37 protein-coding genes and 2 tRNA genes (1 of these 39 running past the window's edge) are annotated in these 40,760 nt (G+C 70.2%); 15 read left to right on the plus strand and 24 right to left on the minus strand.

From position 1 onward, the window contains the following. From aceE to AC0HS0_RS17555, 6 genes are all read left to right on the plus strand, one after another. Positions 1-1,340, plus strand: the 3' portion of a protein-coding gene (aceE, locus tag AC0HS0_RS17530) for a pyruvate dehydrogenase (acetyl-transferring), homodimeric type (RefSeq protein WP_472965428.1). 1,387 nt of this gene lie to the left of the window's left edge; only the last 1,340 of its 2,727 coding nucleotides appear in the window; the start codon falls outside the window, past its left edge; its stop codon occupies positions 1,338-1,340. A 10-nt stretch (positions 1,341-1,350) separates the two neighbouring features. Next, a complete protein-coding gene (locus tag AC0HS0_RS17535) occupies positions 1,351-2,559 on the plus strand; it encodes a PucR family transcriptional regulator (protein ID WP_472965429.1) in 1,209 nt (402 codons plus the stop codon). 94 nt (positions 2,560-2,653) lie between these two features. After that, positions 2,654-3,574 carry an ACP S-malonyltransferase gene (locus AC0HS0_RS17540; protein ID WP_472965430.1) on the plus strand — a complete coding sequence of 307 codons (921 nt, stop codon included), beginning with the start codon at positions 2,654-2,656 and terminating at the stop codon, positions 3,572-3,574. Positions 3,575-3,583: 9 nt separating this feature from the next. Beyond that, positions 3,584-4,588, plus strand: coding sequence for a beta-ketoacyl-ACP synthase III (locus tag AC0HS0_RS17545; RefSeq protein ID WP_472965431.1), 1,005 nt, complete (start codon positions 3,584-3,586; stop codon positions 4,586-4,588). Between the two features lie 56 nt (positions 4,589-4,644). After that, on the plus strand, positions 4,645-4,896 hold the full coding sequence (locus AC0HS0_RS17550; protein ID WP_021765217.1) for an acyl carrier protein: 252 nt from the start codon (positions 4,645-4,647) through the stop codon (positions 4,894-4,896). Positions 4,897-5,007: 111 nt separating this feature from the next. Beyond that, positions 5,008-6,243, plus strand: a complete 1,236-nt coding sequence (locus AC0HS0_RS17555; RefSeq protein ID WP_472965432.1) for a beta-ketoacyl-[acyl-carrier-protein] synthase family protein — start codon at positions 5,008-5,010, stop codon at positions 6,241-6,243. Between the two features lie 102 nt (positions 6,244-6,345). On the opposite strand, the gene AC0HS0_RS17560 is transcribed toward AC0HS0_RS17555, so the two are convergent. Continuing rightward, positions 6,346-6,849, minus strand: coding sequence for a DUF3145 domain-containing protein (locus AC0HS0_RS17560; protein WP_472965433.1), 504 nt, complete (start codon positions 6,847-6,849; stop codon positions 6,346-6,348). A gap of 167 nt (positions 6,850-7,016) precedes the next feature. On the opposite strand from AC0HS0_RS17560, the gene AC0HS0_RS17565 reads away from it, so the two are divergent. Next, positions 7,017-7,583 carry a PadR family transcriptional regulator gene (locus AC0HS0_RS17565; protein WP_472965434.1) on the plus strand — a complete coding sequence of 189 codons (567 nt, stop codon included), beginning with the start codon at positions 7,017-7,019 and terminating at the stop codon, positions 7,581-7,583. 16 nt (positions 7,584-7,599) lie between these two features. Here the strand turns inward: AC0HS0_RS17565 and AC0HS0_RS17570 are convergent, their stop codons facing one another. Both AC0HS0_RS17570 and AC0HS0_RS17575 read right to left on the minus strand, forming a co-directional pair. Next, positions 7,600-8,442, minus strand: coding sequence for a DUF1684 domain-containing protein (locus AC0HS0_RS17570; RefSeq protein ID WP_472965435.1), 843 nt, complete (start codon positions 8,440-8,442; stop codon positions 7,600-7,602). Between the two features lie 76 nt (positions 8,443-8,518). Continuing rightward, on the minus strand, positions 8,519-10,210 hold the full coding sequence (locus tag AC0HS0_RS17575; protein ID WP_472965436.1) for a bifunctional 3'-5' exonuclease/DNA polymerase: 1,692 nt from the start codon (positions 10,208-10,210) through the stop codon (positions 8,519-8,521). Between the two features lie 99 nt (positions 10,211-10,309). Here AC0HS0_RS17575 and AC0HS0_RS17580 point away from each other — a divergent pair, with 99 nt between their 5' ends. Beyond that, positions 10,310-10,645 (plus strand): hypothetical protein, encoded by a 336-nt coding sequence (locus AC0HS0_RS17580; protein ID WP_472965437.1) that lies wholly within the window; start codon positions 10,310-10,312, stop codon positions 10,643-10,645. Between the two features lie 22 nt (positions 10,646-10,667). On the opposite strand, the gene AC0HS0_RS17585 is transcribed toward AC0HS0_RS17580, so the two are convergent. Next, a complete protein-coding gene (locus tag AC0HS0_RS17585; RefSeq protein ID WP_472965438.1) occupies positions 10,668-11,126 on the minus strand; it encodes an NUDIX domain-containing protein in 459 nt (152 codons plus the stop codon). Between the two features lie 61 nt (positions 11,127-11,187). On the opposite strand from AC0HS0_RS17585, the gene AC0HS0_RS17590 reads away from it, so the two are divergent. From AC0HS0_RS17590 to AC0HS0_RS17610, 5 genes are all read left to right on the plus strand, one after another. Beyond that, positions 11,188-11,898, plus strand: a complete 711-nt coding sequence (locus AC0HS0_RS17590) for a potassium channel family protein (RefSeq protein ID WP_472965439.1) — start codon at positions 11,188-11,190, stop codon at positions 11,896-11,898. Beyond that, on the plus strand, positions 11,898-12,374 hold the full coding sequence (locus AC0HS0_RS17595; protein WP_472965440.1) for an NUDIX hydrolase: 477 nt from the start codon (positions 11,898-11,900) through the stop codon (positions 12,372-12,374). Before AC0HS0_RS17590 ends, AC0HS0_RS17595 begins: the two co-directional genes overlap by 1 nt. Before the next feature lie 61 nt (positions 12,375-12,435). After that, positions 12,436-12,825 carry a hypothetical protein gene (locus tag AC0HS0_RS17600; protein ID WP_472965441.1) on the plus strand — a complete coding sequence of 130 codons (390 nt, stop codon included), beginning with the start codon at positions 12,436-12,438 and terminating at the stop codon, positions 12,823-12,825. 51 nt (positions 12,826-12,876) lie between these two features. Further along, positions 12,877-16,866 (plus strand): Pls/PosA family non-ribosomal peptide synthetase, encoded by a 3,990-nt coding sequence (locus AC0HS0_RS17605; RefSeq protein WP_472965442.1) that lies wholly within the window; start codon positions 12,877-12,879, stop codon positions 16,864-16,866. Further along, positions 16,863-18,194, plus strand: a complete 1,332-nt coding sequence (locus AC0HS0_RS17610) for a M1 family metallopeptidase (protein ID WP_472965443.1) — start codon at positions 16,863-16,865, stop codon at positions 18,192-18,194. Before AC0HS0_RS17605 ends, AC0HS0_RS17610 begins: the two co-directional genes overlap by 4 nt. A gap of 12 nt (positions 18,195-18,206) precedes the next feature. Here AC0HS0_RS17610 and AC0HS0_RS17615 read toward each other — a convergent pair whose 3' ends face one another. The 4 genes from AC0HS0_RS17615 to AC0HS0_RS17630 form a co-directional block, all read right to left on the minus strand. After that, positions 18,207-18,722, minus strand: a complete 516-nt coding sequence (locus AC0HS0_RS17615; protein ID WP_472965444.1) for a hypothetical protein — start codon at positions 18,720-18,722, stop codon at positions 18,207-18,209. A 150-nt stretch (positions 18,723-18,872) separates the two neighbouring features. Next, positions 18,873-18,946 (minus strand) — tRNA-Ile (locus tag AC0HS0_RS17620). A gap of 16 nt (positions 18,947-18,962) precedes the next feature. Continuing rightward, positions 18,963-20,159: a glycosyltransferase gene (locus AC0HS0_RS17625; protein WP_472965445.1), complete on the minus strand. Its 1,197-nt coding sequence runs from the start codon at positions 20,157-20,159 to the stop codon at positions 18,963-18,965. A 146-nt stretch (positions 20,160-20,305) separates the two neighbouring features. After that, on the minus strand, positions 20,306-21,271 hold the full coding sequence (locus AC0HS0_RS17630; RefSeq protein WP_472965446.1) for a DMT family transporter: 966 nt from the start codon (positions 21,269-21,271) through the stop codon (positions 20,306-20,308). 40 nt (positions 21,272-21,311) lie between these two features. On the opposite strand from AC0HS0_RS17630, the gene def reads away from it, so the two are divergent. Beyond that, the gene (gene def, locus AC0HS0_RS17635; RefSeq protein WP_472965447.1) at positions 21,312-21,878 is read left to right on the plus strand and encodes a peptide deformylase; all 567 of its coding nucleotides are present in this window, start codon (positions 21,312-21,314) and stop codon (positions 21,876-21,878) included. A 21-nt stretch (positions 21,879-21,899) separates the two neighbouring features. Here the strand turns inward: def and AC0HS0_RS17640 are convergent, their stop codons facing one another. The 5 genes from AC0HS0_RS17640 to AC0HS0_RS17660 form a co-directional block, all read right to left on the minus strand. Next, on the minus strand, positions 21,900-22,775 hold the full coding sequence (locus AC0HS0_RS17640) for a sensor histidine kinase (protein ID WP_472965448.1): 876 nt from the start codon (positions 22,773-22,775) through the stop codon (positions 21,900-21,902). Positions 22,776-22,848: 73 nt separating this feature from the next. Next, the gene (locus AC0HS0_RS17645; protein ID WP_472965449.1) at positions 22,849-23,154 is read right to left on the minus strand and encodes an SHOCT domain-containing protein; all 306 of its coding nucleotides are present in this window, start codon (positions 23,152-23,154) and stop codon (positions 22,849-22,851) included. A gap of 137 nt (positions 23,155-23,291) precedes the next feature. Continuing rightward, positions 23,292-23,954, minus strand: a complete 663-nt coding sequence (locus tag AC0HS0_RS17650) for a response regulator (RefSeq protein ID WP_472965450.1) — start codon at positions 23,952-23,954, stop codon at positions 23,292-23,294. Next, positions 23,951-25,174: a sensor histidine kinase gene (locus AC0HS0_RS17655; protein ID WP_472965451.1), complete on the minus strand. Its 1,224-nt coding sequence runs from the start codon at positions 25,172-25,174 to the stop codon at positions 23,951-23,953. The genes AC0HS0_RS17650 and AC0HS0_RS17655 overlap by 4 nt, the downstream gene beginning before the upstream one ends. Before the next feature lie 555 nt (positions 25,175-25,729). Next, complete coding sequence (locus AC0HS0_RS17660; RefSeq protein WP_472965452.1) at positions 25,730-25,933, minus strand: hypothetical protein; 204 nt, start codon at positions 25,931-25,933, stop codon at positions 25,730-25,732. A 137-nt stretch (positions 25,934-26,070) separates the two neighbouring features. On the opposite strand from AC0HS0_RS17660, the gene AC0HS0_RS17665 reads away from it, so the two are divergent. Then, the gene (locus AC0HS0_RS17665) at positions 26,071-27,429 is read left to right on the plus strand and encodes an acyltransferase family protein (protein ID WP_472965554.1); all 1,359 of its coding nucleotides are present in this window, start codon (positions 26,071-26,073) and stop codon (positions 27,427-27,429) included. Here AC0HS0_RS17665 and AC0HS0_RS17670 read toward each other — a convergent pair. The 11 genes from AC0HS0_RS17670 to dusB all read right to left on the minus strand — a co-directional run bounded on the left by AC0HS0_RS17670 (position 27,391) and on the right by dusB (position 40,744). Then, a tRNA-Asn gene (locus AC0HS0_RS17670) sits at positions 27,391-27,463 on the minus strand. The genes AC0HS0_RS17665 and AC0HS0_RS17670 overlap by 39 nt on opposite strands. Positions 27,464-27,541: 78 nt before the next feature. Continuing rightward, entirely contained in the window at positions 27,542-28,543 is a 1,002-nt protein-coding gene (locus AC0HS0_RS17675; protein WP_472965453.1) for a D-isomer specific 2-hydroxyacid dehydrogenase family protein, read from the minus strand. A gap of 31 nt (positions 28,544-28,574) precedes the next feature. Continuing rightward, positions 28,575-29,420 carry an ATP-binding cassette domain-containing protein gene (locus AC0HS0_RS17680; protein WP_472965454.1) on the minus strand — a complete coding sequence of 282 codons (846 nt, stop codon included), beginning with the start codon at positions 29,418-29,420 and terminating at the stop codon, positions 28,575-28,577. A 10-nt stretch (positions 29,421-29,430) separates the two neighbouring features. Beyond that, positions 29,431-31,119 carry a dipeptide ABC transporter ATP-binding protein gene (locus AC0HS0_RS17685; protein ID WP_472965455.1) on the minus strand — a complete coding sequence of 563 codons (1,689 nt, stop codon included), beginning with the start codon at positions 31,117-31,119 and terminating at the stop codon, positions 29,431-29,433. Continuing rightward, positions 31,116-32,189 carry an ABC transporter permease gene (locus AC0HS0_RS17690; protein ID WP_472965456.1) on the minus strand — a complete coding sequence of 358 codons (1,074 nt, stop codon included), beginning with the start codon at positions 32,187-32,189 and terminating at the stop codon, positions 31,116-31,118. The genes AC0HS0_RS17685 and AC0HS0_RS17690 overlap by 4 nt, the downstream gene beginning before the upstream one ends. A gap of 1 nt (position 32,190) precedes the next feature. Further along, a complete protein-coding gene (locus AC0HS0_RS17695; protein WP_472965457.1) occupies positions 32,191-33,288 on the minus strand; it encodes an ABC transporter permease in 1,098 nt (365 codons plus the stop codon). 79 nt (positions 33,289-33,367) lie between these two features. Beyond that, a complete protein-coding gene (locus AC0HS0_RS17700) occupies positions 33,368-35,002 on the minus strand; it encodes an ABC transporter substrate-binding protein (RefSeq protein ID WP_472965458.1) in 1,635 nt (544 codons plus the stop codon). A 245-nt stretch (positions 35,003-35,247) separates the two neighbouring features. Next, on the minus strand, positions 35,248-37,140 hold the full coding sequence (dnaG, locus tag AC0HS0_RS17705; RefSeq protein WP_472965459.1) for a DNA primase: 1,893 nt from the start codon (positions 37,138-37,140) through the stop codon (positions 35,248-35,250). A gap of 29 nt (positions 37,141-37,169) precedes the next feature. After that, the gene (locus AC0HS0_RS17710; RefSeq protein WP_472965460.1) at positions 37,170-38,162 is read right to left on the minus strand and encodes a DUF4282 domain-containing protein; all 993 of its coding nucleotides are present in this window, start codon (positions 38,160-38,162) and stop codon (positions 37,170-37,172) included. Positions 38,163-38,238: 76 nt separating this feature from the next. Further along, positions 38,239-39,552 (minus strand): deoxyguanosinetriphosphate triphosphohydrolase, encoded by a 1,314-nt coding sequence (locus AC0HS0_RS17715; protein ID WP_472965461.1) that lies wholly within the window; start codon positions 39,550-39,552, stop codon positions 38,239-38,241. Beyond that, positions 39,542-40,744, minus strand: coding sequence for a tRNA dihydrouridine synthase DusB (dusB, locus tag AC0HS0_RS17720; RefSeq protein WP_472965462.1), 1,203 nt, complete (start codon positions 40,742-40,744; stop codon positions 39,542-39,544). The genes AC0HS0_RS17715 and dusB overlap by 11 nt, the downstream gene beginning before the upstream one ends. Positions 40,745-40,760: the final 16 nt, after the last annotated feature.

Below are 40,760 nucleotides of genomic sequence, written 5' to 3' on the forward strand. Positions count from 1 at the left end.
ACCTGCACGAGCGCCGTCGCGCGCTCGGCGGCTACGTGCCGGAGCGCCGCGTCAAGTACACGCAGCTGACCCTCCCGGACGACTCGGCGTACGCCATCGCCAAGAAGGGCTCCGGCACACAGGAGATCGCCACCACCATGGCGTTCGTCCGCCTGCTGAAAGACCTCCTGCGCGCGAAGGACTTCGGACACCGCATCGTCCCGATCATCCCGGACGAGGCCCGCACCTTCGGTATGGACGCGTTCTTCCCGAACGCGAAGATCTACAACCCGAACGGCCAGCACTACACGTCGGTCGACCGCGAGCTCCTCCTGGCCTACAAGGAGAGCCCGCAGGGCCAGATCATCCACGTCGGCATCAACGAGGCGGGCGCACTCGCTGCGTTCACCAACGTGGGAACGTCGTATTCGACCCAGGGCGAGCCGCTCATCCCGGTCTACGTCTTCTACTCGATGTTCGGCTTCCAGCGCACCGGCGACGCCATGTGGGCTGCCGGCGACCAGATGGCGCGCGGTTTCATGATCGGCGCGACCGCCGGCCGCACCACGCTCACCGGCGAGGGCCTGCAGCACGCCGACGGCCACTCGCTCGTGCTGTCGAACACCAACCCGGCCGTCGTCTCGTACGACCCGGCCTACGGTTACGAGATCGGGCACATCGTGCGCTCCGGCCTCGAGAGGATGTACGGCGACAGCCATCCCGAGCCGAACGTCATGTACTACCTGACGGTCTACAACGAGCCGATCGTCCAGCCCGCCGAGCCGGAGGGCGTGGACGTGGACGGCATCGTCCGCGGCATCTACAAGCTCCGCGACGGCGAGGGCGAGGGCCCCAAGGCACAGCTGCTCGCGTCGGGCGTCTCGGTGCCGTGGGCGCTCGAGGCGCAGCACCTGCTCGCGCAGGACTGGGGCGTGTCGGCCGATGTCTGGAGCGTCACCTCGTGGGGCGAGTTGCGCCGCGACGGCCTCAAGGCGGAGGAGCACAACTTTCTCTACCCGCAGCAGGAGAAGCAGGTGCCGTACGTCACCCGCAAGCTGCAGGGCGCCGAGGGCCCGTTCGTCGCCGTGACCGACTACATGCACGCCGTTCCCGACCAGATCCGTCAGTTCGTCCCGGGCGAGTACGCCACGCTCGGCGCCGACGACTTCGGCTTCTCGGACACGCGCGCCGCTGCGCGCCGGTTCTTCAAGATCGACGGCCCGTCGATGGTCGTCCGCACCCTGGAGCTGCTCGCGGCCCAGGGCAAGGTCGACCCGAACGCCCCGGCCTGGGCGATCGAGAAGTACCTGCTGCACGACGTGAACGCCGGCACCACCGGCACCGCGGGCGGCGAGTCCTAGACCGCGGGCCGTGCCGACGACACCGGAGAGGACGAAGTCCGAGACGCTTGCGTGGTTGCGCAAGATCTCGGGCGAACTCGCCACGACCACACTGAAGCGGCTGGAGGACACGCTCCCCTGGTATCGGGACATGCCGCCCGGTCGTCGCAGCGCGGTCGGCCTGGTCGCCCAGGCGGGCATATCGTCGTTCATCTCGTGGTTCGACGACCCGCGGTCGACACCCTGGATCGCGGCGGACGTCTTCGGGGCGGCTCCACGTGAGCTGCTCCGGAGCGTCAGCCTGCAGCAGACGCTCCAGCTCATCAAGATCACCGTGGAGGTGGTCGAGGAGCGCGTGAAGAGCGGAGGCAACGAGGCGCTCAAGGAGGCCATCCTCCTGTATTCGCGCGAGATCGCGTTCGCTGCGGCCGACGTGTACGCGCGCGCCGCAGAGGCGCGCGGCCTGTGGGACGCGCGACTGGAGGCGCTGGTCGTCGACAGCATCCTCACCGGCGAATACGACGACGAGCTCCCGAGCCGGATCGCCGCTCTCGGCTGGCACGGCCACGGCGAGGTCAGCGTGCTGGTGGGAACCGCGCCCAAGATGCTCGACGTCGACCAGCTGCGCCGCACCGCACGGCACATGTCGGCCGACGTGCTGATCGGCGTGCAGGGCAGCCGGCTCGTGCTGGTGATCGGGCGCGCCATCCCGAGCGACAGCGCTCCGGAGGACGCCATCGGCACGGCGCCGATCATCAGCTTCCTCGAGATCGCCCAGCAGCTCGAGCCGGGTTTCGGCCCCGGCCACCTGGTTCTCGGCCACGAGGTCGCGAGCCTCGTGGACGCCTCCAAGAGCGCCAAGGCGGCTCTGGCCGGGTTCGCAGTGGCGAAGGCGTGGCGCAACTGCCCGCGACCCGTGCACGCCGACGACCTGCTGCCCGAGCGGGCGCTCGCGGGCGACGGCCTCGCGCGGGCCACACTCATCAGCCGCATCTACCGTCCGCTGCAGGGCTATTCGACCGAGCTGCTCACCACGCTGTGGTGCTACCTCGACAACGGCCGGTCGCTGGAGGCTACGGCGCGGGAGCTGTTCGTGCACCCCAACACCGTGCGCTACCGGCTCAAGCGGGTGTCCGAGGTGATCGGCTGGGACGCGACCGGCGCCCGGGAGGCGCTCATCCTCCAGGCGGCCTTGATCGTCGGTTCGATCAACGAGCCGGACGCGCCGCGTCGGCACTGAATCACGCCGCACTGTAGACATTCACAAAGCATCCGAGAATAGTTCGTACCTATCCGACACATCCGCTCAGCGGAAGATTGGCAGACTTGAACCCGTGATCGTCATCGTGTGCCCGGGACAGGGCTCCCAGACCCCCGGCTTCCTCGACCCGTGGCTCACCGAACCGTCGTTCCGCGACCAGCTGACCGGAATCTCCGACGCCGTGGGCATCGACCTCGTCGCCCACGGCACCGTGAGCGACGCCGACACGATCCGTGACACCGCGGTGGCCCAGCCGCTCATCGTCTCCGCCGGCCTGCTGACGCTGTCCGCCCTCCTCGCCGACGGCCGTCGCGAGAAGATCGGCGGCATCGCCGGGCACTCGGTCGGCGAGCTGACCGCCGCGGCCGGCGCGGGTGTTCTCTCGGAGACCGACGCCGTCGCCTTCGTGCGCGAGCGCGGGGCCGCGATGGCCCGTGCCGCGGCCGAGGCGCGCACCGGTATGAGCGCCGTGATCGGCGCCGACGAGACCGAGTTGCTCGCGACCCTCGACTCGCTGGGCCTCTCCCCCGCCAACTACAACGGCGGAGGCCAGATCGTCGTCGCCGGCGACCTCGACGCCCTCGCCGCCCTTGCGGAGCAGCCTCCCGCGCGTTCGCGGGTCATCCCGCTCCAGGTGGCCGGAGCCTTCCACACGCGCTACATGGCGCCGGCGGTCCCCGCTCTCGAGGCGTTCGCCGCCACACTCACCACGAACGACCCGACGCTCCGGCTCTGGACCAACAAAGACGGCTCGGAGGTCACCGACGGGGCCGAATTCCTCCGCCTCCTCGTCGGCCAGGTCTCCTCGCCGGTCCGCTGGGACCTCGACATGCAGGCCTTCCAAGACGCAGGCGTGACCGGCATCATCGAGGTCGCCCCGGCCGGGGCGCTCGTGGGCCTCGCCAAGCGCGGCCTGAAGGGCGTGCCCGCCGTCGCGGTCAAGACGCCCGACGACCTGCCCGCCGCATTCGACCTCATCGACCAGGCTGCCTAGGAGAATCCGATGACCCACCCCACTCTGCAGCAGTCCCACGGTCCGCAGTACACCCGCATCCTCTCGATCGGCGCCGCGCGCGGCGACCTGGTCGTGCCCAACGACGACCTCGTCGGCCCGATCGACTCGTCAGACGAGTGGATCCGTCAGCGCACCGGGATCATCACCCGCACGCGCGCCAGCCACGACGTCGGCGCCGTCGACCTCGCGACCGAGGCGTCGAAGGAGGCCATCGAGAAGTCGGGCGTCGACCCGAAGCTGATCGACGCGGTCATCGTCGCGACGATCTCGAATCCGCAGCAGACCCCGTCGCTCGCCGCGGTGCTCGCCGACAACGTCGGCGCGAACCCGGCCGCGGCCTACGACATGAACGCGGCCTGCGCAGGGTACGCCTACGCAGTGGCCCAGGCGGATGCACTGATCCGTACCGGGCAGGCGCACTACGCCCTCGTCGTCGGCGCCGAGAAGCTCTCGGACGTCGTCGACCCGACCGACCGCACCATCTCGTTCCTGCTCGGCGACGGCGCGGGCGCGGTGGTGATCGGCCCGAGCGAGTACCCCGGCATCGCCAAGACCGTCTGGGGCTCCGACGGCTCCAAGGCCGGCGCGGTCGGGATGGGCAGCACGCTCACCGAGTTCCGCGACGGCGAGGCCCCCTGGCCCACGCTGCGGCAGGACGGCCAGACGGTCTTCCGCTGGGCGGTCTGGGAGATGGCGAAGGTCGCCAAGCAGGCGCTCGACGCCGCCGGCGTCACGCCCGACCAGCTCGCGGCCTTCATCCCGCACCAGGCGAACATGCGCATCGTCGACGAGTTCGCCAAGCAGCTCAAACTGCCGGAGACCGTCGCGATCGCCCGCGACATCGAGACGACGGGCAACACGTCCGCGGCCTCCATCCCGCTGGCGACCCACCGGCTCCTGCAGGAGCATCCCGAACTGTCCGGCGGCCTCGCCCTCCAGATCGGCTTCGGCGCCGGTCTGGTGTTCGGCGCGCAGGTCGTCGTGCTCCCCTAGGGCCTGCCCTAGACTGATCAACGGTCAAAACGACACCCCCTCAAGGAGATAACACCATGGCATTGTCCACCGAAGAAGTTCTTGCCGGCCTGGCCGAGCTCATCAACGACGAGACCGGCATCGCGACCGACACGGTTGAGCTGGACAAGTCGTTCACCGACGACCTCGACATCGACTCGATCTCGATGATGACCATCGTGGTCAACGCCGAGGACAAGTTCGACGTCAAGATCCCGGACGAAGAGGTCAAGAACCTCAAGACCGTCGGCGACGCCGTCGAGTTCATCGTCAAGGCGCAGGACGCCTAAGCACCGCACGAACAAACTTCCTGCGCGCGGGCGGTTCCCCCGGGTTCCGCCCGCGCGAGCGGCAGCGCCGTGCGTGCTGAGCCGTCGTTCCTACTACCCGGAGTTGCCGTTATGACCAAGAAGATCGTCGTCACCGGCGTGGGCGCATCCTCCCCGCTCGGTGGCACCGCCCCCGAGAGCTGGGCCGGCCTGCTGGCCGGGAACTCGGGCGCCCGCAGCCTCACCCACGACTGGGTGGCCGAGCTCGAGCTGCCCGTCACATTCGCCGCGGAGGCGCTCGTGCGCCCCGACACCATCCTCGACCGGCCGACCGCCAAGCGCCTCGACCCGTCCAGCCAGTTCGCGCTGGTCTCCGCGATGGAGGCCTGGGCCGACGCCGGCGCTCCGGAGGTCGCCCCCGAACGTCTGGGTGTCGACTTCGCCACCGGCATCGGCGGCGTCTGGACCCTGCTCGACGCCTGGGACACGCTTCGTGAGCGCGGACCGCGCCGCGTGCTGCCGATGACGGTTCCGATGCTGATGCCCAACGCGGCCTCCGCCGCCGTCTCGATGCACTTCGAGGCCCGCGCGTTCGCGCGCACGGTGGCCTCCGCGTGCGCGTCGAGCACCGAGTCGCTCGTCAACGCCTACGAGCACCTCCAGGCGGGCCTCGCCGACGTCGTGATCGCCGGAGGCACCGAGTCGGCGATCCACCCGATCACCATCGCGTCGTTCGCATCCATGCAGGCGCTGTCGCGCCGCAACGACGACCCGGCCACGGCCTCCCGCCCCTACAGCATCGACCGCGACGGTTTCGTGATGGGCGAAGGCGCTGCCAGCCTCGTCCTCGAGACCGAGGAGCACGCGCTCGCCCGCGGCGCCCGCATCTACGCCGAGATCGTCGGCGGCGGCGTGACGGCCGACTCGTACCACATCACCGCCAACGACCCGGAGGGCCGCGGCGCCAGCCGTGCCGTGCGCCTCGCGCTCGAGCAGGCCGGCGCATCACCCGACGAAGTGACGCACATCAACGCGCACGCGACGAGCACGCCCGTCGGCGACCCGTCGGAGTACGTCGCCCTGCGCGAGGTCTTCGGCGACCGCGTCCACGACCTCCCCGTCTCGGCGACCAAGGCATCGACCGGACACCTGCTCGGTGGCACCGGCGCTCTGGAGGCCGTGTTCACGATCTTCGCGCTGCGCGACCGCATCGCACCGCCGACGATCAACATCACCGAGATGGACCCGGCGATCCCGCTCAAGGTGTCGGGCGAGCCGCAGCCGCTCGGCGACGGGCCGCAGCTCGCGATCAGCAACTCCTTCGGGTTCGGCGGCCACAACGCCGTCGTCGCGATCCGCTCCGTCTGAGCCGCACGCCCGCAGTGAGAAGGAGGCCCCGGTCGCTGGACCGGGGCCTCCTTCGTTCACCGCGTGCGGGCGGCAGCGCCGGGCCCGCCGCGGGAGTCGTCGTCAGCCGACCTTGTGAAGCCAGATGACGGAGGTGTCGTCGTGGGCGCGCCGGAACGGCTCCAGCTCGTCGTCCCACGCCTGTCCGAGCGCGAGCCGCAGTTCGCGATGCAGTTCGAGCGCGTTCGCGCCTGCGACCTCCATCGCGTAGCGGATGCGGTCTTCGGCCACGACGGTGTTGCCGGCCGTGTCGGTCTGCACGAAGAAGATGCCCAGGTCGGGCGTATGCATCCAGCGGCCGCCGTCTGTCCCGAGACCGGCGTCTTCGGTGACCTCGTAGCGCAGATGCTCCCACCCGCGGAGGGCGGTCGCGAGACGTGCGCCGGTTCCCTGGGGGCCGTCCCAGAAGAACTCGGTGCGCTGGGCGCCCTTGAGCACCGGCTGCGTCTCCCAAGTGAAGTTGACGGCGCGACCGAGAGCGCGCCCGGCAGCCCACTCGATGTGAGGGCAGAGCGCGCTGGGGGAGGAGTGCACATAGAGCACTCCTCGGGCTGCGTGAGCCGTCATGGTTTCCTCCGTTCATCGGTACGTCTTCCCCTACGACCGCGAACGTGATCCATGACATCTATGAAGTTGGCTACCGCGATTATGCCCGACAACGCGCCCGAGTTACAAGATTGTGATTCGGCGATTCCTCCGTGCCTCCGGGCGGCGAGCGGAATAGCATACCGAGTATGTCGGTCCAGTATGGTTTCCTCGCGGTGCTGACCCAGGGCCCCGCCTACGGCTCCCAGCTCCAGAACGAGTTCCTCCTTCGCGCGGCGAACCGCCGCCAGCTCAACGCCGGGCAGGTGTACTCGACCCTCGACCGGATGACTGAGCAGGGCCTGATCGAGTCGGCCGGGGAGACCGACGACGGCCTGCCGTTGTACCGTCTCACCGAGTCCGGCGCGCGGGAGGCGAGGACCTGGCTCACGGCCGGCCCTGCCGATGCCCGTCCCGACTGGGACGAGATGCAGGACCAGGTGCTCATCGCGGCGTCGATCGACGGAGCCGACGCAGCGGCGGTGGTGGCCGACTATCGCGCCGCGTTCGCCGAACGGATCCGCGAACTCACCCATGACGCCGACTCGCGTGCCGTCCTCGCGGCGAACCGCGCCGCCGAGCTCGGAGCACGGGCCGCCATCGAATGGCTCGACGAGGTCGCCGCCGCATTGTCAGCGCATCCCGGGGCGCTCGCACAACCGCGCTGCCCCGACCGCCCGCGCCGCGGACGCAAGCCCACCGCTGCGGTGGACTGAATCGACCGCAGCAGGGTCAGTGGAGGAGCGTGCCGTCCTTGGCCAGCACGTTCTTCTCCCCCGCCTCGATCGGCACGGTGAAGCGGTTCTGCGCCGGGGGCAGCGGGCAGTTGAAGTTGTAGCTGAACGCGCAGGGCGGCAGCACGGCGAGGTTGAAGTCGAGCGTGACCGTGCCGTCCTCGTTCGGGACCACGAAGAGGAAGCGGCCGACGGAGTAGGTGCTCTCGCCATTCGTGGAGTCGGCGAAGACCAACTGGAGCGCGCGCCCGGCCTTGAAGGCGGCGAGGTTGTAGTCGACACCGTCTTTCGTGAATGTGATCTCGCCCGGGATGACCATGTCGCGGGTGGCGCCGTCGTCTTTGAGGTGCTCGAAGCCGACCGTCTTGCCCCCCTCGATCGCCGAGAACTTCGCGGTGATGATCCACTCGGGATTGAACGGGAACGCGTCGATCGAGCCGAAGCGCTGGATGTCGTCCGACTGCGCGTCCCACACGCGGAGGGCGTAGTCGCCCTGCTCGCTGGCGATGACGAAACCGGTGACGGTGTCGCTGAAGCGCACCGCCGACGGATTCGGGTCGTCCTTGCCCCGGACGATCGCGGAGCCGTCGACCAGCACCTCGTCGACGAAGATGTTGTCGGTGGCGGCGGCCGTCACCCGGAGGCCCGACTGTCCCTCCGGCAGCGGAGACCAGAGACCGGGGATGCCCCAGACGGGCTGTTCGGAGGTCGGGTCGCCCGTGATCCACTGCGTGTTGACCAGCGCCAGATTGCCCTGCGGGGCGGTGACGGCCTGCTCGCGGCGAGCGTGGTAGCGGGCGAGGACCGCGTCGGGATCGGCGGGGGCTGCGGTGTCGGTCATGGTCTCCATCCTCTGTCAGATCGGTAGCGACAACCACGTGCGACACTCCCCCATTCCCGGCCGCCCTCCCTTGTGCTCATTTCGCCTCGCCGTAGCTGTCGACGATCGCGGCGGTCACCGGGAAATCGACCGGGAAGCCCCCGAAGAGCAGCCGGCCGGCCTGCGCCGCCGACTCGGTGACGGCCGCCGCCACGGCGTCGGCCCGCTCGGCGGGTGAGTGCACGATGACCTCGTCGTGCAGGAAGTAGACGAGATGCGGCCCCGTGGTCAGTGGTTCGCCCGCAGGGGTCAGCGCGGCGAGCCGGTTCCTGAGCTCGGCCATCCAGCACAACGCCCACTCCGCCGCGCTCGCCTGCACCACGAAATTGCGCGTGAACCGCCCCCAGTCGCGCGCCTGGGACCGCGCGCGACGCTCGTCTGCCGGGGTCGACTCCGCTCCGGAGGCCACCGACTGCGACATCCTCCAGCCGGCGCCGGGGGGCGGCGAGCTGCGGCCGAGCCGGGAGGTCACGATCCCGCCGTTTTCGCCGGTCCGCGCGGCGTCCTCCACCAGCCGCACAGCGCGGGGGAACGCCCGGGCGAGCCGCGGCATCAGCCGCCCGCTGTCGCCGGTCGTCGCCCCGTACATCGCGCCCAGCATCGCGACCTTGGCCTGAGAGCGCTCGGCGACGGCGCCGGTGGCGACGATTCCCGCGTAGAGATCGCGGCCCCGTCCGGCCGCGGCCATGGCGGTGTCGCCGGCCAGCCCGGTCAGTATGCGCGGTTCGAGCTGAGCGGCGTCGGCAACCACGAGCTTCCATCCGGGGTCGGCTACCACGGCGCCGCGCACCTCTTTGGGCAGCTGCAGGGCGCCGCCGCCACGCGTGGCCCAGCGTCCGGTGACGACCCCTCCCGGGAGGTAGTCGGGCCGGAACCGACCGCCGGCCACCCAGGTGTCGAGCCACGCCCAGCCGTTCGCCGAGTAGAGGCGGGACAGCTTCTTGTAGCGCAGCAGCGGGGGGATGGCGGGGTGTTCGAGCTCGCGAAGCTCCCATGACCGCGTGGAGGTCACCATCAGTCCGGCGCGTCGGAGTGCCTTGAGCACCTCGGGTGGACTGTCCGGATTCAGTGCGGGCGTGTCGAGCAGGCTCCGGAGCTCGGCTGTCAGCTCCTCCATGATCGCCGGCCGGCCGTAGCGTGGTCGCGGGCCGAGCAGCGTCGTCAGCAGCGCGTCGTGCCGCTCGATGCTGTACGGGAGGCCGGCGTGCCGCATCTCGGCGGCGATCAGCGCACCGGCCGACTCGGCAGCCAGCAGCAGGCGGAGTCGCCCCGGCGCGGTGCTGCCGGCCACCGCCTCCTGCTGGGCGGCGAACTCCGCGGCCGCGGAGGGCGGCGCCACGGGCGCGGAAGCATCCAGGTCGAACAGCGCCGCCGAACCGGCCGCGACAGGGTCGTCGACAAGGTCGTCGACAAGGTCGTCGACATCCCATGGGCCGAGCGGTGCGGACGCGATCGCGGACCCCGCACTCAGCGTCGACGACCTCAGGATCGCGTGGCAGAGCCGCAGGTCGACGCAGCGCTCGACGCGGACGCCGGGCCGCAGCAGTGACGGGTACCAGCTCCGGGTGTCGTTCCACACCCATCGCGGATGCCGTGCGGCCTCCTCTGCGCGCACGAAGTCAGCCAGTTCGGCGTCCGTGACGCGCGCACGGTGATCTTCACCGTGCGCCCCATCGCCGCTGGTCACCGTGACCTGGCCCGGGGCGGCGCGTTCGAGGAGGATGTGCACCCGTCAATTCTCCTCAGGACGGATGACATCGCCGATCTCGCCTCGGTATAGTGAGCAACACTCATTTCGTGACGATGCCGACCCGAAAGGCGATTCGCGATGACCGAATATCTGCACGACTCCCAGGGCGTCTGGATCGCTTTCCGGACCGGCCCGCAGGCGCGCTTCCTGTTCAACCCGGACGGCGATTGGATCGGCTGGTTCCCCTGGGGCGACGATGACGCCGTGACACCCGGCGGCGCCTACCTCGGCACCGTGCACGGCGACCGTCTGTTCACCGACGCCGGTCACCCATACCGCGGCGACCCGGGATACCCGGGAGCTCCAGGCTACCCGGGTGCCGCACCGTATCCGGGCGCCGGCACGTACTCCGGACTGCCCTCGGAATGCGACGACGTTCCGAGCAACCTCCTCTGGCCGCGCATCGCCTCCTGAGACTGCTCGCGGGGTCACCCTGTCAGCCGGCCAGCGCCGTCAATCGCGAGCGCAACTCCGGCCACGACGCACTGAAGCCCGGGTGCAACGGGAGTCCGGTGACATCGGGCACAGGCACCCAGCGCAGTTCGATGCTCTCGACGTCGGCCATGTGCGGCTCGAACGCGTGCACCGCCTGGGCGACCACGGTCGTGTACGACCAGAACCCGAGGTCGAGCACGCTCGTGAACAGAACCTCCACGGCGTCGGCCGGTACCGCCGCCTCCTCGGCGGCTTCGCGCAGAGCGCCCTCCACGGCCGTCTCGCCCTCGTGGCGCGCACCGCCCGGGAGGCCCCAGGTGCCGCCGAAATGACTCCAGTCGGCACGGTGCTGCAGCAGCACACCGCGCCGCAGATCGTGCACGAGCAGCCCCGCGGCGCCGAAGCGGCCCCAGAACCGTTCGCCGTTCGGACCTTCCACCCACGCGTCGCCGGAGTTCACGTCTCCACGTTAGCCGCCCGTCCGGGATGCTGACGCCGTGTGTCCGTCCTAGTGTGTTGCAATGACACTCGAACGTTGGCGCCACCTCACCGAGTGGCCGCTCACCGCCGCTGCCGCGGTGTTCCTCGTCGCCTACGCCTGGGAGGTCATCGCCAACCTCCACGGGCCGGAGCTCGTCGTCGCAGAGACCGTCATCTGGGTGACCTGGTGCGTGTTCCTTCTCGACTACGCCGTCTGCCTCGCCCTGGCCCCGCACCGATGGCGATGGTTCTACACGCATCTGTTCGACCTCGCCATCGTCGTGCTGCCCATGCTGCGGCCTCTGCGCCTGCTGCGGCTGGTCACGATCCTGGCGATCCTGCAGCGCAGCGCAGGCATGGCGTTCCGCGGGCGGGTCCTCGTCTATGTCGCCGGGGCGGGCTCCCTGCTCGTCTTCACTGCCGCCCTTGCGGCGCTCGATGCCGAGCGCGGCGTGCCGCACTCGCACATCGAGACCTTCCCGCAGGCGGTGTGGTGGGCGTTCGAGACGATCTCGACGGTCGGTTACGGCGACTACACGCCGGTCACCGACGTCGGCCGGCTGGTGGCCGTCGGCCTCATGATCGGTGGGATCGCGACGCTCGGCATCGTGACGGCGACGCTGGCCTCCTGGATCGTCGACCGGGTGGCCCAGACCGAGATCGACACCCGGTCGGCGACGCGCGGTCAGATCCGCGAGCTGTCGGCGCAGGTCGCCGAGCTCAAGGCGCTGCTCGAGAAGAAGTCTGCCTGATGCCGCAACGCAGCGCAGCGGTGCTCCTGCATCGAGACACCGGAAGCGGCCCCGAGGTCTGGATCGCGCACATGGGCGGCCCCTTCTGGGCGCGCAAGGACGAGGGCGCGTGGACGCTGCCCAAAGGGCTCGTGGAGGCTGACGACACGGACGAGCTCACCGCCGCCCGGCGTGAGTTCGCCGAGGAGATGGGCACGCCCTCCCCCGCCGCCGACTACATCCCCTTGGGCGAATTCCGCGCGTCGTCGAAGACCTTCGTCGTGTTCGCCGCCGAGACGGACTTCGGGCCGATCGAACTCGCCAGCAACACGTTCGAGTTGGAATGGCCGCCACGCTCGGGTGTGATGAAGGAGTTCCCCGAGGTGGACGCCGCCGGCTGGTTTCCGATCGCGGCCGCGCGCGCGAAACTCGCGAAAGGACAGCGGCCCATTCTGGACGCACTGCTGCGCCGCCTCCACGCGATCGAAGATCGGTAGCGCGCAGCGGCCCCTCCCGGACGTATCGTTGGCTGCACGTGCCGGGACGAAGGAGGAGCAGGTGGCGACGAAGAAGAAGGCCGAGAAGGACGCCGAGAAGGCCCTGATCGCCGCGCGGGCCGCGGTCGACGAGGCCCAGCGCCTGGTCAAGAAGCTCGACAAGAAGACCCGCAAAGAGGCGGACGAGCTGGCCGCAGCGCTCGAACAGGCAGCGAAGGACGCGAAGAAGGCGGCTCAACGCGCGCGCAAGACGGCCGAGCAGGCGGCGAAGGACGCCAAGGAGAAGGCGCAGACGGCCCGGGAGAAGGCGCGCACTGCCGCTTCCGTCCCCGCCGCCAGCACCGGTATCCCGACGTTCCGCGATCTGCGCGACCGGGCGAAGGCGCAGGGCATCCAGGGCTACTCGCGGATGAACAAGGCGCAGCTCCTGCACGCGCTCGGCGAGGGGTAGGACGGCGATCTGTTCACCGGCCGGTAACCAGCCGCTCCTACGGTTGCGGCCGTGACAGACACCTCCGCGCGGCCGGCGATCCTCTCCGCCCTGGCCGCGGCGCCCGCGCCGCGAACCCTGATCGACATCCTCCGTGAGCAGGCCGCACGGAACCCGCAGGGCTCGGCGATCGAGGACGCCAGGGGGGCGCTCAGCTACCGCGAGCTCCTGGCCCGCGTCGTCGCCACCGCGGCACGGCTGCACGAGGCCGGAGTGCGGCGGGGCGACCGGATCGGCGTGCGGATGACGTCCGGGAGCCGCGAGCTGTATCTCGCGATCCTCGGGGTGCTCGCCGCGGGAGCGGCCTATGTGCCCGTCGACGCCGACGACCCGCAGGAGCGCGCCGACCTGGTCTTCGGCGAGGCCGATGTGCGAGGCGTGATCACAGACGACGGCTACGTTCCGACAGCCTCCGCCGATGACACAGGGGTCGACGCGGTGCCCGTCGACGCCGTAGTGGCCGATTCGGCGCCGGTAGCCCCGCACGCCGTGCAGGCCGGCGAGCCGCACCCGAGCACCTCCAGTCTCCCGCTGATCGAGCCGCCGACGCCGGAGGACGACGCCTGGATCATCTTCACCTCCGGTTCGACGGGAACGCCGAAGGGCGTCGCGGTGCGCCACCGGTCGGCGGCCGCGTTCGTGGACGCAGAGGCGCGGCTGTTCCTGCAGGACGAGCCCATCGGCCCCGGCGATCGGGTGCTGGCCGGTCTGTCGGTCGCGTTCGACGCCTCCTGCGAGGAGATGTGGCTCGCCTGGGGCCACGGCGCGTGCCTCGTGCCCGCTCCGCGTTCGCTCGTGCGCACCGGCATGGACCTCGGCCCGTGGCTCGCGGCGCGCCGGATCACCGTCGTGTCGACCGTCCCGACCCTCGCCGCGCTCTGGCCGACGGATGCGCTCGACACCGTCCGGCTGCTCATCTTCGGTGGGGAGGCATGTCCGCCCGAGCTGGTGAACCGGCTCGCCGTGGAGGGCAGGGAGGTCTGGAACACCTATGGCCCCACCGAAGCGACCGTCGTCGCCTGCGCGAGCCTCCTCACCGCGGGCGAGCCGGTGCGCATCGGCCTGCCGCTCGACGGCTGGGACCTGGCCGTGGTCGGCCCTGACGGCTCCCCCGTGGGCGACGGCGAGAGCGGCGAGCTGATCATCGGCGGCGTCGGTCTCGCGCGCTACCTCGACCCGGCGAAGGACGCCGAGAAGTACGCGCCGCTCCCCTCGCTCGGCTGGGAGCGCGCGTACCGCAGCGGCGACCTGGTGCGTTTCGACCCGGCCGGCCTGTTCTACCTGGGCCGCGCCGACGACCAGGTGAAGGTCGGCGGCCGCCGCATCGAGCTCGGCGAGGTGGAGGCCGCCCTCCAGCAGCTCCCCGGCGTGTCCGGCGCTGCGGCGGCGGTGCGACGCAGCGCCGCGGGCAACGACGTGCTGGTCGGCTACCTCGCGGTGCCGGATCGGTCGCTCTTCGACCGCCGCACCGCGCTGGAGGAGCTGCGCGCAGAGCTGCCCGCCGCGCTGGTGCCGTTATTGGCCGTGGTCGACGACCTCCCCGTGCGGACCTCGGGCAAGGTCGACCGGGCCGCCCTGCCGTGGCCGCTCGCGGACGACGACGACGACACCCCCGACCTCGACCCGGTCTCCGAGGCGCTCGCCGTCGACTGGCGGAGCGTGCTGGGCCTGCCGGTGAGCGGCCTCGACGACAACTTCTTCGACCTCGGCGGAGGGTCCCTGGCGGCCGCCCAGCTGGTCTCGCTGCTGCGGAGGCGCCACCCCGACATCACGGTCGCCGACATCTACGCCCATCCCCGTTTCGGCTCGCTCGCCGCGGCGCTCGCGGAGAGCTCGCCGTCGGCGTCGGCCGCCTCGACGCACGTCGTGCCGCCGACCCCGCGTCGCATGCAGGTGCTGCAGACTCTGCTGGGCGTGCCGCTGTTCATCCTCAACGGCATCCGCTGGCTGCTCTACCTGCTGACCGCGGCGGCCGTGCTCCGGCCGTTCGGCGGCTTCGGGTTCCTGCCGGAGGTGAACCTGGTCTGGCTCATCGTCGGACTGCTCGTGTTCGTCACCCCGTGGGGCCGGATGGCGATCGCGGTGGTCGCCGCGCGCCTCCTGCTGCTCGGCGTCAAGGCGGGCGATTACCCGCGCGGCGGCGGTGTGCACCTGCGGCTGTGGCTCGCCGAACAGGTTGCCCACCAGATCGGCGCGGCCAGCCTCGCCGGGGCGCCGTGGATCAGCTACTACGCCCGCGCGCTCGGTGCGACCGTCGACCGCGGGGTGGACCTCCACGCCCTGCCTCCGGTGACGGGCATGCTGCGGATCGGGACGGGGGCCTCTGTCGAGCCGGAGGTCGACCTCGCCGGATACTGGATCGACGGCGACCTGGTGCGCATCGGCGAGATCCGGATCGGGGCGGGTAGCTCGGTCGGCGCGCGCAGCTCGCTGATGCCCGGCGCCAAGATCGGCCGCGATGCCACGGTCGCTCCGGGCTCCGCGGTCTTCGGCCGGGTTCCGGCCGGGCAGAACTGGGCAGGCTCCCCCGCCGTGCGCGTGGGCAAGGCGCGCGAGTGGTGGCCGGCCGAGCGGCCGCAGCGCCGCACCCGGTGGGTCGCGGCCTACGCTCTCGCCTCACTCGTGGTCTCCCTCGTCCCTGTGGTCTCTCTCGCGGTGGGCGGGCTCGTCGTGGCGGCGTTCACCCGCGGTGCCGACAGCCTGGCCGACGCGATACCCGGCGCGCTCGCGGCGGTCGTACCGGCCACGCTCGCCTCCGGCGTCGTCCTCGCCGGCCTCGTCGTGATCCTGGTGAGACTGCTCGGGCTCGGAATCCACGAAGGCGTCTACCCGGTGCGCAGTCGCACCGGCTGGCAGGTCTGGTCGACCGAGCGCCTGCTCGACATGGCGCGCACCCTGCTCTTCCCGCTGTACTCGAGCCTGTTCACCCCCGTCTGGTTGCGGATGCTGGGTGCGCGCGTCGGCCGCGACGTCGAGGCCTCCACCGTGTTGCTGCTGCCGGCCATGACCAGGATCCGCGACGGCGCCTTCCTCGCCGACGACACGCTCGTAGCCTCCTACGAACTCGGCGGAGGCTACGTGCGGGTCGCGGAGGCCGAGATCGGCACCCGCGCCTTCCTCGGCAACTCGGGCATGGCCGGCGGAGGCAACCGGGTGCCGCGGGACGGCCTGGTCGCCGTGCTCTCGGTCGCCCCGCGCAAGGCGAAGGCCGGGTCGTCGTGGCTCGGCTCGCCGCCGGTCAAGCTGCGCCGGCGCGCCCAGGACGCCGACCTGTCGCGCACGTTCGAGCCGCCGGCCGGCCTCCGGGTGGCGCGCACGGCGTGGGAGCTGCTGCGCATCGTCCCGGTGTTCGTCACGTGCGCGATCGGCCTTGCGGTCCTGTTCGCGCTGGGCGCGCTCGCGGAGAGCCTCGGTATCGTCTGGGCGATCGTCCTCAGCGGCCCCGTGCTCCTGATCGCCGGCGCGGTCGCCGCTGCCGTGAGCACCGCAGCCAAGTGGGCGCTGCTCGGGAGGTTGAAGCCCGGCGAGCATCCGCTCTGGTCGTCGTTCATCTGGCGCAGCGAGGTCTCCGACACGTTCACCGAGATGGTGGCGGCGCCGTGGTTCGCCTGGTCGGCGGCCGGGACGCCCGCGCTGGTCTGGTGGCTGCGGAGCCTCGGCGCCCGCATCGGCAGCGGCGTGTGGATCGACAGCTACTGGCTCCCGGAGGCCGATCTGGTCGAGTTGGGCGATGCCTCCACCGTCAACCGGGGCTGCGTCGTGCAGACCCACCTGTTCCATGATCGAATCATGAGTATGGACGAGGTGATCATCGAGCGCGGCGGCACGCTGGGGCCGCACAGCGTCATCCTCCCGGCCGCGGCGATCGGCTCCGACGCGACCGTCGGCCCGGCCTCCCTGGTGATGCGCGGCGAGACCGTGCCCGAGCGCAGCCGGTGGAGCGGCAACCCGATCGGCCCGTGGCGAGACGTGACCGTGCGAGAGTACCGTGCTCTGCGATGACCACGGCTCCCCTCAGCGCTGACGCCGCTCCTCTCGCGTCCCACGCCTACCTCCCGCGCTCCGGCACCGGCGATTTCTCCGTGCTCTCGTACGACCTCGATCTGAGCTACAAGGTCGCCACCAACCGGCTCGACGCGACCGCGGTGATCCGTGGACGTGCCAACGTCCCGCTCGCCGCGGTCTCCCTCGACCTCGTGCATCTGCGCGCCAAGCGTGTGCGGCTCGACGGCGACAAGCGCACCCGGTTCACGCAGACCCCCACGCACCTCCGGGTTAAGGCGGCCAAGCCGATCCCCGCCGGGAGTGAATTCACGGTCGAGATCGCCTACGACGGCTCGCCTGTTCCCCGTCGCACGCGCTGGGGTGCCCTGGGCTGGGAGGAGCTGAGCGACGGGGTCATCGTCGCATCGCAGCCGTCGGGCGCGCCGACCTGGTTCCCCTGCAACGACCGGCCGTCCGACAAGGCCGCGTACCGCATCACGATCACGACGGAGCAGCCGTACACGGTGCTGGCCACGGGCGAGCTCGTGGAGCACACCGTGAGCGGAGGCCGCGGCACCTGGACGTTCGAGCGCGCCGAGCCGACGGCCAGCTACCTCGCCGCCGTGCAGATCGGCCGCTATGTGCTCGAGCCCCGCCGTACCGACGGCGTCGAGTGGGTGATCGCCTATCCGCCGGCACTGGCTCGCCGCGTGCTGGCGGACTTCGCGCCGGTCGGCCGCATGATCGAGTGCTTCCAGGAGCGCTTCGGCCCGTACCCGTTCTCGTCGTACACCGTGGTCGTCACGGAGGACCCGCTGGAGATCCCCCTGGAGTCGCAGGGCATGGCGACGTTCGGGTCGTCGCACGTCGACGGCCGTGGAGGCTCCGAGCGGCTGATCGCGCACGAACTCGCCCACCAGTGGTTCGGCAACAGCGTCGGCGTCGCCTCCTGGAGCGACATCTGGCTCAACGAAGGCTTCGCCTGCTACGCCGAGTGGATCTGGTCGGAGTTCTCGGGCGGCCCGTCGGCGAACACGCTCGCGCGCACCCATCACGCAGGGCTGCGCCTCAAGCCCAAAGACCTCGTGCTCGCCGACCCGGGTGTCGACAGCATATTCGACGACCGCGTCTACAAGCGTGGCGCGTGCCTCCTGCACGCCCTGCGCCGTCGACTGGGCGACGAGACGTTCTTCGACCTGCTGCGCGGCTGGTCGGCCGCCCGTCGCTACGGGACGGCGTCATCGCGCGACTTCGAGGCGTTCGCGGCCGGCTTCTCCGACGAGCCCCTCGACGCGTTCTTCGACGCGTGGCTGCGCGAGACGCGGCTCCCGTCGCTGAATGCGTGAACGGCTGGGCGGCTAGACCTGACGGTCCTCCGGCCGGCGCTCCTCGCCCGTGATGCCGTCGATGCGCGGCGCGTCGTGCGATGGCGGCGCATCGGCCCGTCGAGGCGGGAGGTCGTTCTCGCGCGCAGGGGCGTCGGTGCGCGTACCCTCCGCGGCGGCACCGCCGGCCTCCACACGATTGCCGTGCCGATCTGTCTGCACGTCCGGGTCGACGCTGTCGGCGTGCTGCAGCTTGTGCTCCTGCTCGGCGCGCGCCTCGGCCGCGGCCCGTTCGCGCTCGTCGGCCTCACGACGCAGTCGCTCGGCATCGACTTCGGCCTGCTTGGCGTCCGCTGCGGCTCGCGCCGAGTTGGCCTCACGCTCGCGTGCGGCGAGCTCGTCGCGCGCTGCGGCCTCGCGGAGCTCGGTGGCACGACGCCGGTCGGCCTCCTGCTTGCGGCGGCGCCCCACGGTGGAGACGATGATGATGATCGCGACGACGATCACCACGACGACGACGATCAGAACGATCCATCCGGTTGTGTTCATGCCGGGGCATGGTACGCCGTCCTCAGGGTCAGGACAGCCCTTGCGCTCGACACAGGACGGTGCTGCGGGGATGACGTGCGCAGACTTGCGGCAAATGATGCGATGGCGCGCTGATAGACGACATTCGGCGCAAATCTCGCCACTGTCTTGTAGGGCGGACGGGACTTGAACCCGTGACCGGCGGATTATGAGTCCGATGCTCTAACCAGCTGAGCTACCGCCCCGTGCGCTCTCCCCTGATCACTCCGGGGTCGGCACGCTCGGGGCCGCCGCCGTCACCGGGTCGGCCACCGGCTCTCCACGATACAGGCTCTCGAAGGTGCTGATCGTGGTCTGGATGTCGTGCGTCGCGACGATCCGCAGCGACGCGTTCTTGAGGACGTCGAGCTCGTCCTGCGGGAGCGTGAGAACACTCTCGAGCTTGCCGGCCAGATCCTGCGCGTCCCCCGGGCGGAACAGGTGCCCGTTCTCGCCGTCGTGCACCAGGTGCGGCAGGGCCATCGCGTCAGCGGCCACGACCGGGAGGGCGGAGGCCATGGCCTCCATCGTCGCGATCGACTGCAGCTCGGCGATCGACGGCATCGCGAAGACGGTCGCCCTGGTGTATGCCTGGCGCAATTCCTCGTCGGTCACATACCCCAGGAAGTTCACCCGGTCGGCGATGCCGAGGGTCTCCGCCAGGTTCTGGAGGTTCTTGAACTGGTCGCCGCCGCCGACGATGTCGAGCTGTGCGTCCAGCTTCTCCGGCAGCAGCTTGACAGCGTTCAGGAGAACGTCGATCTGCTTCTCTCCGGTGATCCGGCCGACGAACAGGATGCGGTTTCCCGTGCGCGGGGAGAAGTCGGGGGTGTAGTTGTGCGCGTCGATGCCGCAGGAGATCGCGTGCACGTTGCGCAGGCCGGTGGCCGACTCGAGGAACTCGGCCGCGCGCAGGGTCGGAGTCGTGATCGCCTCGGCACGGTCGAAGCTCTTGCGGGCGTCCCGCCATGCGATCGAGACGAACGTGTGATGCAGGAACTTCGGCAGGCGCGTGAACTCGATGATGTTCTCGGGCATGACGTGGTTGGTCGCGACGATGCGGATGCCGCGCTTCTGCGCCTCGTACGCGAGACCGCGGCCCACGACGATGTGCGACTGGAAGTGAACGACGTCGGGTTTCACCTCGTCGAGCACGCGGCGCGCGTTCGCCTTGCTCATCCACGGGAGGGCGAACCGCAGCCAGTCGTGCGGGTACCAGCGCCAGCTGCGGAGCCGGTGCGCGGTCATCTTCTGGCCTTCGTGCTCCTCGATCCAGGTGCCGTGCCGGCGACTGGCGGAGGGCGCGACGATGTGCATGTCGTGCCCGCGCTCGACGAGGCCGGCAGCGAGGCGCTCGGCGAACCGGGCCGCTCCGTTCACGTCGGGCGGGAAGGTGTCGCAGCCCATGAGGATGGTCATCGGCCTGTGCTCGGCCGGGGCGGGCGGGGTGTTGTGCGTTCCGCTCGTATCAGGCACGTGGTGAGTCCCTCACGGTCGTTGGCCGGGATGTTCGCCCCGGCGACGGTCTGAGTGCGCCGGACGGGTCGGACCGGCGATTCATCGGCTTAGTCTAGGCCGGATTCCCGGACGGAGCTCGCAAGCCTCTCGGCGACCGGCGCGTCGGCGTGCGACTGCGGGTGGTGTTTGGCGAGCTGGAAAACGCCCAGGATGGCCACGGCGCCCGTGACGGCGAAGCCCACCATCGCCCACCACGGGGCGCCCGCCGCCTCGTTGAGCACGACGATCCCGATGGTCACCGCGACGAGCGGGTCGATGACGGTCAAACCGGCGATGACGAGGTCGGGGGGCCCCGACGAGTAGGCGTTCTGGACGAAGTAGGCGCCGAGTCCGGCCGCGGCGAGGAGTGCCACGATGCACAGCACGAGCAACCAGTCCCACTCCTGATTGGAGATCCGGTCGATGACGACCTTCGCGAGCGTCGCGACGAAGCCGTAGAGTACGCCGGCGCCGACGATGTAGATGATCGCCTTGAACTTGTGCCGGAGGAACCAGAACGCCAGCCCGAAGATGACGAGCACCACGGCGAGGATGATCAGGATGACCACGAGCGCCCGTGTCGTCACCGGTTCGTCGCGCGCGAAGATCGCCGCGATCACCACGAACGCGGCGACGCCCCCGACGCACAGGCAGACGGCGATCACCGACTGCCGGTTGAGCTTCACGCCGCTCACCCGGGCGTTGAGCACGCTGGTGATCACGAGCCCGACGACGCCGAGCGGCTGCACGAGGATGATCGGAGAAAGCTTCAGGCTCACGAGCTGGAACACGACCGCGAGGCCGAGCAGCAGCGTGCCGATGACCCAGGAGGGCCGCGCAAGCAGCAGTCCGAGCTGGCGGAGGTTCAGTCCGGCCTTCGCGTCCTGGGTCTGCGATTCGACCTTCGCGACGCCGTGGTGCTGCAGTTGCGCGCCGATCGACAGGAACACCGCGCCGACGAGTGCGACCGGGATGCCCAGGAGCTGACTGGGCTGATAGGCCAGCTCGAGCGCATCCATCAGTTCCGTACCCACGCCACGACCCTACCGAACATGATCCCGATAGTCTTGCCGAATGGCCGTCCTTCCGATCCGGATCACCGGAGAACCCGTCCTGCACGCCCGCGCCGCGGAGGTGACGGAGTTCGACGATGAGCTGCGCACGCTCGTCGACGACATGTTCGAGACGATGGATGAAGCCCCCGGTGTCGGACTCGCCGGTCCGCAGGTCGGCGTGCCGCTCCGGCTCTTCGTCTACGGCTGGACGGACGATGACGACGTCGAGCACCGCGGAGTGGCGATCAATCCGGTCCTCTGGCTCAGCCCGCTGGAGGTCGGCGATCCCGACGAGGACTCCGAGTCGGAGGGCTGTCTGTCATTCCCGGGCGAGCGCTTCCCGCTCCGCCGCGCCGCGCGGGTGATCCTGGAGGCGGTCGACCTGGAGGGAACGCCGTTCACGGTGCGCGCCGACGGCTGGCTGGCCCGCATCTTCCAGCACGAGTACGACCACCTCGACGGCGTGCTCTACGTCGACAGGCTCGGTCACCCGTACGGCAAGCAGGCGCTCAAGGCGCAGCGCAAGAACTCCTGGGGAGTTCCAGGGCTCAGCTGGCTTCCCGGCCGCGACCACCTCGAAGACTGACGCGCGCCTGACGTGAGAGCGTCAGCGCAGCGGCACCCCGTGCACGCCGTTGTGATGGCGGAGCGCGGGGAACACCACGGAGAGTGAGAAGCCGACGCCGGGAACGCTCCGGGCGTCCAGCACGCCGCCGTACAATGCCACGCGGTCGCGCAGCTCGTTGAGATCGGGTCCTTCGACGAACTCGGTGACAGCGCGCAGGTCGTCCTCTGCGCTGTAGGCGGTCGCCTTGTCCACACCCTCGCGATCGAGCCCGGCGCGGCGCGCGGCGGCGCGGATCCCGTCGTCCTCGACGGTGACCTGGAGGCCGTCGGGCGTCCACGCGAACGCGACGGCCGTGCGGGTGCCCGGCCCGCCATGGTCCAGCGCGTTGCCGAGACTCGTCTGCAGGATCCGGAACACGACGAGTTCGGCGCCCTGGCGCAGGTCGTACCGCTCCCCCGTCTCGGTGAACGTCACCTCCAGTCCCGCCTCCCGCATCACCCGGAACAGGTCGCCGGCCGAATGGAGGCTGGGCACCGGAGCGGAATCGCGCACTCCCTCCGCCGCGGCGTTCTGCAACCGGCGCAGGTCGGCCAGTGCGTCGCGCGCCGACGTCTCGAGGGCTGCGGCCGACCGGGTCGCCGCGTCAGGGTCGGAGGCCGCCGCGTAGCGCATCCCCTCCGCCTGCGAGACGAGGCGTGACACCGACGCGACCGCGACATCGCCCAGCTCGCCGATGATGCGGAAGCGGCCGGCCTGCTCGGCGACTTCGAGCTCGCGGTCGATACGGTCCCACTCGCGCTCTTCACGGGCCTCCTGGACGCGCCGGCGACGGGCGCGCTCCACCAGCCAGAGCGCCGCGAACACGACGGCCGCCGCGATGAACACGGCGGCGAGGGTGATCGTGAACGGAGTCATCCTGGTCCTTCCGAGGCCGATGAGCGCGGCCCGGACGATCATATCCGGGCCGCGCGGCGGCGTGAGCGGCCGGTCAGGCGCGGTCGCCGCGGTTGGCGCGGAGCACCTCCAGCCGGGCGCGGTACTCCTTCTCGTCGATGTCCCCGTTGGCATAGCGCTCCGCGAGCGTCTGCTCGGCGGCGCGCGTGCCCGACATCTGCCCCCAGCCGTAGCCTCCGCGCGCGGCGGCTGCGCGGCGCCAGCGGCGTCCCGCGAGACCGAAGATCAGGAAGAAGATCCCGATCCAGAACAGCGGGATCAGGAACCACCAGCCGAACCAGGGGCCGCCTCCCCAGGCGACGACGGCGCAGGGTGCGGCGGCGGCGAGCGTACTGAACATGGTGCATCCAATCGGTGAGCTGTCCGCGGCTTTCGCGGAACCACTCTCAGCCTCGCCCGATCCCCTCTTCGCCGAATCCGCCGGCGGGAGGCATCTGCGCTACTCCCCCGGGAGCACCACGTCTTGCGGCAGCACCGTCACTGCCGGCCGGGTTGCACCAGCCCGGTCTCGTACGCCACCACCACGAGGTGCACGCGGTCACGGGCCGACAGCTTGGTCATGATCCGGGAGACGTGCGTCTTGGCGGTCAGCGGGCTGAGGAAGAGCCGCTCGCCGATCTCCGCGTTGGTGAGGCCGTGGCCGACGAGCGCGAGCACTTCGCGCTCGCGATCGGTCAGGTCGCGCAGCGTCTCCGGGTCGGGCGCCGGGCGCAGACCGGTGGCCACCCGCTCGATGAGTCGGCGAGTGGCGCCCGGCGACAGCAGCGCATCCCCCGCGGCGACCACGCGTACTGCGCGCAGCAGCTCGACCGGCTCGGTGTCTTTGACCAGGAAGCCGCTCGCGCCGGAGACGATCGCCTGGGCGACGTACTCGTCGAGCTCGAACGTCGTCACCATGACGATGCGCGTCCCCGACAGGTCCGGGTCGGTGGCGAGCTCTCCGGTCGCCCACAATCCGTCGCCGTCGGGCATCCGGATGTCCATCAGCACGACGTCGGGCCGGGTATGCCTGGCCAGTTCCACGGCTTCGCGGCCGGTCGCGGCCTCGCCGACGACCTCCAGATCGTCCTCGGCCTCCAGCAGGGCGCGGAACCCTGCCCGGACCAGATGCTGGTCGTCGGCCAGCAGCACCCGGATCATGCGCGCTCCGCCGGCGGGTGCGGGATCCGCGCCTCGACTGTGAGGCCGCCGCCCTCGGTCTCGTGGGTGGCGAACCGGCCGCCGAGGAGTTCGGCGCGCTCGCGCATGCCGACCATCCCCTTGCCGCCGTCGGCCGGCGTGCGCGCGCTGTCGGCGCCCGGGATGCCTCGGCCGTCATCGGCGATCGTGAGCACGTAGTCGTCGTCGACCTCCCGCAGTGTGATCGACACCGCCGCGGCCTGAGCGTGCCGGCCGATGTTGGTCAGCGACTCCTGCACGATCCGATAGAGCGCGAGTTGCGTCGCGGCCGACGGCACCGAGGTGAGTCGATCGTCGTACCGCACGTCGAGACCTGCGCGCCGGTAGGTGTCGACCAGTACGGGTACGCGGGCGAGATCGGGCTCCGGAGCGCGCGCGGCCGGGTAGCCCTCGGTGCGCAGGAAGCCGAGGACGCCGCGCACCTCCTCCAACGCCTGGCTGCTCACCGACTTGATCGCCTCCAGGCTCTCGCGCGCCTTCTCGGGGCGGCTGTCGAACAAGTGCAGGCCGACGCCTGCCTGCACGCTGATCTGCGACAGCGAGTGCGCGAGCACATCGTGAAGCTCGCGGGCGATCCGGAGGCGCTCGGCCTCCGCGGCCGCCTCCCGCCGCGCGGCGACCTGGCGGGAGACCTCGCGGTAGCGCTCGCGCCGGCCGCGGATGGCCTCGCCGACGCCGACGAGCAGCGTCAGCACGAGAGCGATGATGAGCGGCCGGATGACCGCCTCCGGCCTGCCGACCAGGAGGTAGGCGCCGAGAGGGCCGACGACGGCGATGCCCGCCACGGTCCACCATGCCCAGGCACGCGCAGAGCGCACCACCGCGCCGACGACGGCGAACGCGAGAGGAACAGCCGCGAGCGGGGGGCCGGTCGTCAGCGCTATCGCCGGGATGCAGAGAGCGGCGACGGCCACGACCACGGCCCCGGGATGGCGGCGTGCGACGAGCAGCAGGAACGATGACGCGAGTGCCACCAGCACAGCCGCCAGCGTCCACGGGTCGGTCGCGGCGAGGTGTGCCGCGATGAAGACGCCCGGCAGCTGCACGAGCACCGACAGCACCACCGGGAACCAGATCGCCCCGGGCGGCCGGCGACGACCGGCCCAGGCCGACCCCGACCCTGGGCTGTTCCCGTCGGCCGGCCCGTGCGGGTGAGCGTCGGCGGGAGTGTTCCAGGGCATTCCCTCATGCTAATCAGCGCACGGCGCCCCTGCAGTGCCCCCGCGGGAGTCTGTCGGCTACTCCCCCGGGAGTACGCAGCCGGCCATCGGCCCACTCACGGTCTACAGGCCTCCGCGCCGGTCGAGCACGACCGCGCGACCATGCCGGCGCGCCCACGTACCGCACTCACAGCGGTGGCGACCCGGGAAGTGGGATGAATCGGTAGCGCTCGGGAGGCCAGCGGCGGTCGCACCGCATGCAGTGGATCGTCGCCGCGACGTTCCGCAGATAGTGCGATCGCGCCCGGCAGAGCAGGCCACGGTCACCGCAGCAGGGGCTGACGATCAGGAACTCGGCCGGTGCCGACGGATCGTGGAAGGAGATGCCACGAGGATGGTTCGCATCGCAGCACGGGAACTCATCGAGCTCGACCAGCTCGACGAGCAGGTCGAGGTCGGACTCCAGTTCGACAGACGGCATCGCGACCTCCGGTAGTCGACCGCTCGGTCGTTCGCAGAGCGGGTTACCGGAGGAGACACCGCCGCCCCGGGATCGCTAACGCGTCGCCGCGGAACTCACGGGTTGTGCTGCGCGTCGAAGACCTCGCCGTCGTCGCCGTCGGGCCGACCGAACAGCGGCCCGAACGCGGGGCCGCCGAAGCTGGACAGTCCCGCCTCGCGTTCCAGCGACTCGCGCTGTTCGTCGTCGTCGTTCTCGTAGTCCTCGACCGGTTCGTCCGCTTCTTCGGGCTCGCGCTCGTCCCGCTCCCTGTCGCTCATGGCCGAATGATACTCAGTTTCAGGTGAACGGAGGATGTATTCCGTGAGGAGTATGCGCCGGCTCGTCGATGCCGCAGCGCCCGTCCCCCGTTCGGGGCCTGCGGATCGGGAGGCAATCGGGGCTACGCTACACAAACATGAGCCCCGCTCAGCTATCCGTGGAACCCGCCCCGATCCGAGCTGCCGCCGAGTCCCGCTACGCCGCGCTCGACGGGCTGCGCGGCGTCGCCTCGCTCATCGTCGTCGGATACCACGCGCTGCTGGTCGTCCCGGCGATCTCGGCCGTCTACGTCGACAAGGTCCAACCCGAGACCTTCACACCGGAGTGGTGGCTCTACGCCACACCGCTACGGCTGCTCTTCGCCGGACACGAGGCCGTTCTGGTGTTCTTCGTGCTGTCGGGATTCGTACTCACCCTCCCCTTCCTGGTGCGGCCTCCCACGGGACGGTCGACGCTCGCCTACTACGGACGCCGGGTGGTGCGGCTCTACCTCCCGGTCTGGGGCGCGCTCGCGTTCGCGCTGGTGCTCGCGATCGCTGTGCCCCGCGACCCGGCCATCGGAGGCTGGCTCGGCTCCCACCACGCACCGACCGTGCACGACGTCTGGCACGACGCCCTGCTGCTGTTCGGCACCTCCAACCTCAACAGCCCGCTCTGGTCGCTGACCTGGGAAGTCTGGTTCTCGCTGCTCATGCCGCTGATGTTCGTGCTCATCCGAGTCACCCGGGCGACCCGGTGGTGGTGGGCGGCGATCCCCATCCTGATGGCGCTGTCGGCGCTGGCGCGCTTCGATGTGGTCCGCGCTGCCCTCCCCGTCTCCTGGCTCACCGCCGATATGTTGCAGTACCTGCCGGTCTTCGCGATCGGGATGCTGCTCGCCTTCCAGAAGGACGCCATCCGGAGTGCGGCGGCGCGGATCCGCACCTGGTGGCCGATCGTCGCCGGTGCGCTGCTCTTCGCGGTCTCTCCGTCGATCATCGCGCCCGCCGGCTGGGGACCGCTCCAGGCGTTCGCCTATCTGCTCAGCCTCGTCGGCGTCACCACGATCGTCGCTCTCGCGTTCGCGAGTCCGGCGAGACGTCCGTTGGAGGCGCGGCCCGTGCAGTGGGTCGGCAAGCGTTCCTTCAGCATCTACCTGGTGCACGAGCCGATCATCGTCGCCGCCGCCCTGCTGGTCGGTGTCTCGGGCTGGTGGCCGTGGCTGGCGATCGCCGCCGGGCTCGTGCCGGTCGTGCTGCTGGTGGCCGTCCTCTTCTACCGTCTGGTCGAGCAGCCGTCCATCGGTCTGTCGCGCCGTGTCGGCCGACTGCTCTCGGGCGCGGGTGCGGCCACGGCTCCGAGCGGCCCGGCCGGCGCACACCCGGTCGGCGAACACACCGCCAGCGCACACCCCGCCAGCGCACACCCGTCCGGGCAACAGAAAGGCCCGGACGCTTTCACGCCCGGGCCTTCGCGGCTCCCCGACTTGGACTCGAACCAAGAACCTGCCGGTTAACAGCCGGCTGCTCTGCCAATTGAGCTATCGAGGAATGCTTGATCAGCGAAGCTACTCTAGCAAGACTTCGACCACCGAGAGAAATCGGCCAGGCATCCCGCGCGAGTCGCGCTCAGTAGCCCGCATCCGGGTCCACGCGGCCGACGAATTCGCCCTCGCCGAGGAATGCACGGACGTTCGCGCCGATGCGGTCGGCCAGCAGCGGGGCGACCATTTCGGACGTGTCCGCCTGGTGCGGCGTGATGAGGCACGCGTCCTCGTCCCAGAGCGGATGCCCGTCCGGCAGCGGCTCCGGATCGGTGACGTCGATGCCGGCTCCGGCGATCTCCCCGTCGCGCAGCGCGCGAAGCAGGGCGTCGGTGTCGACGAGGCCGCCACGGGCGATGTTCACCAGGTAGGCCGTCGACTTCATCGCGGCGAACTCGGCGTCAGAGAACAGCCGGCGGGTGCCTCCTGTGAGGGCGGCCGCGGTCACGACGACATCGGCGCTCGGGAGGACGTCGAGCAGGTGGTCGGTCGTGACCGTGCGCTCCGCGCCCTCGACCGGGTCGGACGACCGTCGGACGATGGTCACGTGCACGCCGAACGGCGCCAGCAGCACCATGAGCTCGAGGGCGATCCCGCCCGCACCGACGATCACGACCTCCCGCCCGTACAGCGAGCGGCCCTCCTCGACCGTCGACCAGGACTTCGCGCGGACGCGCGTGGGGATGACCCTCATCAGCGCGAGCGTCAGAACGAGCGCGTGCTCGGCGACGGGCTGCGCGTACGCGCCTTTCGCGCTCGTCCACACCAGCCCGGGGCGGGCCTCCGACGCGATGATGCCGGCGAAGGCGTCGACGCCGGCGAACGGCAGCTGCACCCAGCCGATCCCCGGATGCGCCTCCAGGATCGGAGGGAAGGCGGCCGCGTCCTTGTTGGACAGCCACACCACGCCGCGCGTGCGGTCGGAGAGCGGCTCGACTGTGCCTCCCGCGGCCTCCACCGCCGCCACGAAGGACGGCTCGGCCGTCGGGAGCACGGCGATGGGTCCGGGCTCCGGCCTGTCCTCGGGCGCGAGCGGCGCGCCGCCCGGGGCGAGCACGGCTCGGTGCTGGGGGATGCGGTCGGCCATGGCGTTCCTCCTGAAGATGATCGGTGTGCGGTCAGCGTGCGCGCTGGGGGCGACGCTCGGTGCGGCGCTGCGGCGGCTTGAGCGCGTCTGCCAGCCCGCGGACGAACGGGTGCGACGGATCGGCGAGCACCTCTTCGATCGGCCCGTAGGCGACCGGACGCCCGGCCTGCAGCACGATCGAGAGGTCCGTCGCACGACGAAGCACCGCGAGATCGTGGCTCACGATCACCGCGGTGAAGCCCTCGTGCTCGCGCAACTGGGCCAGGAGGTCGATGACGGCGTCGCGGACTGTGGCGTCGATCCCCGCTGTCGGCTCGTCGACCACCAGCACCTGCGGTCCGAGAACCAACGCTTTGGCCAGCGCGACGCGCTGCCGCTGCCCGGCGCTGAGCTCATAGGGATACTTGCTCAGGACGCTCAGCGGAAGGTGGACCGTGTCCAGCATGAACGCCGCCCGCTCCCCCGCAGCCCGACGGCTGTAATGGTGGTCGCGCTCGAAGATCGGCAGCGAGACGTTGTCCTGCACCGACAGCGTCGGCTCGAGCGTGGTCGCGGCCTCCTGCGGCAGATAGCCCACATGGAAGGTCACCTCGGCCAGATCGCGCTTGCGGGCGTGCCGCAGCGAATGGCCGAGCACGGTCGCATCGCCTCCGCTGATCCGCGGCCCGGGCTCGCCGGAGCGGAGGGGAAGCCCCCGCCCGGCGAGCACCGACGCCAGCGTGCTCTTGCCCGAACCCGTCTCGCCCAGCACGCCGATCGACTGACCCGCCTCCAGCCGGAAGCTCACCCCGCGGAGGGCGACACAGGACGGGCTCGCCCCGCGGGCGGGGTATTCGACGGAGAGGTCGCTGACGACGACGGCGGGTTCGGAACTCACATATTCGACCCTATGCGCTCTGTTCGCGCAATGCGCGCAGTGCCTCCCGCCGGTCGGCCTGTTCGACCGGGTCCGGAACCGGGAGGGACGCGAGCAGCCGCTGCGTATACGTCTCCTTCGGGCTGCCGAGCACCTCGGCACCCGTGCCCTCCTCGACGAGCTTGCCACGGTGAAGCACCGCGATCCGGTCGGCGAGCAGGTCGACGACGGCGAGGTCGTGACTGATGAACAGCGCGGCGAAGCCGAACTCCCGCTGCAGGTCCGAGAACAGCTCCAGCACGCGGGCCTGAACCGAGACGTCGAGCGCGGAGGTCGGCTCGTCGGCGATCAGCAGCGTGGGCTCCAGGGCGAGGGCACGGGCGAGGCTCGCGCGCTGGCGCTGACCGCCCGACAGCTCGTGCGGGAACCGGTCGCCGTAATTGCGCGGCAGCTGCACGGCCTCCAAGAGCTCATCGACCCGGGTGCGCGCAGCCGACGGCGAAGACGCCCTGCCGTGCACGACGAGCGGCTCGGCGACGCAGTCGGCGATCGTCAGCAGCGGGTTGAAGCTCGACGCCGGGTCCTGGAACACGAACCCGATGTCGCTGCGCACCTTGCGGAACTGCCGCTCGCGCACGCCGTTCATCTCGATCCCGAGCACCTTCAGCGAGCCGTCGGTGACCTTGCCCAGACCGGCGATGGCACGGCCGATCGTGGTCTTGCCCGAACCGGACTCGCCCACCAGTCCGAGCACTTCGCCCGGCCGGATGTCGAAGCTCACGCCGTCCACGGCCACGAAGCCAGGCCGGCCGAGGCGGCCCGGGTACTGGATCCGCAGGTCGCGCGCGGCGACCACCGGTGCCTCCTCGGGGCGCTCGGCCCGTGCGATCGCGCGGTCCTGCGTCGCGATGGCGCCCTGCCCGATCCGCGGCACCGACGCCAGGAGCTTGCGCGTGTACTCGGCCTTCGGCGCGGCGAACAGCGTCCGTGCGTCGGCCTCCTCCACGACCTTGCCCTGGTACATGACCGCGACCCGGTCGGCCAGGTCGGCGACCACGCCCATGTTGTGCGTGATCAGCACGATGGCCGCGCCGAACTCGTCGCGGCATCGCCGCAGCAGGTCGAGGATCTCGGCCTGCACCGTGACGTCGAGCGCGGTCGTCGGCTCGTCCGCGACGATCAGGCCCGGGTTCAGCACCAGGGCCATGGCGATGACGATGCGCTGCTTCTGACCTCCCGAGAACTGGTGCGGGTAGTACTTGACCCGCTTCTCCGGCTCGGGGATGCCGACGCGCCGGAGGATGTCGACCGCCTTCTGCTGCGCCTGCTTCTTCGAGAGCTTCTCGTGGGCCCGCAGGCCCTCTGCGATCTGCCAGCCGACCTGGTACACCGGGTTCAGCGCGGTGGACGGCTCCTGGAAGACCATCGCCACGTCGGTGCCGCGAACCTCGCGCAGCTCGCTCTTGCCCAGGGTCACGATGTCGGACTCGCTGCTGCCGTCCTTGCTGCGGAGCACGACCGCGCCGGAGGCCGTCGCGGTCTCCGGCAGCAGGCCGAGGATCGTCTTGGCGGTGACCGTCTTGCCCGAACCGGACTCCCCGACGATCGCGAGCACTTCGCCCGGGGCGACCCGGAGGCTCACATCGTCGACCGCCTTCACAGCGCCGGCGTCGGTGGCGAACGTCACCGACAGGTTGTCGATGGTGACGACGTCGCTCATGGCTTGACCTCGATTCCGTGCTCGTCGAACGACTCTCCGCCTTCGAGACCGTCTAGGCCGCCGGGGCCCGCTGACAGCGGGCCGCCGGGGACGACCGAGGTCTCTGCGACCTCGCCGGACGCCTCGGCGGCGCGGCGACGGCCGCGCAGACGCGGGTCGGCCAGGTCGTTGAGGCTCTCGCCGACCAGGGTGATGCCGAGCACCACCAGCACGATCGCGAGGCCCGGGTAGATGGCCGTCCACCAGATGCCGCTCGTCACGTCGGAGAGCGCCTTCTGCAGGTCATAGCCCCACTCGGCCGCGGCCGTCGGCTCGATGCCGAAGCCGAGGAAGCCGAGCGCGGCCAGCGTGAGGATGGCCTCCGACGAGTTCAGCGTGAAGATCAGCGGCAGCGTGCGGGTGGAGTTGCGCAGCACGTGACGGAACATGATGCGGCCGTTGCTCGCGCCGACGACCTTGGCCGACTCGACGTAGGCCTCCGCCTTGATCCGCACGACCTCCGACCGGATCACCCGGAAGTACTGCGGGATGTAGACGACGGTGATCGAGATCGCCGCCGCCAGGATGCCGCCCCAGAGGCTCGACTGGCCTCCCGAGATGACGATCGCCATGACGATCGCGAGCAGGAGGGACGGGAACGCGTAGATCGCGTCGGCGATCACGACGAGCACCCGGTCGACCCAGCCACCGAAGTAGCCCGAGATGAGACCGAGGATCACGCCGGCGAAGATCGAGAGGATGACGGCGACGATGATCACGAGGATCGCGGTCTGCGCTCCCCAGATCACGCGCGAGAAGACGTCGTAGCCGCCGACCGTCGTTCCCCAGATGTGTGCGGGGCTCGGCGGCTGCTGCGAGCCGAACTGGCCCTGAGCGTCCTTCAGCTGCGCGAAGCCGTACGGGGCGATGAGCGGTGCGAAGATCGCCGTCAGGATGAAGATGCCGGTGAGCACGAGGCCCACGACGAGCATCCCGCGCTGCAGTCCCACGGACTGCCGCAGCTGATGCACGACGGGGAGCCTGCTCCAGATGCTGCGCTTGGGGGCGGTGCTGTTCGTGTGCGAGGTCATGTCAGTACCTCACTCTCGGGTCGATGAGCGCCGCGATGATGTCGACGATGAAGTTGGTGACGGCGACGATGACGGCGAGCAGCACGACCATGCCCTGCACCGCCACGAAGTCGCGCGACTGCAGGTAGTGCTCCAGCTGGAAGCCGAGGCCCTTCCACTCGAAGGTCGTCTCGGTCAGGATGGCGCCGCCGAGCAGCAGAGCGATCTGGAGGCCGATGACCGTGATGATCGGGATGAGCGCGGGGCGGTACGCGTGCTTGCGGACCAGCCGGCTCTCGCTCACGCCGCGCGAGCGGGCCGCGTCCACGTAGTCGGTGGACAGCGTCCCGATGACGTTGGTGCGCACGAGGCGGAGGAAGATCCCCGCCGTGAGCAGGCCGAGCGTCACGGCCGGCAGGATCGCGTGCACCAGCACGTCGCCGACGACGGCCGGATCTCCGGTCTGGAAGGCGTCGATCAGGTAGATCCCCGTCTTGTTGGGCAGGGTCTGCATCTCGATCTCCGAGCTCGTGGAGGCGCGCCCTGCGACCGGGAGCCAGTCCAGCCAGATCGAGAAGATGAGCTTGAGGACCATACCGGCGAAGAACACCGGCGTGGCATAGCAGAGGATCGCGAAGATGCGCAGGGCGGCGTCGCCGTAGCGGTCGCGGAAGTACGCCGCGACCAGGCCGAGCGGGATGCCGACGATGAACGCGACGATGAGCGCGTAGAACGCGAGCTCGAGCGTCGCGGCGCCGTAGTGGATCAGCACCTGGGTCACCGGCTGATTGTCGGTGAAGGTGGTGCCGAAGTCGCCCCGCAGCAGCTGTCCGAGGTAGTCGAAGTACTGCACGAGCAGGGGCCGGTCGTAGCCGGCCTCGTGGATGCGCTGGGCGAGCTGCGCGGGAGGCAGCTTGCCGCCGAGCGCCGCCGTGATGGGGTCACCTGTGGACCGCATCAGGAAGAAGACGACCGTGACGAGGATGAAGATCGTCGGGATGATGAGAAGGGCGCGGATCAGGATGTAGCGGCCGAGGCCGCCTCCCGATCGCCGACGCGCCTTGGTTCGTTCGGGGCCTGGAGCGGTGGGGGCTGCCGGGCCGCTGACAGTCGCTGTCATGGGAGCCAATCGTGGGTGGTTCGTGGGTGGGGGGGGCTCGCACTCGGCGAGCCGCCCCCGGTTCGGTCGCTGGAGCGACCTAGCCCTTCGAGAGAGCTGCGTAGCGGAACTTGAACGACGGGTCGAGCGTCTTGTCGGCGCCCGAGACGCTCTTGCCCACCACGGCGACCTGCGCGCCCTGCAGCAGCGGCAGGGTGGACAGGTCGGCGGCGACCTTCGCCTGGATCTCCTCGATCAGCTTGGTGCGCACGGCCTTGTCGGTCGTGCCCAGCTGCTGGGTGATCAACTGCTGGACCTCGGGGTTGTCGTAGTGGTTCGCCAGGAAGTTGTCCTTGGTGAAGAACGGCGACAGGTAGTTGTCCGCGTCGGAGTAGTCCGGGAACCAGCCCAGCTGGTACGCCGGGTAGAGGTCCTTCACGCGGTCCTTGGAGTACTGGACCCACTCGGTCGACTGCAGGTTGACCTTGAACAGGCCGCCGTTCTCGAGCTGCTCCTTCACGAGCGCGTACTCGTCACCGGAAGACGGGCCGTAGTGGTCCGGGTTGTACTGCAGGTTGAGAGCGACCGGGGTGGTCACGCCTGCGGCCTGGAGGGCGGCCTTCGCCTTGTCGAGGCTCGGGCCTCCGTTGCCGTCGCCGTAGAGGTCCTTCAGCACGGTGGTGGCGCCGGTCAGGCCCTGCGGCACGTAGGAGTACGCCGGGCTGTAGGTGTCCTTGTAGACCTGCTTCGCGATGGTCGCGCGGTCGACGAGGTCGGCAGCAGCCTGGCGCACGGCGAGGGCCTTCTTGGCGTCGGCCTCCGGAGTGGTGGCGCCGTACGGCTGGGTGTTGAAGTTCCAGACGATGTAGCGGAGCTCACCACCCGGGCCCTTGACGACCTTGACGTTCTTATCGGTGCCGAGGCTCTCGATGTCGGTCGCCGAGAGGCTGCGGTAGGCGACGTCGATCGCGTTCTTCTGGATGTCGAGCTTCAGGTTCGACGACTCCGCGTAGTACTTGACGTTGACCTTCTCGGTGGCCGGCTTGCCCAGCAGGCCGTCGTAGTTCGGGTTCGCCTTGTACGCGATCAGGTTGTTGAAGTCATAGCTCGTGATGTCGTACTGACCGGCGAACGGGTGACCCTTGACGATGGTGTTGTCAGCGGTGACCTTGTCGGCCGAGAAGACCTGGTGGTCGACGATCGGGCCGGCCGGGCTCGAGAGCACCTGCGGGAAGGTCTGGTCGTTCGGCACCTTCAGCTTGAAGACCGCGGTGGTCTTGTCCGGGGTGCTCACGCTGTCGAGGTTGCCCAGAAGCGACGCGGGGCCGTTCGGGTCGTTGATCTTCAGCTGACGGTCGAACGTGAACTTGACGTCCTCGGAGGTCAGCGAGTGACCGTTCGCGAACTTCAGGTTCGGCTTGAGCTTGACGGTGTACTCGGTCGGCGACGTGAACGTGGCGCTCTGGGCGATGTCCGGCTTGACGTCCGGGCTGCCGTAGGGCGAGTTCATCAGGAACGGGTAGACCTGGTTCATCACGGCGAAGGAGCCGTTGTCGTACGAACCGGCCGGGTCGATCGACGTGATCTTGTCGGTCGTGCCGATGGTCAACGTGCCGCCGCTGCCGCCGCTGGAGCTGTTGTTGCTCCCCGAGCAGCCCGCGAGCACCAGCGCCGCGGCCGCGAAGGCCGCTGAGACGGCGAGCAGGCGCCGTCCGCCGATGTGAACGGATCTCATATCCGATTACCTCTTCCTTGGTGGGGTCACTGAGACGGCCGAGCGCACGCGAGTGCCTCGTCGCCGAATCGCGTAGCCACAGTCCTAGCATGGATGCAGCGTGGAATGCGCATCCTGCCGCGGATCGCGGCGCAATCTTTACATCGACGCAACAATATCGCGCGCATCCGCGCACGATGACACGGATTCCGTCGTGGCGACGTACCGATGCCCTATTCTGTGTCGCCGCTGAGGTGCCCGTAGACCTACTCGCCGCGCAAGCGCATCCGCTCCTGGTCGATGGACGACAGCGCCACCTGCAGCGATCGGCGCAGGTCGGCGTTCTGCGGGTCGGTCCGGGCCAGACGGGAGGTCAGCTCGGCCTTCTCACGCAGGAGGTCGCGGTCGATGAGTCCGTCGAGGATCGAACGGGCGTACCGGCCGGTGTCAGAGCCGGCCTGCGGCAGAGCGGCCACGGCGAGGGCATTGACAGTCGGCTCGTACGCCTGCGGGACCTCGGCGACGATGCGGTCCACCCAGCCGGGGTCGGCCATCGAGGGAAGCTGACTGGCGATCGCGTCGCGCACGACCGCGTGCGTCGGATTGACGAACGGCACCTGAACCGCGCGCGCGGCACGCTCGGCGCCGACCTCCGCGGGCAGCTGGAGGAGCACCATCAGGCTCTCGCGCTCGGTGCGCTGCGTCGGGTCGGTCGGGTCGGCCTCCCGGATGGGCGCGGGCGCTGAGGGCGAGGAGTCCTGAGGGGCATACGGATCGGACTGCTGAGGGCGTTGAGACGGCTGGCCGGCGGCCCGCGAAGCCGAGTCGCCGCGGTTGCTGCGCTGTGCCGACCGCACGGCGCGCAGTGCGTCGTCGAGATCCGCTCCGGAGAGGCGAGCGAGCTCGCGGGTGTAGCCGTTCTGGGACGCCGGGTCCCGGATGGTCGCCACGATCGGCGCGCCGGCGCGCAGCGCCGACGAGCGGCCCTCCACCGAGTCGAGGTCGAAGCGCTCGACAACCTGCCGGATCATGAACTCGAACATCGGCTTGCGGTTGTCGATCATCCGGCGCACGGCGTCGTCGCCTCCGGCCAGCCGCAGGTCGCAGGGGTCGAGACCGTCCGGGCCGACGGCCACATAGGTCTGCGCGGAGAAGCGCTGCTCCTCGCCGAAAGCGCGCGCAGCGGCCTTCTGGCCGGCGGAGTCGGGGTCGAACGTGAAGATGACGGATCCGGTGCTGCTGTCGTCGCCCATCACCCGTCGGATCACCTTGATGTGATCGACGCCGAACGCCGTGCCGCAGGTGGCCACGGCCGTCGTGATTCCCGCGAGGTGGCACGCCATCACGTCCGTGTAGCCCTCCACCACGACGACCTCGTCGCGTCGCGAGATGTCGCGTTTGGCGAGGTCGAGGCCGTAGAGCACCTGCGTCTTCTTGTAGACGGCCGTCTCGGGGGTATTGAGGTACTTCGGGCCGTTGTCGTCGTCGAGAAGCCGTCGCGCACCGAATCCGATGGTCTGTCCTGTCACGTCGCGGATCGGCCAGACCAGGCGCCCGCGGAACCGGTCGTAGACGCCACGGTCGCGCTGCGAGACGAGCCCGGCGGCGAGGAGTTCGTCGGGGGTGAATCCCTTCGTGCGCAGGTGCTTGGTGAGCTCATCCCAGCTCTTCGGGGCGTATCCCACTCCGAAGCGGGAGGCCGCCGCAGCGTCGAACCCGCGTTCACCGAGGAAGCGCCGACCAGGGTCGGCATCGGGCGCCGCGAGACGCTCGCGGAAGAACTCCTCGGCGGCGTTGTTGGCGGCGAGGATGCGCGCACGGTTGCCGCTCGACTCGCTCGGGCCTCCCCCGCCCTCCTCGTAGTGCAGCTGGTAACCGATGCGGCCCGCGAGACGCTCGACGGCCTCGGTGAACGAGACGTGGTCGAGCTTGACGAGGAAGGCGTAGACGTCGCCGCCCTCGCCGCAGCCGAAGCAGTGGTACCGGCCGACGCCGGGCCGGACGTTGAAGCTCGGACTCTTCTCGTCGTGGAACGGGCAGAGTCCTTTGAGCGAGCCGACGCCGCCCGGCTTCAGGCTGACGTAGTCGCCGATGATGTCGGCGATGTTGGTGCGGGCCTTGACCTCGTCGATGTCACTCTGTCGTATCCGGCCGGCCATGACTCGATTCTAGTGATCGGCGCCGACGCTCAGTCGCGAGGCGGCCTTCTGCGGCGCGTGTTCTGGGCGATCTCGATGATCGCGCAGAAGACTTCGATCGTGACACGCAGCAGCAGCACCGCGAGGATGGCACCCACCAGCGTCACCAGCACGCCCAGGAGGAAGACGAACGCGCCTCCGGGAGAGTCGGCCGCGATCGCGATGCCGAGGCTGTTGGAGAAGCCGACGACGATGCCCAGGCCGATCAGGACGAGACCGACGACGTACACCGGGCCGGCGAGCTTGCGCGTCACGTAGCTCGTGAACGTGAAATCGAACAGCGACGAGAAGAAGCGGGAGTCGTCGAGCCGCTCGGCGAAGTCGTTCATGCTGCGACCCTGGCGCGCCTCCTCGGGTGCGGCGGCCTCCGGTGCGGCGGCCTCCGGTGCGGCGGCCTCCGGTGCGGCGGCCTCCGGTGCGGCGGTCTCGGCCGACGGAGCCGGAGCGTCCTCATCGGCGGCCCGAGGCGATGCCTGGTCCGCCGCGACATCGACCTCGTCCGGATGCTGCTCGACGACGGCGGCTTCTGCAGGGCTGAGCACCTCGGTCTCGGCCGTCGGCTCGCGGTAGAACTCTTCGGCGGACGGCAGAACAGCGGTCTCGGTCTCTGACGGCTCGGGCCCGCGCTCCGGGGATGCGGCTGCGGCCGGCTCGGTCACGGTCGGCTCGGTAACCACAGGCTCCGCCGGAGACGTGGACGTGTCCGCAGCCGGAGCCGCAGACTGTTTGCCCAGCATGGCGTCGAGGATCTCCGGAGCCTCACCGTTCGGAGAGATACGGGCCGCGGTCGTCGAGCGCTTGCGCGCGGACGGCGTGCGCTTGACCGGGCTCTCTGCGTCTTCCGGCTTCTTCGCCGCCGGAGTGCGCCGCGTGCTCGTACGTTTGGGTGCAGGCGCCGGGGTCGTGGCCGCGGCCTCCTGGGGAGCGGCCTCCTGGCCCGCTGCGGGCCTGTCGCCGTTCGACGGTGGCTGTGCGCTGGTCATTCGTATCCCTCCGATGCCGTGCCTCAAGCATTCTGCACCAGGGCCGACGTTTCAAGCCCGCGTGCGGCGCGCCGGGTCAGTGCTGCACGAGTCGCTCGTACCAACTCAGTGCGGACTGGTCGGTGAGGCTCGCGACCTGGTCGACCACGACCCTCTTGCGCTCGCGGTCGCTCCCGGCCTGGTGCCAGTCTTCTTGGAAGCCGGGGTCGAGCTCCTGCGGCCCGCGCGCGAGAAGAATGTCGGCGAGAGTCGTGAGGATCTGGCGCTGCTGCGCGTAGATGGGCTGGCGGGTGTTGCGCGACATCACGAACGTCGCGACGATTCCCTTGAGCACCGCGATCTCGGCGCGGATCGCGTCGGGTACGACGACGTCGGCGCCGAACCGGCGCAGCTCCACACCTCCCGCCGTCAGCTTGGTCTCGTGCACCGCCGCGTGCGCGAAGCGGCCGATGAGCTGACTCGTGAGGTTCTTGAGGTGCGCCTGCGCCCGCCTGCTGCCGTTCCAGCCCTCGAGCCAGATGTCGAGGCTGTCGAGCCGGTCGAACGCGGCGATGAGCTCGTCGTGGCTGAACTCGCCGCCCACCCACTCGTACATCGACCGGACGAGGTCGTCGTGATCCACGCGGCTGCTCAGCGCGGCGACGTCGATGTAGCCGTTGACCACGGCGTCCTCGAAGTCGTGCACCGAGTAGGCGATGTCGTCGGAGAGGTCCATGACCTGGGCCTCGATGCAGCGTGTCCGCTCCGGAGCCCCGTCGCGCATCCACTCGAAGACGGCGTGATCGTCGGCGTAGAAGCCGAACTTGGCGCGTCCGCTCGGGTCGGCGACGGACTGGGTCTCGGGCCAGGGGTACTTGCAGCTGGCGTCGAGGCTCGCCCGTGTCAGGTTGAGACCGTACAGACGGCCGTCGCGACCGAAGACCTTGGGCTCGAGGCGGGTCAGCAGCCGGAGGGTCTGGGCGTTGCCCTCGAAGCCGCCGATGTCCTCCGCCCACGAGTTGAGCGCGCGTTCGCCGTTGTGGCCGAACGGCGGGTGGCCGATGTCATGCGCGAGGCACGCCGTGTCGACGATGTCGGGGTCGAGTCCGAGGCTCGTGGCGAGCTCGCGACCGACCTGGGCGACCTCCAGCGAGTGGGTCAGCCGGTTGCGGGCGAAGTCGAGCCCGGCGGTGGGGCTGAGCACCTGGGTCTTGGCCGCAAGCCGGCGCAGGGCGCTCGAGTGCAGCAGCCGTGCCCGATCGCGAGCGAAATCGCTGCGGCGGCTGGAGTGGTGCTCGGGGAGCCAGCGCTCGCGGTCCCGTTCGCCATAGCTGTCGGCGGGCACAGTGCTGTCGGCCGGGGCAGTGCTGTCGGCCGGGGCCACCGCCGGTCGGGCTACGCTATCCGCCACTGTTGTGCACCTCCGCCTCGGCGACCTCCGCGCGTGCGCTGCCCGCCAGCTCCCTGCTGTCGAGCCAGCCCTCGGGGAGCGCCGGCCGCTTGGGCGAGCCGGCGCGTCCGCGCTGGCCTTCTGCGGCCTCGCCCGGGTACTCCTGGCTCCAGTCGAGCGTCGCGAGCAGGTCATCCAGGTGGGCCAGCGTGTCGACCGTCGCCAGGTTCGCCCGGAGGTCGCCGCCGACCGGGTAGCCCTTGAAGTACCACGCGACGTGCTTGCGGATGTCGCGGCAGCCGCGCTCCTCGCTCTCGAAGAACTCCACGAGGAGCTCCGCGTGCCGCCGGAACGTCGCCGCGACCTGCCCGAGCGTCGGGTGCGCCTGGGCCAGGGCGGCCTCGTCGGCCGTGATCTCACCGGCACGGGCGCGGAACGCCGCCGCCAGGTCGCCGAACAGCCATGGACGCCCGAGGCAGCCGCGGCCGACCACGACGCCGTCGCACCCCGTCTCGTCGACCATGCGGATCGCATCGGCCGCAGACCAGATGTCGCCGTTGCCGAGCACGGGCGTGCCGGTGATCGTCTCCTTGAGCTTCGCGATCGCCGACCAGTCGGCGTGGCCCGAGTAGAACTCCGCCGCCGTGCGGGCGTGGAGCGCGATCGACGCCACCCCGGCGCCCTCCGCCGCCTTGCCTGCCTCGAGGTAGGTGAGGTGGTCGCCGTCGATGCCCTTGCGCATCTTGACGGTCAACGGGATGTCGCCGGCGGCCGCGACGGCGCCCTCCACGATCTCGCGGAAGTGGCTCAGCTTCCACGGGAGCGCCGCGCCGCCGCCCTTGCGGGTGACCTTGGGCACCGGGCAGCCGAAGTTCAGGTCGATGTGGTCGGCGCGGTCCTCCGCGACGAGCATCGTGACCGCCTCGCGGACGGTCGTGGGGTCGACTCCGTAGAGCTGGATGCTGCGCGGTGTCTCCGACTCGTGGTGCGTGATGAGGCGGAGGGACTCCGGGGTGCGCTCGACGAGCGCACGCGAGGTGATCATCTCGCTCACGTAGAGGCCCGCGCCGAACTCGCGGCAGAGCCGGCGGAAGGCGGTGTTGGTGATCCCCGCCATGGGTGCGAGGACGACCGGCACGTCGAGTGCGAGCGGGCCGATGGTCAGGCTCGGGCTCGTCTCCGTGCGGGAGGCTAGGGTTGCGGTAGTAGACATCTGCATCGATTCTCCC

The sequence above is a fragment of the Leifsonia sp. PARNA 1/14 genome (assembly GCF_055720965.1).

Bases quoted from the DNA above. Each gene is read 5' to 3' on its own strand.
- AC0HS0_RS17615 (WP_472965444.1), bottom strand. From the start codon at position 18,722: ATGAACACAACCGGATGGATCGTTCTGATCGTCGTCGTCGTGGTGATC.
- AC0HS0_RS17700 (WP_472965458.1), bottom strand. From the start codon at position 35,002: ATGAGATCCGTTCACATCGGCGGACGGCGCCTGCTCGCCGTCTCAGCG.
- AC0HS0_RS17550 (WP_021765217.1), top strand. From the start codon at position 4,645: ATGGCATTGTCCACCGAAGAAGTTCTTGCCGGCCTGGCCGAGCTCATC.
- dusB (WP_472965462.1), bottom strand. From the start codon at position 40,744: ATGTCTACTACCGCAACCCTAGCCTCCCGCACGGAGACGAGCCCGAGC.
- AC0HS0_RS17595 (WP_472965440.1), top strand. From the start codon at position 11,898: ATGCCGCAACGCAGCGCAGCGGTGCTCCTGCATCGAGACACCGGAAGC.
- AC0HS0_RS17565 (WP_472965434.1), top strand. From the start codon at position 7,017: ATGTCGGTCCAGTATGGTTTCCTCGCGGTGCTGACCCAGGGCCCCGCC.
- AC0HS0_RS17610 (WP_472965443.1), top strand. From the start codon at position 16,863: ATGACCACGGCTCCCCTCAGCGCTGACGCCGCTCCTCTCGCGTCCCAC.
- AC0HS0_RS17655 (WP_472965451.1), bottom strand. From the start codon at position 25,174: ATGCCCTGGAACACTCCCGCCGACGCTCACCCGCACGGGCCGGCCGAC.
- AC0HS0_RS17570 (WP_472965435.1), bottom strand. From the start codon at position 8,442: ATGACCGACACCGCAGCCCCCGCCGATCCCGACGCGGTCCTCGCCCGC.
- AC0HS0_RS17545 (WP_472965431.1), top strand. From the start codon at position 3,584: ATGACCCACCCCACTCTGCAGCAGTCCCACGGTCCGCAGTACACCCGC.
- def (WP_472965447.1), top strand. From the start codon at position 21,312: ATGGCCGTCCTTCCGATCCGGATCACCGGAGAACCCGTCCTGCACGCC.
- AC0HS0_RS17580 (WP_472965437.1), top strand. From the start codon at position 10,310: ATGACCGAATATCTGCACGACTCCCAGGGCGTCTGGATCGCTTTCCGG.
- AC0HS0_RS17625 (WP_472965445.1), bottom strand. From the start codon at position 20,159: ATGACCATCCTCATGGGCTGCGACACCTTCCCGCCCGACGTGAACGGA.
- AC0HS0_RS17645 (WP_472965449.1), bottom strand. From the start codon at position 23,154: ATGTTCAGTACGCTCGCCGCCGCCGCACCCTGCGCCGTCGTCGCCTGG.
- AC0HS0_RS17555 (WP_472965432.1), top strand. From the start codon at position 5,008: ATGACCAAGAAGATCGTCGTCACCGGCGTGGGCGCATCCTCCCCGCTC.
- AC0HS0_RS17590 (WP_472965439.1), top strand. From the start codon at position 11,188: ATGACACTCGAACGTTGGCGCCACCTCACCGAGTGGCCGCTCACCGCC.
- AC0HS0_RS17650 (WP_472965450.1), bottom strand. From the start codon at position 23,954: ATGATCCGGGTGCTGCTGGCCGACGACCAGCATCTGGTCCGGGCAGGG.
- AC0HS0_RS17690 (WP_472965456.1), bottom strand. From the start codon at position 32,189: ATGACCTCGCACACGAACAGCACCGCCCCCAAGCGCAGCATCTGGAGC.
- AC0HS0_RS17695 (WP_472965457.1), bottom strand. From the start codon at position 33,288: ATGACAGCGACTGTCAGCGGCCCGGCAGCCCCCACCGCTCCAGGCCCC.
- AC0HS0_RS17685 (WP_472965455.1), bottom strand. From the start codon at position 31,119: ATGAGCGACGTCGTCACCATCGACAACCTGTCGGTGACGTTCGCCACC.
- AC0HS0_RS17560 (WP_472965433.1), bottom strand. From the start codon at position 6,849: ATGACGGCTCACGCAGCCCGAGGAGTGCTCTATGTGCACTCCTCCCCC.
- AC0HS0_RS17665 (WP_472965554.1), top strand. From the start codon at position 26,071: ATGAGCCCCGCTCAGCTATCCGTGGAACCCGCCCCGATCCGAGCTGCC.
- AC0HS0_RS17660 (WP_472965452.1), bottom strand. From the start codon at position 25,933: ATGAGCGACAGGGAGCGGGACGAGCGCGAGCCCGAAGAAGCGGACGAA.
- AC0HS0_RS17640 (WP_472965448.1), bottom strand. From the start codon at position 22,775: ATGACTCCGTTCACGATCACCCTCGCCGCCGTGTTCATCGCGGCGGCC.
- AC0HS0_RS17675 (WP_472965453.1), bottom strand. From the start codon at position 28,543: ATGGCCGACCGCATCCCCCAGCACCGAGCCGTGCTCGCCCCGGGCGGC.
- dnaG (WP_472965459.1), bottom strand. From the start codon at position 37,140: ATGGCCGGCCGGATACGACAGAGTGACATCGACGAGGTCAAGGCCCGC.
- AC0HS0_RS17710 (WP_472965460.1), bottom strand. From the start codon at position 38,162: ATGACCAGCGCACAGCCACCGTCGAACGGCGACAGGCCCGCAGCGGGC.